53 protein-coding genes, 1 tRNA gene and 1 pseudogene (2 of these 55 cut by a window edge) are annotated in these 56,258 nt (G+C 70.3%); 28 read left to right on the top strand and 27 right to left on the bottom strand.

What is annotated here, in order from left to right; genetic code table 11:
* Positions 1-1,341: the 5' portion of a diaminopimelate decarboxylase gene (gene lysA, locus CQ044_RS02675; RefSeq protein WP_105686669.1), read on the bottom strand. The gene continues 138 nt to the left of window position 1, outside the view; only the first 1,341 of its 1,479 coding nucleotides appear in the window; its start codon is at positions 1,339-1,341; its stop codon lies off the left edge, out of view.
* 181 nt (positions 1,342-1,522) lie between these two features.
* Between lysA and CQ044_RS02670 the strand changes: the two genes are divergently transcribed.
* A complete protein-coding gene (locus CQ044_RS02670) occupies positions 1,523-1,909 on the top strand; it encodes a VOC family protein (protein ID WP_105686668.1) in 387 nt (128 codons plus the stop codon).
* Between the two features lie 340 nt (positions 1,910-2,249).
* Positions 2,250-3,290 carry a YhjD/YihY/BrkB family envelope integrity protein gene (locus CQ044_RS02665; RefSeq protein WP_105686667.1) on the top strand — a complete coding sequence of 347 codons (1,041 nt, stop codon included), beginning with the start codon at positions 2,250-2,252 and terminating at the stop codon, positions 3,288-3,290.
* Between the two features lie 5 nt (positions 3,291-3,295).
* On the opposite strand, the gene CQ044_RS02660 is transcribed toward CQ044_RS02665, so the two are convergent.
* The 3 genes from CQ044_RS02660 to CQ044_RS02650 are packed head-to-tail and all read right to left on the bottom strand — an operon-like array spanning position 3,296 to position 6,965.
* Entirely contained in the window at positions 3,296-4,228 is a 933-nt protein-coding gene (locus tag CQ044_RS02660; RefSeq protein WP_105686665.1) for a DUF2993 domain-containing protein, read from the bottom strand.
* Between the two features lies 1 nt (position 4,229).
* Complete coding sequence (argS, locus tag CQ044_RS02655) at positions 4,230-5,897, bottom strand: arginine--tRNA ligase (protein WP_105686663.1); 1,668 nt, start codon at positions 5,895-5,897, stop codon at positions 4,230-4,232.
* Positions 5,898-5,909: 12 nt separating this feature from the next.
* On the bottom strand, positions 5,910-6,965 hold the full coding sequence (locus CQ044_RS02650; RefSeq protein WP_146116722.1) for an N-acetylglucosamine kinase: 1,056 nt from the start codon (positions 6,963-6,965) through the stop codon (positions 5,910-5,912).
* Between the two features lie 120 nt (positions 6,966-7,085).
* Here CQ044_RS02650 and CQ044_RS02645 point away from each other — a divergent pair, with 120 nt between their 5' ends.
* From CQ044_RS02645 to CQ044_RS02625, 5 genes are read left to right on the top strand one after another with little or no spacing between them, the layout of a single operon-like run.
* Positions 7,086-8,018 carry a MurR/RpiR family transcriptional regulator gene (locus CQ044_RS02645; RefSeq protein WP_258133151.1) on the top strand — a complete coding sequence of 311 codons (933 nt, stop codon included), beginning with the start codon at positions 7,086-7,088 and terminating at the stop codon, positions 8,016-8,018.
* Positions 8,015-8,767: a sugar isomerase domain-containing protein gene (locus CQ044_RS02640; protein WP_045273885.1), complete on the top strand. Its 753-nt coding sequence runs from the start codon at positions 8,015-8,017 to the stop codon at positions 8,765-8,767. The genes CQ044_RS02645 and CQ044_RS02640 overlap by 4 nt, the downstream gene beginning before the upstream one ends.
* 55 nt (positions 8,768-8,822) lie before the next feature.
* Positions 8,823-10,241 carry an N-acetylglucosamine/diacetylchitobiose ABC transporter substrate-binding protein gene (gene ngcE / locus CQ044_RS02635; protein ID WP_105686660.1) on the top strand — a complete coding sequence of 473 codons (1,419 nt, stop codon included), beginning with the start codon at positions 8,823-8,825 and terminating at the stop codon, positions 10,239-10,241.
* Entirely contained in the window at positions 10,241-11,263 is a 1,023-nt protein-coding gene (locus tag CQ044_RS02630) for a carbohydrate ABC transporter permease (protein ID WP_105686658.1), read from the top strand. The genes ngcE and CQ044_RS02630 overlap by 1 nt, the downstream gene beginning before the upstream one ends.
* A 20-nt stretch (positions 11,264-11,283) precedes the next feature.
* Positions 11,284-12,168 (top strand): carbohydrate ABC transporter permease, encoded by an 885-nt coding sequence (locus tag CQ044_RS02625; protein WP_374954845.1) that lies wholly within the window; start codon positions 11,284-11,286, stop codon positions 12,166-12,168.
* A 71-nt stretch (positions 12,169-12,239) separates the two neighbouring features.
* Here the strand turns inward: CQ044_RS02625 and CQ044_RS02620 are convergent, their stop codons facing one another.
* The 7 genes from CQ044_RS02620 to CQ044_RS02590 form a co-directional block, all read right to left on the bottom strand.
* Positions 12,240-13,445 (bottom strand): Gfo/Idh/MocA family protein, encoded by a 1,206-nt coding sequence (locus CQ044_RS02620; protein ID WP_105686657.1) that lies wholly within the window; start codon positions 13,443-13,445, stop codon positions 12,240-12,242.
* 71 nt (positions 13,446-13,516) lie between these two features.
* Positions 13,517-15,682, bottom strand: a complete 2,166-nt coding sequence (locus CQ044_RS02615) for an RICIN domain-containing protein (protein ID WP_105686656.1) — start codon at positions 15,680-15,682, stop codon at positions 13,517-13,519.
* Positions 15,683-15,784: 102 nt separating this feature from the next.
* Positions 15,785-17,176 (bottom strand): alpha-L-fucosidase, encoded by a 1,392-nt coding sequence (locus CQ044_RS02610; RefSeq protein WP_258133135.1) that lies wholly within the window; start codon positions 17,174-17,176, stop codon positions 15,785-15,787.
* Positions 17,173-19,194, bottom strand: coding sequence for a DUF2264 domain-containing protein (locus tag CQ044_RS02605; RefSeq protein WP_258133134.1), 2,022 nt, complete (start codon positions 19,192-19,194; stop codon positions 17,173-17,175). The genes CQ044_RS02610 and CQ044_RS02605 overlap by 4 nt, the downstream gene beginning before the upstream one ends.
* Before the next feature lie 50 nt (positions 19,195-19,244).
* Positions 19,245-20,906 (bottom strand): extracellular solute-binding protein, encoded by a 1,662-nt coding sequence (locus tag CQ044_RS02600; RefSeq protein ID WP_181158156.1) that lies wholly within the window; start codon positions 20,904-20,906, stop codon positions 19,245-19,247.
* A gap of 50 nt (positions 20,907-20,956) precedes the next feature.
* Entirely contained in the window at positions 20,957-21,907 is a 951-nt protein-coding gene (locus tag CQ044_RS02595; RefSeq protein ID WP_258133133.1) for a carbohydrate ABC transporter permease, read from the bottom strand.
* On the bottom strand, positions 21,897-22,946 hold the full coding sequence (locus tag CQ044_RS02590; protein ID WP_219844904.1) for a sugar ABC transporter permease: 1,050 nt from the start codon (positions 22,944-22,946) through the stop codon (positions 21,897-21,899). The genes CQ044_RS02595 and CQ044_RS02590 overlap by 11 nt, the downstream gene beginning before the upstream one ends.
* A gap of 226 nt (positions 22,947-23,172) precedes the next feature.
* On the opposite strand from CQ044_RS02590, the gene CQ044_RS02585 reads away from it, so the two are divergent.
* Together CQ044_RS02585 and CQ044_RS02580 are read left to right on the top strand one after the other, a co-directional pair.
* On the top strand, positions 23,173-24,195 hold the full coding sequence (locus CQ044_RS02585; protein WP_258133132.1) for a hydroxyacid dehydrogenase: 1,023 nt from the start codon (positions 23,173-23,175) through the stop codon (positions 24,193-24,195).
* A gap of 56 nt (positions 24,196-24,251) precedes the next feature.
* Complete coding sequence (locus CQ044_RS02580; protein WP_219844902.1) at positions 24,252-25,355, top strand: LacI family DNA-binding transcriptional regulator; 1,104 nt, start codon at positions 24,252-24,254, stop codon at positions 25,353-25,355.
* A gap of 61 nt (positions 25,356-25,416) precedes the next feature.
* Here CQ044_RS02580 and CQ044_RS02575 read toward each other — a convergent pair.
* Positions 25,417-25,489: transfer RNA gene (locus tag CQ044_RS02575), tRNA-Arg, on the bottom strand.
* A gap of 94 nt (positions 25,490-25,583) precedes the next feature.
* Between CQ044_RS02575 and CQ044_RS02570 the strand changes: the two genes are divergently transcribed.
* Complete coding sequence (locus CQ044_RS02570) at positions 25,584-26,177, top strand: hypothetical protein (RefSeq protein ID WP_105686652.1); 594 nt, start codon at positions 25,584-25,586, stop codon at positions 26,175-26,177.
* 15 nt (positions 26,178-26,192) lie between these two features.
* Here the strand turns inward: CQ044_RS02570 and CQ044_RS02565 are convergent, their stop codons facing one another.
* Positions 26,193-26,582 carry a DUF1304 domain-containing protein gene (locus CQ044_RS02565; RefSeq protein ID WP_105686650.1) on the bottom strand — a complete coding sequence of 130 codons (390 nt, stop codon included), beginning with the start codon at positions 26,580-26,582 and terminating at the stop codon, positions 26,193-26,195.
* A gap of 45 nt (positions 26,583-26,627) precedes the next feature.
* Positions 26,628-27,326, bottom strand: a complete 699-nt coding sequence (locus CQ044_RS02560; RefSeq protein ID WP_105686649.1) for a YafY family protein — start codon at positions 27,324-27,326, stop codon at positions 26,628-26,630.
* Between the two features lie 73 nt (positions 27,327-27,399).
* Here CQ044_RS02560 and CQ044_RS02555 point away from each other — a divergent pair, with 73 nt between their 5' ends.
* Positions 27,400-28,143 carry an alpha/beta fold hydrolase gene (locus CQ044_RS02555; RefSeq protein ID WP_105686647.1) on the top strand — a complete coding sequence of 248 codons (744 nt, stop codon included), beginning with the start codon at positions 27,400-27,402 and terminating at the stop codon, positions 28,141-28,143.
* Here CQ044_RS02555 and CQ044_RS02550 read toward each other — a convergent pair.
* The 3 genes from CQ044_RS02550 to CQ044_RS02540 all read right to left on the bottom strand — a co-directional run bounded on the left by CQ044_RS02550 (position 28,109) and on the right by CQ044_RS02540 (position 30,689).
* Complete coding sequence (locus CQ044_RS02550) at positions 28,109-29,038, bottom strand: DUF4436 family protein (RefSeq protein ID WP_105686646.1); 930 nt, start codon at positions 29,036-29,038, stop codon at positions 28,109-28,111. The genes CQ044_RS02555 and CQ044_RS02550 overlap by 35 nt on opposite strands.
* Before the next feature lie 2 nt (positions 29,039-29,040).
* Complete coding sequence (gene trmB, locus CQ044_RS02545) at positions 29,041-29,766, bottom strand: tRNA (guanosine(46)-N7)-methyltransferase TrmB (protein WP_105686644.1); 726 nt, start codon at positions 29,764-29,766, stop codon at positions 29,041-29,043.
* 65 nt (positions 29,767-29,831) lie between these two features.
* Positions 29,832-30,689, bottom strand: coding sequence for a DUF3097 domain-containing protein (locus CQ044_RS02540; RefSeq protein WP_045273895.1), 858 nt, complete (start codon positions 30,687-30,689; stop codon positions 29,832-29,834).
* Positions 30,690-30,813: 124 nt separating this feature from the next.
* On the opposite strand from CQ044_RS02540, the gene CQ044_RS02535 reads away from it, so the two are divergent.
* From CQ044_RS02535 to CQ044_RS02520, 4 genes are all read left to right on the top strand, one after another.
* On the top strand, positions 30,814-32,862 hold the full coding sequence (locus tag CQ044_RS02535) for a TPM domain-containing protein (RefSeq protein WP_105686642.1): 2,049 nt from the start codon (positions 30,814-30,816) through the stop codon (positions 32,860-32,862).
* A 67-nt stretch (positions 32,863-32,929) separates the two neighbouring features.
* Positions 32,930-33,670, top strand: coding sequence for a PspA/IM30 family protein (locus CQ044_RS02530; RefSeq protein ID WP_045273897.1), 741 nt, complete (start codon positions 32,930-32,932; stop codon positions 33,668-33,670).
* Position 33,671: 1 nt separating this feature from the next.
* Positions 33,672-34,484, top strand: coding sequence for an arginase family protein (locus tag CQ044_RS02525; RefSeq protein ID WP_105686640.1), 813 nt, complete (start codon positions 33,672-33,674; stop codon positions 34,482-34,484).
* On the top strand, positions 34,481-34,936 hold the full coding sequence (locus tag CQ044_RS02520; RefSeq protein ID WP_258133131.1) for a Fe-S oxidoreductase: 456 nt from the start codon (positions 34,481-34,483) through the stop codon (positions 34,934-34,936). Before CQ044_RS02525 ends, CQ044_RS02520 begins: the two co-directional genes overlap by 4 nt.
* Before the next feature lie 63 nt (positions 34,937-34,999).
* On the opposite strand, the gene CQ044_RS02515 is transcribed toward CQ044_RS02520, so the two are convergent.
* Complete coding sequence (locus tag CQ044_RS02515; protein ID WP_105686639.1) at positions 35,000-35,464, bottom strand: SIP domain-containing protein; 465 nt, start codon at positions 35,462-35,464, stop codon at positions 35,000-35,002.
* 86 nt (positions 35,465-35,550) lie between these two features.
* Entirely contained in the window at positions 35,551-36,255 is a 705-nt protein-coding gene (locus tag CQ044_RS02510; protein WP_105686637.1) for a tyrosine-protein phosphatase, read from the bottom strand.
* Between the two features lie 253 nt (positions 36,256-36,508).
* On the opposite strand from CQ044_RS02510, the gene CQ044_RS02505 reads away from it, so the two are divergent.
* The 8 genes from CQ044_RS02505 (at position 36,509) to CQ044_RS02470 (ending at position 45,134) form a co-directional block, all read left to right on the top strand.
* Complete coding sequence (locus tag CQ044_RS02505; protein WP_105686636.1) at positions 36,509-37,654, top strand: CaiB/BaiF CoA-transferase family protein; 1,146 nt, start codon at positions 36,509-36,511, stop codon at positions 37,652-37,654.
* 1 nt (position 37,655) lies between these two features.
* Positions 37,656-38,846: an acyl-CoA dehydrogenase family protein gene (locus CQ044_RS02500; RefSeq protein ID WP_105686635.1), complete on the top strand. Its 1,191-nt coding sequence runs from the start codon at positions 37,656-37,658 to the stop codon at positions 38,844-38,846.
* 161 nt (positions 38,847-39,007) lie between these two features.
* Entirely contained in the window at positions 39,008-39,970 is a 963-nt protein-coding gene (locus CQ044_RS02495) for an alpha/beta fold hydrolase (RefSeq protein ID WP_258133129.1), read from the top strand.
* A 153-nt stretch (positions 39,971-40,123) separates the two neighbouring features.
* On the top strand, positions 40,124-41,671 hold the full coding sequence (locus CQ044_RS02490; RefSeq protein ID WP_105686632.1) for an ABC transporter substrate-binding protein: 1,548 nt from the start codon (positions 40,124-40,126) through the stop codon (positions 41,669-41,671).
* A gap of 10 nt (positions 41,672-41,681) precedes the next feature.
* The gene (locus CQ044_RS02485) at positions 41,682-42,635 is read left to right on the top strand and encodes an ABC transporter permease (protein WP_105686630.1); all 954 of its coding nucleotides are present in this window, start codon (positions 41,682-41,684) and stop codon (positions 42,633-42,635) included.
* Positions 42,632-43,558 carry an ABC transporter permease gene (locus CQ044_RS02480; protein ID WP_105686629.1) on the top strand — a complete coding sequence of 309 codons (927 nt, stop codon included), beginning with the start codon at positions 42,632-42,634 and terminating at the stop codon, positions 43,556-43,558. Before CQ044_RS02485 ends, CQ044_RS02480 begins: the two co-directional genes overlap by 4 nt.
* On the top strand, positions 43,555-44,343 hold the full coding sequence (locus tag CQ044_RS02475) for an ABC transporter ATP-binding protein (RefSeq protein WP_105686627.1): 789 nt from the start codon (positions 43,555-43,557) through the stop codon (positions 44,341-44,343). The genes CQ044_RS02480 and CQ044_RS02475 overlap by 4 nt, the downstream gene beginning before the upstream one ends.
* Positions 44,340-45,134 carry an ABC transporter ATP-binding protein gene (locus CQ044_RS02470; RefSeq protein ID WP_105686626.1) on the top strand — a complete coding sequence of 265 codons (795 nt, stop codon included), beginning with the start codon at positions 44,340-44,342 and terminating at the stop codon, positions 45,132-45,134. The genes CQ044_RS02475 and CQ044_RS02470 overlap by 4 nt, the downstream gene beginning before the upstream one ends.
* A 3-nt stretch (positions 45,135-45,137) precedes the next feature.
* On the opposite strand, the gene CQ044_RS02465 is transcribed toward CQ044_RS02470, so the two are convergent.
* From CQ044_RS02465 to CQ044_RS02450, 4 genes are read right to left on the bottom strand one after another with little or no spacing between them, the layout of a single operon-like run.
* Positions 45,138-45,698, bottom strand: coding sequence for a GNAT family N-acetyltransferase (locus CQ044_RS02465; protein ID WP_105686624.1), 561 nt, complete (start codon positions 45,696-45,698; stop codon positions 45,138-45,140).
* Complete coding sequence (locus tag CQ044_RS02460; protein ID WP_105686623.1) at positions 45,695-46,384, bottom strand: uracil-DNA glycosylase; 690 nt, start codon at positions 46,382-46,384, stop codon at positions 45,695-45,697. The genes CQ044_RS02465 and CQ044_RS02460 overlap by 4 nt, the downstream gene beginning before the upstream one ends.
* On the bottom strand, positions 46,384-47,103 hold the full coding sequence (locus CQ044_RS02455; RefSeq protein ID WP_105686621.1) for a Type 1 glutamine amidotransferase-like domain-containing protein: 720 nt from the start codon (positions 47,101-47,103) through the stop codon (positions 46,384-46,386). Before CQ044_RS02455 ends, CQ044_RS02460 begins: the two co-directional genes overlap by 1 nt.
* Positions 47,104-47,105: 2 nt before the next feature.
* On the bottom strand, positions 47,106-47,918 hold the full coding sequence (locus CQ044_RS02450) for an SDR family oxidoreductase (protein WP_105686619.1): 813 nt from the start codon (positions 47,916-47,918) through the stop codon (positions 47,106-47,108).
* Between the two features lie 239 nt (positions 47,919-48,157).
* On the opposite strand from CQ044_RS02450, the gene CQ044_RS02445 reads away from it, so the two are divergent.
* The 3 genes from CQ044_RS02445 (at position 48,158) to CQ044_RS02435 (ending at position 52,155) form a co-directional block, all read left to right on the top strand.
* Complete coding sequence (locus CQ044_RS02445) at positions 48,158-49,480, top strand: bifunctional o-acetylhomoserine/o-acetylserine sulfhydrylase (RefSeq protein WP_105686618.1); 1,323 nt, start codon at positions 48,158-48,160, stop codon at positions 49,478-49,480.
* Between the two features lie 314 nt (positions 49,481-49,794).
* A complete protein-coding gene (locus CQ044_RS02440) occupies positions 49,795-50,775 on the top strand; it encodes a hypothetical protein (RefSeq protein ID WP_105686617.1) in 981 nt (326 codons plus the stop codon).
* 171 nt (positions 50,776-50,946) lie between these two features.
* Complete coding sequence (locus CQ044_RS02435; protein ID WP_105686615.1) at positions 50,947-52,155, top strand: homoserine O-acetyltransferase; 1,209 nt, start codon at positions 50,947-50,949, stop codon at positions 52,153-52,155.
* A gap of 27 nt (positions 52,156-52,182) precedes the next feature.
* Here the strand turns inward: CQ044_RS02435 and CQ044_RS02430 are convergent, their stop codons facing one another.
* From CQ044_RS02430 to CQ044_RS02415, 4 genes and pseudogenes are all read right to left on the bottom strand, one after another.
* The gene (locus CQ044_RS02430) at positions 52,183-52,836 is read right to left on the bottom strand and encodes an NUDIX hydrolase (protein WP_105686614.1); all 654 of its coding nucleotides are present in this window, start codon (positions 52,834-52,836) and stop codon (positions 52,183-52,185) included.
* A gap of 60 nt (positions 52,837-52,896) precedes the next feature.
* Positions 52,897-54,138 carry an MFS transporter gene (locus tag CQ044_RS02425; RefSeq protein WP_105686612.1) on the bottom strand — a complete coding sequence of 414 codons (1,242 nt, stop codon included), beginning with the start codon at positions 54,136-54,138 and terminating at the stop codon, positions 52,897-52,899.
* A 9-nt stretch (positions 54,139-54,147) separates the two neighbouring features.
* Positions 54,148-54,351, bottom strand: a pseudogene (locus CQ044_RS02420) (MTH1187 family thiamine-binding protein); the annotation flags it as partial.
* A 244-nt stretch (positions 54,352-54,595) separates the two neighbouring features.
* Positions 54,596-54,823 carry a helix-turn-helix domain-containing protein gene (locus CQ044_RS02415; RefSeq protein ID WP_105686611.1) on the bottom strand — a complete coding sequence of 76 codons (228 nt, stop codon included), beginning with the start codon at positions 54,821-54,823 and terminating at the stop codon, positions 54,596-54,598.
* A 166-nt stretch (positions 54,824-54,989) separates the two neighbouring features.
* Between CQ044_RS02415 and CQ044_RS02410 the strand changes: the two genes are divergently transcribed.
* Complete coding sequence (locus tag CQ044_RS02410; protein WP_105686610.1) at positions 54,990-55,310, top strand: hypothetical protein; 321 nt, start codon at positions 54,990-54,992, stop codon at positions 55,308-55,310.
* A gap of 882 nt (positions 55,311-56,192) precedes the next feature.
* Positions 56,193-56,258, top strand: partial view of a hypothetical protein gene (locus CQ044_RS02405; RefSeq protein WP_105686609.1) — the 5' portion only. 1,107 nt of this gene lie beyond the right edge of the window; only the first 66 of its 1,173 coding nucleotides appear in the window; its start codon is at positions 56,193-56,195; the stop codon falls past the right edge of the window.

The raw sequence follows: 56,258 nt of genomic DNA, 5'->3' as shown, positions 1-56,258 counted from the left end.
GACCGCGGGGCGCGGGGTGTGGTTGTAGTTGCTGGACAGCGCGTGACAGTACGCGCCGGTCGCCGGCACCGCGAGCAGGTCGCCCGGGGTGACGTCGGAGGGGAGGTACTCGTGATCGACGACGATGTCCCCCGATTCGCAGTGCGAGCCCACGACGCGCGCGAGCACCGGTGCGCCCGTGCCCTCGCGCGAGGCGATGCGCGCGGAGTACTGGGCACCGTACAGGGCGGGCCGTGCGTTGTCGCTCATGCCCCCGTCGACGCTCACGTAGAGGCGCTCTCCGCGCTCGCCGAGCGACACCTCCTTGGTGGTGCCGACCTCGTACAGGGTGACGCCGGCCTGCCCGACGACCGCGCGGCCGGGCTCGAACGCCAGCGTGGGGATCGGGATCCCGCGCACCTCGCACTCGCGCGCGACGGCCTCGACGATCGCCGTGGCGAGCTCCTCGATCGGGGTCGGATCGTCGGCCGCGGTGTACGCGATGCCGAAGCCGCCGCCGAGGTTGAGCAGGGGCAGCTCCCCGCCCTCGCGCAGCTCCGCGTGCAGATCGACGACACGCGAGGCGGACTCGGCGAAGCCGGCGGATCCGAAGATCTGGGATCCGATGTGGCAGTGCAGGCCGCGCAGCTTCAGGCTCGGGATCTCGCGGATCCGCTCGACGAGCGCGGGCGCCGCCTCGAGCGAGGTGCCGAACTTCTGGTCCTCGTGCGCGGTGGCGAGGAAGTCGTGGGTCTCCGCGTGCACGCCGCTGTTCACCCGGAGCAGCACGCGCTGGACGTATCCGTCGGACCCCGTGCCGTTGCTCGCGGCGCTGCGGCGCTCGGCGATCGCGCCGAGGCGCTCGATCTCGATCGCCGAGTCGAGGATGATCGTGCCGACGCCGGCCTCGACGGCTCGCTCCAGCTCGGAGACGCTCTTGTTGTTGCCGTGGAAGCCGATCCGGGACGGCTTGACGCCGGCGGCGAGGGCGATCTCGAGCTCCCCGCGGCTGCAGACGTCGACGCGCAGGCCCTCCTGGGTCACCCAGCGTGCGACCTCGGTGCTGAGGAACGCCTTGCCCGCGTAGTAGACGCGTGCCTTGACGCCGTGCGCGGCCGCCGCGGTGTCGAAAGCGCCCTTGATCCGCGCCGCGTGGGCGCGCACCTCGGCCTCATCGAGCACGTAGAGGGGGGTGCCGAAACGGGCCCGCAGCTCGGCGACGCCCACGCCACCGAGCTCGAGCTCTCCGTCGGCGTCGCGCCGCGCAGACGCGGGCCACACCCCCGGGGCGAGATCGTTCGGATCGGCCGGTTCCTTCAGCCATTCCGGGGCGAGCGCGTCGTCGGGCGATGCGGGAAGCACAGGGCACCAATCGTCGTGGGTGTCTCGGGTGTTCGAGCCCGGCCCAGAGCGTGCCGAGTTCTGAGAATTCTAAGGCACGGCACCGGTCCGCCCCGACGGGTGTGACGCCGCGGGACGACGGCGGCCCGGGCGGCAGAAGGCGTAGCAGGGGGGCGGCGGGCGCGTCTGATTGGATGGCGGGATGCGCGGATTCCATCACGTCGAACTCTGGGTCGCCGACGTGGGGCTGGCCGCCCCCGCGTGGGGCTGGCTTCTCGAGCGACTCGGCTTCGAGCCGGCCGATGCGTGGGCCGAGGGGCGGTCCTGGCGGGTCGGGGACGCTTACCTCACGATCTGCTCGGCCCCGGCGCTGCACGGAGAGGATCACGACCGGCGCCTGCCAGGGCTGAACCACCTGGCGTTCCACGGCGGATCCCGCGTCGAGGTCGACGCGCTCATGACCGCCGCAGCCGCGCACGGCTGGCAGCCGCTGTACGCCGACCGCTATCCGCACGCCGGCGGCCCGGATCACTACGCAGGGTGGCTGGAGAACGACGAAGGGTTCAAGGCCGAGATCGTCGCAGGCTGACGGCGCCTCTCGCCGACGACGCCGACGCTCGCCGACGACGCCGACGCTCGCCGAGGGCACGGAATCCTGCCGAAAGCACCGGATCCTCGCGCCATCAAGCCGTGCGCTCGGCAATAAGCCGTGCGCTCGGCAACAGGCCGTGCGCTCGCCATCAAGCCGTGCGCTCGGCAGCAGACGGTCCGCCCGGCGACAAGCCGTGCCCTCGGCCACGCCCCGCACAAGGCCCCTGGATCCGGCTCCCCCACTTCCGGGTCGTCCCCGTCAGCGCACCCTATGGGCTCCGCTCATGGGGACGACCCGGAAGTGGGGGGGCGGAATCGGGGCTCGGTACGCTCGGAGCATGGGCACCCGCACCGCATCCGAGGGCGCACGCGCGCAGAAGCCGTGGCTGCCGCGCACGATCGACGCCGTGCTGGCGCGCGTGCTGCGGTGGCGTCTCGCGCGCGCCTGGCTGCTGTACTCCGAGAAGCACGGCCCCGCCCTGGCCGACGGGATCACCTACCGCGCGCTGTTCAGCCTGTTCGCCGCCGTGCTGCTGGGCTTCTCCGCGGCGGGGCTGTGGCTGGCCGGCAACCCCGCCGCGCTCACCGCGCTCGTCAGGGCGGTCGACGCCGCCGTGCCGGGGCTCGTCGGATCCGGCGGCCTCATCGACCCCGAGAAGATCACCGCCCCGACCGGGCTGTCGATCGCGGGGATCGTCTCGCTCGCCGGGCTCGTGGGCGCCGCGCTCGGCGCGATCGGATCCCTGCGCATCGCCCTGCGCACCCTCGCCGGCGCCCTCGCCGACGACGTGCAGTGGTACTGGGTGATCGGCCGCAACCTCGCTCTGGCCGCCGGGATCGGGATCGGCTTCGCGCTCAGCGCGGCCGCCACGGTGGTCGGCTCCGTGGGGCTCGACCAGATCGCCGATCTGCTGGGCCTCCGCCACTCCCCTGCGACCGCGTGGACCGAGCGGATCCTGTCGCTCCTGATCGTGTTCGCGCTCGACACCGCCCTCATCGCGGGGCTGTTCTCGGTGCTCTCGGGTGTGCGCGCCGGCGCGCGCACCCTCTGGGCGGGATCCGCGCTCGGCGGCCTCGGCCTGCTGGTGCTGCAGCAGCTGTCCACCCTGTTCGTCGGCGGCGCCTCGTCGAACCCGCTGCTCGCCTCCTTCGCGGCGCTCATCGCGCTGCTGCTCTGGCTCAACCTGTCCGCGCAGGTCGTTCTGCTCACGAGCGCCTGGATCATCACCGGGGTCGAGGACGGCGAGGATCGCGACACCGGCAGACCGCGCACGTTCGCCGAACGGCGCCTCCAGCGCGCCGAACGGCTGCTCGTCGCGACCACGGCCGAGCGCGACGCGGCGCGGGACCAGGTCGCGACGGAGCGCCACGGCTCCTGACGGGCCTACTGCCCCTGGCAGGTCCCGTTCTCGAGGAGATTCGGATCCGTGGTGATCGCGCTGTCCGCGGAGAACGTCGCCACGAGGGCCTCGCCGTCCACGCGCAGCCCGCTCAGGTGCACCCCCGCCGGAAGCCGGTCGGCGATGCAGAGCTTCTGCGTGGCGAACAGCGGCTTGAGCGCGCTCGCGAACGGCGATGATGTGTCGGAGGCGTCCAGCGTCATGGCGCCGATGGTCGCCGAGGTGGGCGTGAAGGTGAGCTCGCCGCCCTCCGCACCAGGGGTGAGCGCGAGGGCGAGCGGCACGGTCGCGCCGAACAGCTTCACGGATCCGGTCGCCTTGACGTCCTTGCCGTCCAGCGTCACCGAGTCGATCGGGGTGGATCCGGCGGCCGCTGTGATGGCCTTCTCGAGCTGATCGGCCGTGATCCGGAACGTGCCCCTGGCGCTTCCCAGCTCACCGCCGCGGATCGGCACGCCCTTCGCATCGACGGCCACCGCGCTCGTGATCGGGCCGATCGCGACGCTCTTCGAGGAGAGGCGCACATCGTCCAGCCGGCCGGCCACGAGCTGCGGCAGCACGATCCCGCCGACGTTCACGTCCATCTGCTGATCCGCGGGGAGCTTCAGCGCGGTGATCACCTGCGAGCGGATCTGCTGCGCGACGACGGCCCTCGCCACGAACTCGCCGCCCACGACGAGCGCCGCGAGGACCACGACCACGATTCCGAGCACCCAGGGCCAGCGGGCACGCCGGCGCGGAGGCGGCACGGCGACGGGCGCGGACGGCAGCGGAGGCCGAGGCGGAAGCCCCGCACCGGGCGCGGCGCCTGGCGCCGGCGCCCCCGCAGCCGGAGGCAGCGGCACCGTCGGATGCTCGGGACCGAGGTCCCGCGGATACGGCTCGGTCGGGTGCGTGCCCTCTTCCGCGCCGCTCACGTCACATCCGCTCCGGCGCGGACACCCCGAGCAGGTCGAGCCCGTTGCGCAGCACCTGACCGGTGGCGTCGTTCAGCCACAGGCGCGTGCGGTGCACGTCCTCGATGGGGTCGTCCCCCTGCGGGATCACGCGGCAGTTGTCGTACCAGCGGTGGTACAGGCCCGCGAGCTCCTCCAGGTAGCGCGCGACGCGGTGCGGCTCGCGCACCTCGGCGGCGAAGGCCACGATGCGCGGGAACTCCTGGAGAGCCCCCAGAAGCGCGGACTCGGTCTCGTGCGTGAGCAGCTCGGGCGCGAACGCCGAGCGGTCCACACCGGAGTCCGCCGCGTTGCGCGCGACGTTGTGCGTGCGCGCGTGCGCGTACTGCACGTAGAACACCGGGTTGTCGTTCGTGCGCTTCTGCAGCAGCTCGGGATCCAGCGACAGCGGGGAATCGGCCGGCGAGCGCTCGAGCGAGTACCGCAGCGCGTCGGTGCCGAGCCATTCGCGCAGGTCGTCCATCTCGATGATGTTGCCGGCGCGCTTGCTGAGCCGGGCGCCGCCCACCGAGACGAGCTGCCCGATGAGCACCTCGACGTCCTTCTCCGGGTCGTCGCCGGCGGCGCCCGCGAGCGCCTTCAGCCGGTGCACGTAGCCGTGGTGGTCCGCGCCGAGCAGGTAGATCTTGTGCTCGAAGCCGCGGTCGCCCTTGTTCAGGTAGTAAGCGGCGTCGGCGGCGAAGTACGTGTACTCGCCGTTGGAGCGGCGGATCACGCGGTCCTTGTCGTCGCCGAAGTCGGTCGTGCGCACCCACACGGCGTCGTCCTGATCGAACACGTGCCCCTGGACGCGCAGCCGGTCCACGGCCTGGTCGACGAGGCTCGGCGCGCCGTCCTCGCCCTTGGCGTGCAGAACCCGCTCCGAGAACCAGACGTCGAACACCACGTTGAACTTCGCCAGCGAATCCTTCTGCTCGGCCAGCTGGTACTGGTAGCCGAGCTCACGCGCGACGAGGAGCTGCTCGCTCTGCTCCAGCGACAGGAAGTCGGGGCGATCGGCGAGCACGCGCTGCGCGATGTCCGCGATGTAGCTGCCCGCGTATCCGCCCTCGGGGGTCGGCTCGCCCTGGGCGGCGGCGACGATGGATCCGGCGAACCGCTCCATCTGCGCGCCCGCGTCGTTGATGTAGAACTCGCGCGCCACGGTCGCACCGCTCGCGTCGAGCAGGCGCGCGATCGCGTCGCCGAGCGCGGCCCAGCGGGTGTGCCCGATGTGCAGCGGCCCGGTCGGGTTCGCCGAGACGAACTCGATGTTGATCGAGCGGCCGGTCTGCGAGTCGTTGCGTCCGTACGCCTCGGCAGCGTCGACGATCACCTTCGCGAGGGCGCCGGCAGCGCCCGCCTCGAGGCGCACGTTGAGGAAGCCCGGCCCCGCGACCGAGGCCTCGGCGATGCCGTCCACGGCGCCGAGCCCGTCGGCGATCTGCTGTGCGAGCTCGCGCGGGTTCGCCCCGAACTGCTTCGCCAGGCGCATCGCGACGTTGGTCGCCCAGTCGCCGTGCTCGCGGTTGCGCGGGCGCTCCAGCACGATGTCGCCCGCGGTGAGCGCAAGGGGCTCGCCGGGTCGTCGCTCGTCCGCGATCGGGGCGAGGACGGTCAGGATCGCAGTGGCGAGGGCTTCGGGGTTCATAGGCTATCGATTCTAGGCCGTGTCGCCCTTCGGAACCGTCGTGAGAGGGCCGGGGATCCCCGCCGTCGCCCCGGCGCGCATCGCCTCGCCGATGCCCGCGCGCACCCGCGCGAGCGTGCCCTCGTCGACGTCGACACCCGCGTGCCGCAGCGCGAGCATCGTCGCGCCGGCCGCGCCGCTGTCCACGAGCACGAACGGCACGTCGCCGAAGGCCTCGGCGACGTGCGCGCGCAGCATCTGCTGCGGCGCGCCGGCTCGCAGCACGATGCTCCCGCCGATCACCACGGGCCCAGGCCCGGCCTGGACCAGTCCGAGCGTGCGTACCAGCTGCCCGCCCGCCTCGTGCAGGATTCCCTCCGCGACCGGATCATGCTCCTCCGCGGCGTCGAACACGAGGGGCGCGAACCCGGACAGCTGCACCGGCCGCTGCGCGTACAGCACGCGGATCAGGTGCTCCAGCGCGGCAGGGCGCCCGTCGTTCCCCGAGGCGTGGGCGCCCTCGCCGGCGATGCCGGCGGCCTGCAGCACGCGCGCGGTGAGCATGCTCTCCGGGCCGAGGCCGTCCAGCTCCGCGATGGCGGCCGCCGCCGCGCCGCGGCCGATCCAGAATCCGCTCCCCCGGTCGCCGAGCAGCCAGCCCAGCCCGTCCGCCGTGGCGACGATGCGACCGCCCTCCACGCGCACGGCGCTCGCGCCTGTTCCGCACACCACGCCGTAGCCGACGGGGGCCACGGCGCCGCTCGCGTACATGGCCAGCAGATCCGATTCGAAGGTCAGCGCGCCGGCGAACCCGTTTTCCTTCAGCGGATCGAGGATCCACTCCGACGCGCCGCCGCGCGAATCGTGACCCGCCATCGCCACGACCATCCCGGACACGTCCGAGAGGCTCGCTCCTCCTGCGTCGAGTGCAGAGGCGATCGCGCCGCGCACCTCGGCGAGTGCCGCGGGAATCCCCGATGAAGTCGGGTTTCCACTACCACCTCGACCGAAGCCGATCACGTGCCCCTCGCCCGTCGCGAGCACCGCCCTGGTGGAGGTCCCGCCGGCGTCCACACCGATCACGAGCATGTTGAACCCCAATTTGTTATCTGTCCTACTTGATTTTTCATCCTGGACCAGATGAGAATGTTTTTCACCCGAACCACGTCGATCCACGACGCATTTTCACCGGAGGCAATGGTGCCACTCATGCAGGACGTCGGCAACGAGTTGTCGATCACGCAGCGGATCTCGCTGCGGCGTCCGGCGATGCCGAAGGCCATGGCGAAGATCGCCGCGGTGATCACGGCGCACCCCACGGCCCCCGTCGAGCTGACCATCACCGAGCTCGCCGACCAGGCCGGCACCTCCGCCGCCACCGTCACCCGCTTCTGCCGCGCGATCGGCTTCGACGGCTACACGCAGTTCCGTGTCGGCGTCGCGGCCGAGTCCGGGCGAGGCGACGCCGGCACCACGTGGCGCACCGACATCGCCGACGACATCGGGCAGGACGACCCCGCCGACCGGGTGCTGCTCACCCTGCTCGGCCTGCACACCCGGAGCATGGAGATCACGACGCGCCTGCTGGACCTCGACGACGTCCAGCTCGTGGCGCGCGCGATCTCCGAGGCCAGGCACGTCGACATCTACGGCGTGGGCGGCAGCGGCGTCATCGCCGACGAGTTCCGCGGTCGCCTCTACCGGATCGGCGTGAACGCGCACTCCTGGTCCGACGTGCACGACGGCCTGACCAGCGCGGTGCTGCAGGACGGCTCGTCGGTCGCCGTGGGCATCTCGAACACGGGCCGCACCGAGGAGACCATCGAGATGCTCTCGCACGCCCGCGCGGCGGGGGCGCTGACCGTCGCGATCACGACCGACGCCGATTCCTGGCTGGCCTCGAGCGCCGACGTCGCGCTGATCACCGCCTCCGGCAACCCCGCGCAGCGCCCCGACGACCTCTCCATCAAGCACGCGCAGCTGCTCGTCATCGACCTGCTCTACGTCCTCGTGGCGCAGCGCACGCTCGGCCAGGCGGCGACCCGCCTCGCCGCGAGCGCGATGGCCGTCTCGGCGCACCGCCGCTCCTCGTCCCCCGTCGAAGCACCCCGCCCCCAACGAACGAAGGAGTCCACCCGATGAGCGCCTCCCCCCAGGATCTGCTCCGCGAAGCCGAGACGCGCCTCGAGCGTCTCACCGCCGACGCGCAGAACGGCGCGCTGGACGCCGCGATCGACCTGCTCGTCACCGCGCTGCGCGACGGCGGAGTCATCCAGGCGTTCGGCACGGGGCACTCCGAAGCGTTCGCGATGGAGATCGCAGGACGCGCCGGCGGGCTCATCCCGACCAACCGCATCGCGCTGCGCGACATCGTGCTGCACGGCGAGCGCCCGGCCGACGTGCTGACCGGATCCCTGGAGCGCGAGCCCTGGGTGGTCGACGAGCTCATGGCCGTCTCCCCCGTGACCGAGAACGACGTCTTCGTGATCGCCTCGAACTCCGGCGTGAACGGATCCATCGTCGGCGTGGCCCTGTGGGCGAAGGAGCACGGCCACAAGGTCATCGCGGTGACCAGCCTCGAGCACACCGCCCGCGTCGAGCCCAAGCACCCGAGCGGCAAGCGTCTCAGCGAGATCGCCGACGTCGTGATCGACAACCTCGCCCCCTACGGCGACTCCACCCTGCAGGTCACAGAGACCATCTCCGCGGGTGCGATCTCCTCGATCACCGCCGCGTTCATCGCCCAGCTCCTCACGCTCGGCGTGGCCCGCACTCTCGCCGAGGCCGGCGAGGTGCCGCCGATGTACATCTCCGCGAACATCCCCGGCGGCGACGAGCACAACGCGGCTCTCGAAGCCCGCTATCTCGATCGGCTCCGCCGCGGCGCCTGAGCGCCCCACAGACTCATCCTCTCCCTCACCCCTCACTAAGGAAGGCAACAATCACATGGAAACCAAAGACGCTTCCATCAGCCGCCGCTCGCTGCTGCGCGGTGCGGCGCTCGCGGCGGTCATGGTGCCCCTCGGCGTCAGCCTGGCGTCCTGCGCTGCCCCGGGCGGCGGCTCGGGCGGCGGTACCGGCGGCGGCACGAAGTCGGCCGACAACCCGTTCGGCGTGGCTGCGAACTCCAAGGTCGACGCCGTGATCTTCGACGGCGGCTACGGCGTGGACTACGTCGAGAACTCCGGCAAGATCATGTCGGCGAACAAGAAGCTGGACGGCGTGTCCGTCAAGGTCTCGTCCTCCACCAAGATCGCGCAGGAGCTGCAGCCGCGGTTCGTGGGCGGCAACCCGCCGGACCTGATCGACAACTCGGGCGCGAACTCGATCGGCTGGAACACGATCCTCGACCAGCTCGAGACGCTCGACGAGGTCCTGGACTCGAACAACCTCGAGGGCACCAAGATCAGCGACACGCTCTACGGCGGCGTCAAGGATCCGGGTACCTTCGACGGCAAGTTCAAGGCCCTGAACTACGTCATGACGGTGTACGGCCTGTGGTACTCCTCGTCGCTCTTCGAGGCGAACGGTTTCACCGTCCCGAAGAGCTGGGAGGACCTGCCCGCCCTCGGCGAGGCGGCCAAGGCGAAGGGCAAGTTCCTGTTCCTCTGGGGCAAGGAGGCGGCGACGTACTACCAGACGCTCGTCATCGACTCCGCGGTCATCCAGTCGGGCGACGACGTCCGCCTCCCGCTGGAGAACCTCGACCCGAAGGCGTGGTCGCACCCGACGCTGCAGAGCATCCTGAAGATCCTGTACGACCTGATCCAGGCCGGCTACATGAAGCCGGGCGGCGCAGGAACGCAGTTCACTCAGGCGCAGTCGCAGTGGAGCCTCGACCAGGCCGCTCTGCTCTACCCCTCGGGCTCGTGGATCGAGAACGAGATGAAGAAGCAGACGGCGCCCGACTTCAAGATGATGGGCATCCCGGAGCTCCCCCTGGACGGCAAGCAGACCACCCCGGCGGGCTTCATGCGCGCCGAGGCCGGCGAGCCGTTCATCGTCCCGACCAAGGCCAAGAACCCGGCCGGCGGCAAGGAGCTCCTGCGCACCATGCTGTCGAAGGAGTCGGCGACCTGGTTCGCGAAGAACAAGCTGGCTCCGACGATCGTCAAGGGCACCGTTCCTGCTGACGGCTTCGGCTCGACCGCTCTGCAGTCGCAGTCGAAGATGCTGGATGCGGCGGGCGACAACGTCTTCACGATCAAGTCGACCAACCTGTACGGCATGAACTCCGACCAGCTGCCCATCTGGAACACCTTCCTCGCGGGTGGCATGACGGTCGACGAGATCACCAAGCAGCTGCAGGCGCTGGTCGACAAGGTGAAGAACGACTCCTCTGTCACGAAGATCGAGATCAAGTAATGTCACTCAGCAGTCCGGGTCTCGACAGTGCGCTGGACACTGCCGCCGTGACTGCTGCTCGTGCGGGGCGCCGCAAGGCGCCCCGCCTCGGGCAGCGTCGCCTGACCTTCGATTACGTGTCCTTCCTGCTGGTCTTCCTCGGGCTGCCGCTGGTGATCTTCCTGGTCTTCGTGATCTCGCCGTTCATCCAGGCGGTGTACTACTCGATGACGAACTGGACGGGCTTCTCCCCGAACATGCAGTTCGTCGGCGTGCAGAACTTCGTCAAGCTCTTCCAGGATTCGACGTTCCTGCAGGCGATGGGGAACAACATCCTGCTCGCCATCGTGGTCCCGCTCATCACGATCGTGATCGCCCTGATCTTCGCGAGCATGATCACGGTCGGCGGCCCGAGCCACGGCAACGTCCGCGGGCTGAAGGGATCCAGCTTCTACCGCGTCGTGTCGTTCTTCCCCTATGTCATCCCCGCGATCGTCATCGCGATCCTGTGGTCGATGATCTACTCGCCCACGGGTCTGCTGAACGGCGCCCTCGGCGTGCTCGGCATCGACAACAAGCAATGGGCCTGGCTCGGGGAGCAGAGCACGGCCATGGGCGCCACCATCTTCGTGATCGTCTGGAGCATGGTCGGCTTCTACATGATCCTCTTCATCGCGGCGATCAAGGGCATCCCGGGCGAGACCCTCGAGGCCGCCCGCATCGATGGCGCAGGTCGCTTCCGCACCGTCACCTCGATCGTGCTGCCCCAGATCCGCGACAACGTGCAGACCGCCTACGTCTACCTGGGGATCATGGCGCTGGACGCCTTCGTGTACATGGCCGGCCTGAACTCGACGGGCGGCCCCTCGAACAGCACGCTGGTCATGAGCCAGTACCTGTTCCGCACGGCATTCGAGAAGGGCCAGTTCGGCCTGGCGACCGCGATGGGAGTCGTGCTCGCGGTCATCACACTGCTGTTCGCCGCGCTCGTGATCGGCGTGTTCCGCCTGATCGGCGGCAAGGATGAAGGAGGTCGCTCGTGAGTACCGACACGCGCGCCGCGATCACGATCGACCGGCGCAAGGGCTCCGGTCCCGCAACCCGCACCACGAAGTCGACCGGCAGCGACAAGGTGGTCGGCGGGATCTCCCACGTGGTCCTCGCCCTCTGGGCGATCGTCGTCATCCTGCCGATGCTGTGGACCCTGCTCGGCTCGTTCAAGACGACCACGGAGATCTTCAAGTCGCCGTTCGGCCTGCCCGCTGATTGGAACTTCAACAACTACGTCAGCGCCTGGGTCGACAACAACTTCGGCGGAATGTTCGTGAACACGATCATCGTCGTCGGCTGCGCGCTGATCCTGGTGATGGTGCTCGGGGCCATGTGCGCCTACGTGCTGGCACGGTTCCAGATCCCCGGCGGCAGGGTCGTCTACTACCTGATGCTCGCGGGTCTGACGTTCCCGCCGTTCCTCGCGATCGTCCCGCTGTTCTTCATCCTTCAGAGCATGCAGCTGCTGAACACGCTGCCGGGTCTGATCATCACGTACGTCGCGTTCGCGCTGCCGTTCACGGTGTTCTTCCTGTTCTCGTTCTTCAAGTCGCTGCCCTATGAGATCCAGGAGGCCGCCTACGTCGACGGCGCCAGCGAATGGCGCACGTTCTTCCAGGTGATGCTCCCGATGGCCAGGCCCGGCATGGCGGCCGTCGCGATCATGAACTTCCTCGGCCTCTGGAACCAGTTCATCCTCCCGATCTCGCTCAACACGAACAAGGACAACTACGTGCTCTCGCAGGGCATGGCGTCCTACGCGTCGTCGGCAGGCTACGCGCTCGACTTCGGCCAGATGTTCGCCGCCGTGATGATCACGATCATCCCGGTGCTGATCGTCTACGTCCTCTTCCAGCGCCAGCTGCAGGGATCCGTCTCCCAGGGCACCTCGAAGTAGTAGGTACCCCGCAACGCCCGAAGGGGCCGTCCTGTAGATCTACAGGACGGCCCCTTCTCACGTCTCCGAGGTCAGCGCCTCGTCGGCTGATGCGCCACGAAGTACTGCCGGATCTCCTCCGGTACGACCGGGATCTGCTGCGGGCGGGAGCCGGAGCAGATCGAGAGGGCGCCGGCCACTCCGGCCGCGACCGCGTCGCGAGCTGCGAGCGGGTTCGTGTCGGTCGGCCTGCCGGACCGGACGAACTCGACGAACTCGACGACGGTGAGCGGGTCGGCTCCCCCGTGCCCGCCGTCCCCTCCGTCCTCGATCGGGTAGCGGACATGCCCCTTCTCGAGGTAGTCGCTGCGCGCGTTCCAGAGGCGGATCTCTCCGCCCGTGCCGTCGTCGAAGTTCTCGATCCGCCCCTCTGTGCCGATGATCGTGTAGTTGCGCCAGTAGTCCGGCGTGAAGTGGCACTGCTGATAGCTCATCAGCACGCCGGAGTCCGTGCGCATCATGATCATCGAGATGTCCTCGACGTCGATCACAGGATTCAGGTCCTGCTGCGCGAGAGGCGGCCAGTTGTCCATCGAGAACCAGTCGCCCATGCGCCGGTCCGAGTTGTCGCGGCGGGATCCCACCTGCCCGTAGACGGCGAGGTCGCCGACGCCGACCACGGTCCGCGAGGAGGTGCCGGCGAGCCAGTGCATCACGTCGATGTCGTGCGCGCCCTTCTGCAGCAGCAGGCTCATCGACTTGTCCCGCTCGGCGTGCCAGTCCTTGAAGTAGTAGTCGCCGCCGTGGCCGACGAAGTGACGGCACCAGATCGCCTTGACCTCGCCGATCTCGCCGCGGTCGATGACGTCCTTCATCATCCGCACCACCTGCATGTGCCGCATGTTGTGCCCGACGTAGAGCTTCGAGCCGGTGCGGTAGGCGGTCTCGAGGATGCGGTCCGCGTCCTCGATCGAGATCGCGAGCGGCTTCTCCAGGTAGACGGGAACGCCTCCTTCGAGGAGCTCGACCGCAATGTCGGCATGGGTGAAGTCCGGCGTCGTGACGAAGGCTCCGTCGAACACCACGTCCGAGGCGAGCAGTTCGGAGACGGAGGCGAACACCGGGATGTCCCCGAACAGGCGCGCGGCCCGCTCGTGCGTCTGCGGCGCGGGATCCACCGCCGCGACGACCCTGCCGCCGGCGGCCGCGACGTGCAGCGCCACGCCCGCACGGGCGCCGACGCCGATCACCGCGGCACGGAACTCCTCGCTCTGCGGGGTCTGGTCGTGTTCTCTCATGTCGTTCCTTTCTGGTCGGTCGTGGCGAGGCCGGACCGGGGATATCCCGGTCCGGCCTGTTGCGACGGGCGCTAGCGCACGGTCAGCGTCACGTACTGCGAGGCGACTCCCGGCGTCTGCTGCTCGAGCCGCATGCGCTCGTTCACGTACTGCAGGGCGAGGCCGCTGTTGCGGTTGACCAGGCGGTATGTGGTGGAGCCGTCGAGCGAGGTGCCGTCGGTCGCGACGCGCTGGAGGTACCACTGGTCGCTGCCGCCCGGCGTGCCGAGGCCCGCCGAGGTCAGCGGCTGGGCGTCGGCCTGCGGAGTCCCGACGGCCACGACGGCGTCGACCGCGCGCTGCGCGGCGGGCGCGGAGCCCGTCACCTGCAGGTCCTTGCCGGTCGCGGCGTCGACGAGACGGTAGAAGCCGCTGTTCTCGCCGCTGCTCCCGCGGGCGTCCTTCACGGGCGCGAGCTTCCAGGTCGAGACCCCGGTCGCCGCCCCGTTGCCGCCGTCCAGCCCAGGACCGCGGTTCGCCGTCACGGCCTTGCCGCCGACCCGCAGCACGTAGGCCGCGTCGGCGCTCACCGCATCCCCCGCCGTGTCGCGCGGCGCGTACTCGGTGCTCGCCGCCGCCGATCCGTCTCCGGCGGTCTGCGCGATGTCGACGACCTTCCCGTTCAGATCCGAGATCGTCAGGAACGAACGGCCCGTCACGTTCTGGTTCGTCAGGCTGCCGTTGTCGAGCGAGGTGAGATAGCCGCCGTTGGATCCGGCGGGCATGAGCCCCACGACCTTCCACGAGTTCGGATCTCCGAGGTCGGCGGTCTCGTAGACGTTGCCGTCGTAGCCGACGATGCGGTAGAGCCCCGAGAACGCGTTGTACGAGATGGCCGACTCGTTGTTCGCCGACGGCAGGTACAGGTGGTTCGAGACCGGGTCCTTGTAGTAGGCGCTGTTGGTGATGAGGTCGACCGTCTGCGCGGCCCCGGTGCCGGGGTCCGTCTGGGTGACGTAGATGCCGCCCGTGACGACCTTGACGCCGTTCTCGTACTTGTCATCGACCGCCTTGAGCGTCATGTCCTGCCCGGTCACCGGGTCGCGGTACGACACGGTGCGATCGGGCGCCGACTGACCCGTGGCGTTGTCGACGATCGTGTGCGCCAGGGTGTTCGCGGTGTAGGTGCTGCCGGATGCGTCGGCGAAGACGATCAGATGGTCTGCGCCCACCTTGGCCGCCTGATACGACGCCGAAGCGGTGTCGCCGGAGCCCTTCCAGGCGATGAGATCGGTCGCCGGGTCGTAGGAGACGTTCAGTCCGCCGATGGAGTTGACGTTGCCGTCGATGCCGCCGATGCCGGGCTGCGACCACGCACCGTCGTACCACTTCTGCCAGGTGCCGCTGGCCATGCCGCCGCTGATCGGCGCGCGCGCCATCTCGGTCCAGCTGGCCAGGGTCGAGGACGCCGGCTTCTTGTAGATCTTCACGTTGTACGTGATGTAGAAGTAGCCGGTCGAGTAGTCGATGAACAGCCGGCAGCCGGAGTTCCCGAAGGGATACGACTGGCCCGGTGACGCGGTGTCGTCGATGACCTGGTCGTCGTCCCACGCCGAGGTGAGCGCGGGCCCCGCGTACTGCCAGGTGCCGCCCTCATCCTTGGACGTCGCAAGCAGGATCCGGTTGTTGTGATGCCCCGTCGAGACCTTGTCGGCGATCGTGGCGTTCGCCCCCTTGGTCTGCCACGGGTCGAACTGGAACTCATCGTTGAGCAGGGCGTGCCAGGTGCCCTGCGGATCCACCCACACGCCGATCACGTCGCAGTGATCGTCCTGCTGCGGCGACGGGATCGGGAAGGCGGGGTCCTTGTCCAGCTGATAGCAGATCGTGCCGGCGTCCGCGTAGTACGCCGGCGCCTGCGCTTTCTGCGTGGTCGTGCCCATGCCCGCGGACACGGCGCCCATGTCGGTGTTGGTGAAGGTGCGCGCCCATGCGCTCCCCGGGCTCGTGCTGTATGCCGTGAGGGCGTTGGTCCAGTGGAATTGCCCGTCCCTGCCGAGGTAGGCGGATCCGGCGATGTCGCTGGTCAGGCCGCCCTTGAGCGTCGTGCTGCCGGCCGCGGTGTACTGCGGTGGCGTCGGAGCGGTGTCCGCCTGCGCGGCGGCGGGCAGCGCGAGGGCGAGGACGGCGCCTGCGGCGAGCGCCGGGGTCAGTCGTCTCCAGCGGGCTTTGCGATCTGCGGTGCGGTGCGGTTTCATGGTGATGCCCTTTCCTATTCCTCTTCGAAGCGGAGGGTTTGGGTGTGTCCTTCCCGTTCCCCACGTCGCAAGCGCGGAACGGGAAGGCGCCCGCTCATGCGATCACACGAGCGCGACGTCCGGGTTGGGCTCGCGCGGGCCGCTCTCCTGCTCTGCGGGCACGGTCTCGAGGGCGAGCACGGTCGGCATCCCCGCGAAAGCGGGAGCCCGGAGATGGACGGTATGCGCGTCCAGCACGGTGAAGGGCGTCTCGGCGCCGTCGACGAGCGCGCGCACGGCGCGCAGCGCGAGCCCAGGAGGCAGCGCGATCGTGAGGATCCCGGAGACCGGGATCCGGGTGACGATCGCGTGCACGACGCCGGCGGATCCCTCGGCCGGCGCATCCGTCTCCAGCGGCGCCGTATAGAAGCCCCAGCCCGGGTAGTCCCACCCCGTCGCCGGACCGCTGTCGTGCACCGCCGCCCCGTTCACCGCCATCCAGGCGCCGACGGCATCGGCCAGAGCCGTCTCGACCGGCGCCAGCGAGCCGTCGCCGCGCGGCCCGAAGTTCAGCAGGAGGTTGCCGCCGAGGCTCACGGTGTGCGCGAGCTGCTCGACGATCTGCGCCGGGGTCTTCCGTCCCCGTTCGGCCCAGGCGGAGTCGTGGAATCCCCAGCTCGCCTGGGTGAGGGTGGCGCAGGCCTCCCAGTCGTGCACGGAGACCGAGCGGTCCCATGGTGCAGGGAGGCGGCGCTCGTAGCCGCTCTCGTAGTCGCCCATGAGCGCCCCGTTGGAGTCGAAGTGCCGCGCTCCCCTGTCGTCGGCACGGAGGCGGCTGTTCACGATCGCGCCGGGGATCCGCTCCTTGAGGAGCTGCTCGATCTCGTGCGTCCAGCGGCCGTTCGCCTTGACCGATTCGTCCCAGGTGCCGTCGAACCAGAAGCCGCGCGTCTGCGGATACCGCGCGGCCAGTTCGAGCAGCTGGTTCGTCGCGAAGTCGAGGTAGCGGTCGAACGCGATGCGATCGTCGTCGGAGTCGATCGCGTACCGCCAGTCGGGGTGATGCCAGTCGAGCACCGAGTAGTACAGGTGCGTGGCGAGGCCCTCTGCCCGGTACGCGTCGAGGATCTCGCCGAGCACGTCGCGCCCAGAGGGCGTGGCGGCGACGGTGAAGTCCGAGTACGCGCTCGGCCACAGGCAGAACCCGTCGTGGTGCTTGGTGGTGACCGTGACGTAGCGCGCCCCCATGCGCCTGGCCGTGCGGGCCCATTCGGCCGGATCGAACCCGTCGAGCGTGAAGTCCGCGGCGAGCGCGGCCCAGTCCTCCCGGCTCACGTGCGCCGACTGCATGAGGAACTCGGCGGCGAACTCGATGGTGCGGCCCCGCCAGGTGCCCGCCGGGATCGCATACAGCCCCCAGTGCACGAACTGGCCGAACCGATCGGCGCGGAACGCCTGCATCGTCGAATCCTGTCGGCGCTCGGCAGAGGTCGCGCCGTAGCTCAGCGGGATCATCGTGCCTCCCCGCGCGGACCGGTGAGCCCGGGATGCCCGTCCCAGGGGACGAAGGTCTCGAGGTCGAACTCCGCTGTCGCGCCGGAGGCCCAGTCAAGGCGCACGCGTGTGCCGTCGACGTCCACCCGCACCCGGTCGCGCCAGCCCTGCGGATCCACGGCACCGCCGCGTTCGAGCACGTGCAGTGTGATCACGACGGTGCGATCCGTACCGGTGCGGCCTCCGATCGCGGGGGTCGCGGAGTGGGGCCCCATCGCGTTCGCCTCGCGGTAGGCGAACACTCGAGCACGGTCTGGAGAGACGCCGGCCCCGGAAGCTTCGGCGGGCACAGGGGCATCCCAGCCGTGCAGACCGACGATCGCCGCGAGCAGGCCGTCGCGGCCTCGCGCCCACGCGCCGCCCTCGAAGACCCCGGTCGCGAGCTCGACGTCGTCGGCGACGGCCCAGCCGCCCTCGCGCATCGCCCAGGGCTGGTCCGTCTGCACGAGGTGCGCACGCACCTCGGCCGTGCCGTCCCCGGCCGTGACGGTGGTCACGGCGGTGCCCGGCAGGGCGCGGCGATGCCGCTGCGGCACGTGCACGGATCCGGAGAGCCCGCCCTCGACGCGGGTGGCCCGCAGGGCGCTGCGCCTGCTGCCGGCGCCGTCGTCGTCGAGGAGCGCGAAGTGCGAGTCGATGGCCTCGGCCCAGGCCGGCCCGGTCCCCGGCGCGGTGTGCGTCGAGTACGCGAACTTCGCGTAGTGCGGGTCGTCCCGGTCCTCATCCTCGCCGACGGGCAGCGTCGCGTGGTCCGAGCCGTGGTTCGCCATCCGCACGATCCCGTCCGAGGCTCCGCGGAGCACCCAGCCCACGGGTTCGATCGGGGCGGTGAACGCTCCGCGGTCGGAGGGCTGCGCCTCCTCGACGGCGGTCCAGACCGGCGCGGTCGCGGGCTGCGCGAGCCCGAGGAAGCCGATGCCGGCCAGGTACGGGGAGCCGAAGCCGCTGTAGTCCTGGCACATCGGCTCGAACTCGCCGTACCAGCCCAGGGTGAGCGGGCCGTCGGCGCCGACCCCCTGCGCGGTGAAGCGCGCGAGCACGCCCGAGGCGATGCGGCGGGTCTGGCCGGGGGTGAGCGCGCTCGCCCCCGACGCGTCCGCGCACCAGAGCGCCGCGAGCGCAGCCGTGCGGTAGGTCAGCGAGCGGCCCTGATGCAGGAGAGCGCCGTCGGAGGCGACCATGTGCGCCTGCGACGCGGTGAAGTCATGGAGGCGCTCGAGATATCGCTGCCCCTCCGGCGTATGCACGGTGTCCGTCATGCGGTACCAGGCCCAGAGGTAGGGGTGGATCGCCCACGCGTTGTAGTAGTCGACCGCGTGCTCCGGGCCGTCGGTGTACCAGCCGTCGCCGAGGTACCAGCTCTCCACACGCGCCACGTTGCGGATCGCGTGCAGTCCTCGTACGTCCTCGTCGACCGAGCGCAGGAACCCCTCCGCCATGGCCGGGAACAGCTGCCAGTTGTTCTGCCACACCTCGCAGCGGGCGTGATGACGCAGCCAGTCGGCGATCTGGAGCTGCTCTGGCCGGGTCAGGCCCGACCACAGCCGGTCGCGGCTGACGTGAAGGGAGAACGCGACGTTCGCGGCCTCGACGATCGAGTTCGTGATCCCGGTCAGTGGCAGGCGGCAGCTGACTCCGCGAGGCCACTCCTCCTCACCTCCGGGCCTGGTTCCGGCCAGCAGCGCGCGGGAGTAGTACTCCAGGTGCTCCTGGACGACCGGCTCCCCCGGATCCGCGGCGCCCGCGATGCGCGGCGCGGCGAGCAGGAACGACCGGCCGACGGCCTCCATCCCCTCGCGCCGCGGCCCGTCGCCGGTGATGCGTCCTGGCAGGCGCGGCAGGGCGCCCTCCGGGCTGGCGTAGCGGCGCACCTGGCTCAGCCAGTCGTCCGCCACCGCCTCCCACTGCGCCCTGCCCCAGCCCGTGAACGGGGAGAGGACCGGATCCATCGCGATCGTCGTCGAGATGTCTTCCCTCACGGTTCCCTCTCCCCCGCTGCCCTCTCCCGCGTTCACGGATCCGCTGCGTCTCAGGCGCTCGGGGACGGGCTGGCCGTCGCGCCGCTCAGCGCCTTCTGGAACTCGGAGCGGATGGCGTCGCCGCCCGCGCTCTTCCACGTCGAGATCGCGCTCTTCACGTCGTTCAGCGAACCACGTCCGGCGATGAAGTTGGTCACCGCGTCGGAGACGGGCTTCGCGATCGTGAGGCCCTGCTTCGCATTGGTCGGGCTGAACAGACCAAGAGTCGGATCCGCGACGCCGATCGGGACGAGCTTCGTGTACGCGTCGTGCAGCACCTTGATGGCGTCGGTGAACTGCGGCGAGTACAGCGTATTGGGGCCGGCCGCCAGGTACTTCCACGGCACCGCCGTGTTCAGAGCCGCCGCGGGCGTCGGGATCGGGTTGCCCTTGGCATCGCGGGCGTAGTCCGTGCCCTCGGCGCCGTAGTTCATCAGGAGGTACTCCTCGCTGCCGAACGGCGCCGCCAGGAAGTTCGCCACCTGCAGGACCTGTTTGATGTGGTCCGTGCTGCCCTTCTTCACCATGGTCCAGGCGAAGTCGATGTTGTCCAGCCACACGGTGGCCTTGCCGCCCGTGGCGCTGAACGGAATGAACGGGGCGACCTTGTTCGCGGGGTTCGCGGCCGGAACGGTCTGCTGGTATCCGCCCGGCTTGCCGAACGCCGGCAGCCCGTCGTAGATCTGCGCGACCTGGCCGGAGATGAACGCGTTCGACATCTGCGACTTGGTCCAGCCCTCGCTGCCCGGGGCATAGCATCCTGCGGCGTAGAGCTTCTGAACGAAGGAGACCATCTCCAGGTACTCCGGCGTCTCGATGTCCTTCACGAGCTTGCCGCTCTTCATCGTCCAGTTGAACGGGACGTGGAAGATGTGCTCGAACGGGATCAGACCGAACTTGGTGCTGCCGAGGGCCCAGCGGTTGGCCCCGGTGAGCTGCTTGGCGAGGGAGAGGTAGTCGTCCGCGTTCTTGATGGCCGAGGTGTCTGTGACACCGGCGGCCTCGAAGAACGTCTGGTTGATGAAACCGGATCCGCCGGTCATCCCGCGAGGGATCGGGATGCCGTAGAGCTTGCCGTTCTGCACGGCCGGCTTCCAGAACGCCTGTGGGATGTTGGCGAGGTTCGGGTAGTCCTTGGACTTGTCGCCCGCGAGGAACGGGGTGAGGTCCTGACAGGCCGACTCGAGGAAGCCGATGATGTCGGCGATCGCGGCGCCGTCGTTGAGCATGAGGTCTGGCATGTCACCGCCGGCGATCACGGTGTTGAGCTTGGTGTCGTAGTCGTCGCTCGAGACCGCGGTGATGTCCACCGTGCCGCCGAGGCGCTTGTTGATCTCCTGCCAGGCCGGGTTGGAGGCCGCCGGCGTGGGCGGCGGGCCGAAGATGTTCGTGATCGCGGTGACCTTCTGACCCTTCAGGAACGGCGCCGGCACCGAGCGGAACGGCTTGGCCGGGTAGTTGAAGAAAGCCGCGGGGACGCCCTCGGCGGTGCCCGCGAGATCGGGGGTGGCGCCGTTGAGCGGGATGTACTTCGGCAGCACCGAGGCTGAGGCGGCGGAGGCGTTGAGCGCGCCCTTCGTGCCGCACCCCGCGAGGGAGCCCGCGGCGACGATGCCGAGGACGCTGAGGGCGGCGAAGGACAGGAAGGTCCGCCGGTTCGTTTCGAGAGCCACGATGGGCTCCTTTCTGTACAGAGAGGTGGATCGATCGGGTGGAGCGGGCCTCAGCCCTTGACGGCGCCGGTGAGGACGCCCTTGGTGAAGTACTTCTGCAGGAACGGGTAGACGAGCAGGATCGGGATGACGCTGATCACGACGACGGCCATCTGGATCGCCTGGGACGGCGCGGAGATCTCGCCGACCGAAGCGGTGTCGAGCGGGGACCCCAGCAGCACGTACTGGCGCAGGATCATCGACAGCGGCCACATGTCGCTGTTCAGGTAGAGCATCGCGTTGAAGAACGCGTTCCAGTAGGCGACCGCGTAGAACAGGCCGACCACGGCCAGCACGCCCTTGGAGAGCGGCAGCACGATCTTGACGAGGATGCGGAAGTCGCCGGCGCCGTCGATCCTGGCCGCTTCGAAGAGCTCCTGCGGCAGACCCATGAAGAACGAGCGGACGACCACGAGGTTGAACGCCGAGATCAGGGTGGGCAGCACCAGCGCCGCGTAGCTGCCGAGCAGTCCGAGCTGCTTGACCATGAGGAAGCTCGGGATGATGCCCGGGGTGAACAGCATCGTGAACAGCGCCGTCAGCAGGATGAACTTCCCGAACGCGAGATCGCGACGCGAGAGCCCGTAGGCCATGCCGACGGTCGCGGCGAGCGAGCACAGCGTGCCGATCACGGTGATGAGCATGCTGCGGATGAGGGCGCCGGTGACGATGCCGCCGGAGAAGATCGTCTCGTAGGCGGCGAACGTCGGATGCAGCGGGAAGAGCACCAGGCCGTTGGCGTTCGCGATGTCGGTGCTGTCCGAGAGGCTGGTCGAGATCACCGTGAGGAACGGGTAGAGCGTCGCGATGCAGATCAGCGTGACCACGACGGCCTTGCCCGTGATCCCGATCCTGCTGGGCTTCTCCATCCACGCCGGCCGCGCCGACTCCGCCTGACGGTTCCTGCGTCGAGTACGGGGCATGACGACCGCCCTGGTCGTCAGCTGCACGTCACTTGCCACTGGAGTACACCCCTTCCTGGCCGAACAGATGAGCGACCTTGTTGGCGCCGAGCACGAGCGCGAGGCCCACGATGCCCTTCACGAGACCGACGGCGGCAGCCGGGCCCCATTGCCCGTTCTGGATGCCGTGGTAGTAGACCCAGGTGTCGAGCACCTCGCCGGCGCCGACGCCGACGTTGTCGCGCTGCAGGACGATCTGCTCGAAGCCGACCGAGAGGATGCTCCCCAGGTTCAGGATGAGCAGCAGGATGATGACCGGCATGATCCCGGGGATCGTGATCGTCTTCATGCGCTGCCAGGGACCAGCGCCGTCCACGGCCGCGGCCTCGTACAGCTCCTGGTCGATGTTCATGAGGGCCGCGAGGAAGATGATCGTGCCCCAGCCCGCGTCCTTCCAGGCGGACTGGATCGACACCAGGAACGGGAAGAACCAGGGCGTGGTCATGGCCTCGAACGGCTGCATCCCCAGCGCCTGCATGAGGTGCGGCACCACGCCGGTCGCTCCGAGCACCTGCCCGAAGATCGACACGATGATCACCCAGCCGAGGAAGTGCGGCAGATAGACGACGCTCTGCACGAACTTGCGGATCCGGTTCGACATGATGCTGTTCAGCAGCAGCGCCAGCACGATCGGGATCGGGAAGAACAGCACGAGCTGGAGGCCGGTGATCACCAGGGTGTTGCGCAGCGCCTGCCAGAACGTGGGATCCCCGAAGATCTTCACGAAGTTGTCGAATCCGACCCACGCGCTGTCGATGAAGCCGAGGTAGGGCTGGTAGTCCTCGAACGCGACGATGTTGCCGGGAAGCGGCAGCCAGTGGAACACCACGAAGTACAGGAAGCCCGGCGCGATCAGCAGGAGCATGACCCTGTCGCGCTTGATGCGCTCCCAGAGGCTGCGCTTGCGGTGCGCGGGCACGCCGTCCGCCGATGCGGCCCGGCGGCGGGCCTTCGATGCGGAACGCGCGGGTTGCGCGCCTGCAGCGCCATCGCCCTGAGTCGTCGTGCCCTGCACGAACGGCTCGCTGTAACTGCTCATCTTCGACCTCGACCTGAGACGGGGAAACTTCATCGGTTCTCCGCAAGTGCTAGAAAGCGCTTGCTGTGCTGTGAACGTACCCGACGGATCTGCGAGTGTCAACGCCGAGGGAGGATTTCAGCGAAACATTGATTTTGAGAGGATCCACGCCCCTTGATCTCACCGCGACGCTGGACGGAATGCATAGTATGCGCTTACTATCTGGATGCAGAACGAAAGGATCGTCGTGGATCACAACCCCCAGACCGCCCGCCCCGCCGCCGTGGTCGTCATGACGGAGGGCTCCTTCCTCGAGGTGTTCTCCGAAGACGCGCTCGCACGGCTGCGGAACACGGTGGAGATCGTGGGGCCGCTTCCGATCACGGACTTCTCCGTGCCCGAAGCCCGGGCGGCGCTGCGGGAGGCGCGCGTCATGCTGACGGGCTGGGGGGCGCCGCGCATCGACGCGCGCGTGCTCGACCTCTCCCCCCAGCTCGAGGCCGTGGTGCACACCGCCGGCACCGTGAAGACCTTCCTCGACGCCGAGGCGTTCGGCAGGGGCATCAGGGTGAGCACGGCGGCGGCGGCGAACGCCACGCCCGTGGCCGAGTTCACGTTCGCCGCGATCGTGTTCGGACTCAAGCGCGCGAGCCGCTTCGCGCATCAGCTGCACACCACCCGGCGGCACCGGACCGTCGAAGGCATCCCGCCGATCGGCACGAACGGCGTCACGATCGGAATCCTCGGCGCCTCCAGGGTCGGGCGCGAGGTCATCGCCCTGGTGTCCCGGCTGGACGCGCGGATCCTCGTCTGCGATCCCTACCTGACCGCCGCGGAGGCCGCGCGGCTCGGCGTCGAGGCGGTCTCGCTCTCCGAGATGTGCCGCCGCAGCGACGTGCTCACCCTGCACGCCCCGAGCACGCCGGACACCCGCCGCATCATCGGCGCTCGCGAGCTCGCGCTGCTGCACGACGGCGCGCTCATCGTGAACACCGCCCGCGGCGCCCTCATCGACACGGAGGCCCTTTCCGCGGAGCTCGTGAGCGGGCGGCTCGACGCATATCTGGATGTCACGGATCCGGAGCCGCTGCGGGCGGACTCGCCGCTGTACTCCCTGCCGAACGTGGTGATCACCCCGCACATCGCGGGCGCCCTGGGCAATGAGATCCACCGGCTGGGCGACTCGGCCGTGCGCGAGGTCGAGCAGTACGTTGGTCGAGGGATCCTCGCGCATGAGCTCCGTGCCGACGAGCTGGCGTACACCGCCTGACCGATGCAGAGCACCACGCGAGGGATCGGGCCGACGGCCCACGAACGGAGGATGGGATGACGACGCAGGACGATCGCGCCACGGTGGGCGCCATGCACACCGTGACCATGTCCGATGTCGCCGAGCGGGCCGGCGTCTCGTCTGCCACGGTCTCCCGTGTGCTCAACGGCAACTATCCGGTGGCGCAGGCCACGCGCGATGTCGTGAACCGGGCCATCGAAGACCTCGGCTACACCGCGAACGCGCACGCCAGAGCGCTCGCGAGCTCGGCGACGCACAGCGTCGGGATCATCGTGAACGACCTCGTGGATCCGTTCTTCTCCTACATCGTGCGCGGCGTCGAGCAGGAGGCCTCCGCCACGGGCAGGCTCTGCATCGTGGCCGCATCGCAGGGCGACGTCGACCGTGAGATCGACCTGATCGACCGCATGATCAGCCAGCGCACCGACGCCGTGATCGTCGTCGGAGGAGGCTATGAAGACCCGCGCGCCCGCCGCCGGATGGCCGAGCGCGCGCGGACGCTGGCCGGCATCGGGTCGACGCTCGTGCTGTGCGGCCGTCCCTCGGTGGGTGAGCAGGCGCCGACCAAGATCGTCGGTTACGACAACGAGGGCGGGGCCTTCGCCGTCACCCAGCACCTCATCGCCCAGGGCCATCGCCGGATCCTCTACCTCGGCGGTCCGATCGGGCTCTCCACGAGCGTCGCCCGCCTCGCGGGCTTCCGCCGCGCGATGCAGTCGCACGGCTTCGACGTCCCCCCGGAACTCGTGTACCAGGGCGCGTTCGGGCGCCGTTTCGGCCACGCCACGATGGGCGAGATCCTGGACGGGAATCCGGAGATCACTGCGGTCTTCGCGGCGAACGACCTGGTCGCGGCCGGCGCGCTGGACGCGATGACCGCGCGCGGCGTGCGCGTGCCGGAGGACATCTCCCTCGTGGGCTACGACGACATCCCGCAGTCCAGCGAGCTCACCCCCAAGCTCACCACCGTGCACGTGCCGCTCGAGGACATGGGGCGCGAGAGCGTGCGGCTCGCGCTGAGCCGCACCGACGACGCCTTCGGCCGTCACGCGGACGGCGAGATCATCGTGGGGACCCGCCTCGTCGAGCGCGAATCCGTCGCCCCGCCGCGGGCGACGCCGTGGGCGCCGGGCCGCTGACCGCGGCGCGTGAGGGGACGACGAAGGGCCGCCCTGAATGGGCGGCCCTTCGTCATGTTCGTGCCCCCGACAGGAATCGAACCTGCGACCTACGGTACCGGAAACCGGCGCTCTATCCGCTGAGCTACGGAGGCGTACCGAACGAGCCTAGCATCGGATCGGCGTTCCCTCCGACTGTGCCGGATCCCGGTAGTGTCGCGAGAAACCGACCGATCGATGAGGATGCAGATGAGCGCTTCCGTTCCCCCGTCACCCTGGACGAACGCGGCTGCGGAAGAGCCCCGCGTCCCGCGCGGAACGCCGGTCTACACCGCCTGGGCATGGGTGACCGCCTGGACGACGGTTGCTGCGGTCGCCGCCTCAGCCGTCATGATGTGGCTGCTGACCGGGCCGATACTCACCTACGCGCGACACGTCGCCGAGCTGAGCGGTATGGCCGCGACGGGAGCGAGAGTGCAGCCCAGCGCGGTGTTCGCGATCATGTTCGACCTGATGCCGGGGATCATGACGGCGTCGCTGGTCGGCACGCTCCTGAGCTGGGCGCTCTATGCGCTCGCCATCGTCGCCGGGTACCGCGATTACGTGCAGCTCGGCCGTCTCGGCTACCCGAAGCGCTTCCACTGGGCATGGAGCTTCCTCTCGCCGGTGTATCCGATCGGCCGTGCCGTCGTCGTGCGCAGGCAGGCGGGGGCGGGGTCGGCCACGATGTGGATCGCCCTCGCCGCGACCGCCGCGAGCCTCCTGCTCAGCCTCGGCTGGTCGTTCTGGCTGATGACGGCGATGTTCGACGCCATGCGCGCTGGGCTCGGCACGTTCGCCTGACGCCGGCGGCAGCCCTCAGATCAGCACTCCCGCGATCAGCGCCAGCACGGCGAGCAGCGGGAACAGCCCCTGAACGGTCGCCGCGCGAGCCTTGCTGCGGTCGGAGAGGATCAGCACGAGCGCGGCCGCCAGCATCGATGCGACGCCCGCCATCATCAGGGTCCAGCCGATCGAGAACGACGCGGCGGGGGCGACGATCAGGCCGATGATCACGAGGATCGCGAGGAACAGGTTGTAGAAGCCCTGGTTGAACGCGAGCGGCTTGGTGACCTCCGCGGCCTCGGCGGTCGTGCCGAAGATGCGACGGGTGGAGGGATGCGTCCAGCGCACCGACTCCAGCACGAAGATGTAGACGTGGATCAGGGCGGCGACCCCGGCGAACACGGATCCCAGGATGAAGAGCATGCGCCGATTCTGCCGCGCTCCGCGTACCGGCGCGAGAGGCGCGCGCTAGCCGCGATGGCCATGCACCGGTGCGGCGTTCGCGGGAGGCTCTCCGACTTCGTCGACGGCATGCCCGGCGCACGGCGTCCTGGTCACGCTCGCCCGTTCGATGCGCGACACGGTGAACCATCGCATCGCGTCGCGCAGGCGGCACCACCCGACGAGGTACCACCGGCCGTTCGTGGAGGCGAACAGGACCGGTTCGACGTCGCGATTGGTCGTGGTCCCGTCACCGGCCGTGTAGCGGATGCGGACGACGCGCTGATCGGCCATCGCCTCCTCGAGTGCGGATCTGATCGCGCGCGAGGGGACGGGAAGCGCGTCGACCCAGACGCGATCGGCCAGCGCATCCGCCCTCGCCCTGGTCCGGGGGTCCAGGACGTCCATGATCTTCCGGACCCCGGCTGCCGCCAGATCCGCGTAGGGGGCATCGGATGCCGCCGATACGGCCGCCATGAGCGCCACCGCCTGCGCAGGAGACAGGCTGACCGGCGGCAGGGACGAGCCCATCGCCATTCCGTAGCCGCCCCCGGGCCCGGGACGGGACCAGATGGGCGCGCCGCTGCTCTCGAGCGCTGCGAGATCTCGCTTGACGGTGCGCACGGATACGCCGAACTCTCGTGCCAGCCGCTCGGCGGAGCAGCCGCGGGATCCGCTGCGGCGCAGCATCTCGGACAGGGCGTGGAGCCGCTCTGCGCGCTTCACCGTGCCGCTTCCGAGAATTTCATGACATAAATAGTGACATACACCTGCCCGCAGCGTCGTCGAAGCTGGTGACATGACACAGACGACGGGCAATCCCACCATCCTTCTCATCGCCGGCCACTGGCTGGGCGCATGGGCCTGGGACGACGTGCTCGAGCACCTGCAATCCACCGGCTCTCCCGCCGTCGCGATGACGCTGCCCGGCCTCGACCCCGACGATCCGGAGCGCGCCGCGAGGACTCTCGACGACCAGGTCGCGGCGATCCTCGACGCCCTCGCCCGAAACGGCGTCTCGGCGAGCGAACCCGCGATCGTCGTCGCGCACAGCGGGGCGAATTTCCCCGTCACCCTCCTCCTCGACCGGCATCCCGAGCTCGTGCGCCGCGTGGTGTGGGTCGATTCCGGGCCCGTGGGCGGGGAGAGCGCCTTCGCCGCCGACCTCCCGGACGACGTGGAGGATCTGCCGCTTCCCTCCTTCGACGTGCTCGCCCAGCAGGCGAGCCTCGAGGGACTGAGCGCAGAGGTCCTCGCACGGTTCCGCGCACGGGCCGTCCCCGAGCCCGCCCCCGTGCTCCGCCAGCGCGTCGAACTCGTGAACGATGCGCGCCGCAGGATTCCGACCACCCTGGTGTGCTGCTCGATCCCGAGCGCGCAGCTGCTGGACCTGGCACGAGGCGGCCACCCCATGTTCGCCGAGGTCGCGGGCCTCGAGCACCTCGACGTCGTCGACCTCCCGACCGGCCACTGGCCCATGTGGAGCCGTCCTCGCGACCTCGCCGAGGTCATTCGCTCAGCGGATCGTCCTGCCCAGCGATGACGGGCTGCGGTTCGCCCCAGCGATACCAGGCGACCACACTGATGAGCAGCGCGAGGATGAGCCCGGCGATCACCCAGAGCACCACCAGGTAGTCCACCCAGGATCCGATCGGCGGCTGACCCGGCAGGAAGTTGCGCAGCATCGGCGTCGCGAACAGCATGCCGGCGTTCCACGTGAAGAAGCCGACCTCCACGCGACGGCGTCCGCGCAGCGCCATGATCGCCACGATCAGCCCGAGCACCGGCATGATCACCATGAGAGCGAGGAGGACCACCGCGAACGCGATCGTCGCAGAGGCGCGATGCGCCTCGATCGAGTACTGGTGGAACTCCACGCCGTCCGCGACCGACAGTCCCCGCACGCCGTCGTCGGCGAGCGTGATCGCCCACCCGGGGATGTGGTGCTCGGCGAACCCGAGGTCGACGGCGACCGGCGACGGCTCCGCGCCCGAGGGATCCGCAACCGCCACGAGCAGGCTGCGGGCGGCATGCCGATCGAACGGCCAGGACTCGATCGCGCCCGACGTGCGCATCCACACGGTGACGGGCGCGAGGGCCTGTCCCTTGTCGAACACCAGGGACCGGGTCTCCGCGCCGGAGAGTTCGAGCCGGAACGGCGTGACGACGGTGGCGCCGTCGCTGCTGATCAGCGCGGTGTCCCCCGCGTCGATCGTCAGATCGAGGCGGATCCTGCCTCCGGCTGCGTCGATCTCGCGTGGCGTCAGCATGACGTGAAGCCCGGGCTTCCGGTTGTCTATGCCGGTTCCGGCATCGGACTTCCCGCCCTGCGCGTACAGCAGCACGACCGCGGCGTACAGGGCGACGAAGACGACCGCGCACACCACCACGAACACGGGCACGCGCCCGGCGTGCCGCGGCAGGGGCAGACGGCGCACGGTCAGATCCGCGGCACCCGGCGATAGGTGAGGTCGCGGATGTCGCGGCCCTTCGCGATGCCCTTGCGCTCGAACGCCGTCATCACGCGACCGTCGAAGCGCTCCGCCCACTCCCCCTCGAACGCGCGCTCGAACTCCGGCGTCTCGTCGAGCACCTCGCGCATCTGCAGGGCGTAGTCCTCCCAGTCCGTGGCGAGGCGCAGAAGACCCCCGTCGCGCAGGGCGGCGCCGGCCGTGGCGCCGAAACCGGGACGGACGAGGCGGCGCTTGGTGTGACGCTTCTTGTGCCAGGGATCGGGGAAGAAGATCCACGTCTCGTCGGCAGAGCCGGCGGGAAGGTAGGTGGCGAGCACCTCCGGGGCATTCGCCTCGATGAGCCGCAGGTTGCGCACGCCATCCCGCTCGGCGTCGAGCATCGTGCGGGCAAGGCCCGCCCGGAAGACCTCGACGGCGAGGAAATCCCGCTCGGGGTGCGTCCCGGCGGCGGACACGATCGCGTGTCCCTGGCCCGATCCGATCTCCACGGTCAGCGGCGCCTCGCGCCCATAGGCCGCGGCCGCCTCGAGCCGCGCCTCGGGGTGCACCGAGGTCCAGGCGACATCGCGCGGGACGTCGAGCACGTAGAACGCGGCCAGCTCGGCGAACGCCCTCTCCTGCGCCTCGGACATGCGGCCGCTGCGGCGGACGAACGAGACCGGTTCGTCACGGAAGGTGCGGGGTTCGGGCATCCCTCCAGGGTATCCGCCGTCCGGCGTCCCGCCGGCCCGTCCCGCCCCGCGGGCCGAGCGCCCGCTCATCGCCCGCCCCCGGCGATCGGCTCGGTCACGAAGTCGATGAGCTCCTCGACCCGGCCGAGCAGCGTCGGCTCCAGATCCCGGTAGCTCTTCACCCGCGAGAGGATGCGCTTCCACGCATGAGCGATGTCCGTCTGGGATTCCGCGGGCCACCCGAAGGCCCGGCAGATCCCGGTCTTCCAGTCCGTCCCGCGCGGGATCTGCGGCCAGGCGCGGATGCCGAGCGCCGCCGGCGTCACGCACTGCCACACGTCGATGTAGGGGTGCCCCACGATGCGCAGGTGCGCCCCGTGCGGACCCCGCATGATCTGCTCCACGATGCGGGTCTCCTTGGAGCCAGGCACGAGGTGGTCGACGAGCACGCCGTAGCGGCGGTCGCGCCGCGGCGGGGCCTCGGCGAGCAGCTCCTCCAGCAGGTCGACGCCCTGCAGGTACTCGACCACCACGCCCTCCACGCGCAGATCGTCGCCCCAGACCTTCTCCACGAGCTCTGCATCGTGGCGGCCTTCGACGAGGATCCGGCTCGGCAGCGCGGTGCGCGCGCGGGAGTCGCCGACGGCGAAGGATCCGGACGCGGTGCGCTTCGTCGCGCCCTCCGCCGCCGAACGCGCGGGGTGCACAAGGCGCACCGGCTCGCCGTCGATCATGAAGCCGGCGCCCATCGGGAACAGCCGGCGGCGGCCGCGGTAGTCCTCCAGTTCGACCTGTCCGCCCTCGATCCGGGTCACCGCCCCGCAGAAGCCGTCCACGGCGACCTCGACCACGAGGTCCTTCTCGGCCGCGACGTCCGCGGCGACCTTCGCGCCGCGCTCGCGCCAGCCCTTGGCGAGCACATCGGATCCGTACCTGTCGTCCATCCCGACCAGCCTACCGAGGGTGCATCCGCACTCCGCAGCCGAAGCCTCGGCAGGACAGGAGAAACACAAGGACGCACGCCCTAGACTCGCTCCAGGGGCCTTCCGGGTCCCGGGAGGAGCGAAGATGCGCGCGCGCTGGGCTGTCGTCGTCGGTGTGGTCCTGGGCGTGCTCGGCATGTCCCTCTCCTCCGCTCCGGCGCTCGCCGATGCGGGCCCCTCTTCCACGGAGCCCCGCACCGCTTCCACGGCGCCGTACCCCGCCACGGCCCCGGTGACCCTCGGATCCGACTTCGTCACCGACGAGGCGGGCGCGCTGAGCACCTCCGAGAAGAAGGAGCTCGACGACCGGCTCCAAACGCTCAGCCGCTCGCAGAACCTGCAACTGTTCGTGGTCTTCGTCGACCGGTTCTCGAACCCGGACAACAGTCAGGAGTGGACGAACCAGGTCGCGGTGGACAACGGACTCGGCCAGCAGCAGTACCTCCTCGCGATCGCCACCGAGACGCGGCAGTACTACCTGTCTGCAGACAAGGCGGGCCCGATCCCCCTGACCCGTGTCGACCAGATCTCCCGGTCGCTCGTGAACGACCTCAGCGACAAGCACTGGGCCGCCGCCGTGAACACCGCGGCGGACGGCTTCGGCGGATCCGGATCCTCGGGAGCCGATCTCGGCGGAATACTGCTGGTCGTCCTCTGCGTCCTCGCGATCGTCGCCGCGATCATCGTGCTCGTGGTGATGCGCCGCCGCGCCGCCGCACGGGTGAAGCCGGCCGCGACCCAGCCGGTCGGCGATCCCCTCGACGCCATCAGCGACGAGGAGCTGGCGAAGCGCGCCGGTCTCGCCCTCGTGCACACCGACGATGCGATCACGTCCTCGACCGAAGACCTCGGGTTCGCCACCGCGCAGTTCGGCGACGCCGCGACGAGCACCTTCACCGAGGTGGTCGCCAAGGCCAAGGGCAAGCTCGACGAGGCGTTCTCGCTCAAGCAGCAGCTCGACGACGAGATTCCCGACACCGACCAGCAGCGCCGGGACTGGCATCTGCAGATCATCCGGCTGTGCGAGTCGGCCGACAACGCGCTGGACGCGAACGTCGCCGCGTTCGACGAGCTGCGCAAGCTCGAGCAGAACGCGGAGCAGGCGCTCGCCCAGCTGAAGGCCCATCGCGAAGTCGCGGCCTCCGCCGTGGCCGCCGCCCCTGCCGCGCTGCAGGCGCTGTCCGCCGAGTACGACGCCTCCGCCCTGCAGACCGTCACGGGCAACCCGGCGGAGGCCGCGAGCCGGCTGGACCTCGCGGATACCCACATCGCGCAGGCCGGCGAGCTCGTCGCACAGGGAAAGCGCGGCGAGGCCGCCTTCGCGATCCGCACCGGAGAAGAAGGCGTGCTGCAGGCGACGCAGCTCGCCGCCGCGATCACGACGTTGCAGGCCGACCTCGCCTCGACGGAGACGCAGTCGCAGGCGCTCATCGCGAATCTCGAACAGGATCTCGCGGGCGCCGCGGCCCTTCCCGTGTCTCCCGAGCTGAACGCCGCGGTCGCGGCGACCCGCACCGCCCTGGACCAGGCCCGGACCGACGCCACCGGCACCGGACGCCGCCCGCAGGCCGTGCTGGAGTCGCTGACGGCTGCCAACACGCGCATCGACAGCACGGTGGACGCGATCCGCAACGCGCAGCAGCAGGCCGAGCGCGCCCAGCAGGTGCTGGAGCAGACGCTCACGCAGGCACGCGCGGAGATCTCCACGGCCAACAGCTACATCACCACGCACCGCGGGGCGATCGGACCCGACGCGCGCACCAGGGCGGCGCAGGCGTCGGCGGAGTACGACCAGGCCGAGGCCGCTCGCGTCGCGGATCCGAACACGGCGCTGCAGCACGCGCAGCGGGCGATCGCCCTCGCCCGCGAGGCCACCCAGCTCGCCGCGGGCTCGATCGACTCCTGGGGCAATGGCGGCGGCTGGGGCGGCGGAGGCGGCGGAAACCGCAGCGGTATGGGCGACGCGATCCTCGGCGGCATCATCGGCGGCATCCTGTCCGGCGGCGGCGGTCGCTCCAGCGGAGGCTGGGGCGGCGGAGGCGGCGGCGGATGGCGCTCCAGCGGCGGAGGCGGCGGATTCAGCCCCTCGAGCTTCGGCGGCGGCGGCCGCGGCGGATCGGGTGGTCGCTTCTGACACCCGGACTCTCAGCCTCTCTTGACGTGCACGACCCCATCGACCGGAAATCTGGAAAGGACATCCCATGACCAAGCAGTCCATCTTCGGCCGCATCTCCACCCTGGTGAAGGCCAACATCAACTCGCTCATCGATTCCGCGGAGGACCCGCAGAAGATGATCGATCAGCTGGTCCGCGACTACACCAACAACGTCGCGGACGCCGAGTCGGCCATCGCTGAGACGATCGGCAACCTGCGCCTTCTCGAGCGCGATCACCAGGAGGACGTGCAGTCCGCCGCGGAGTGGGGCAACAAGGCCCTCGCCGCCAGCCGCAAGGCCGACGACCTGCGCGGTGCGGGCAACACCCCCGACGCCGACAAGTTCGACAACCTCGCGAAGGTCGCCCTGCAGCGCCAGATCAGCTCGGAGCAGGAGGCGCGGACGGCCGAACCGCAGATCGCGGCCCAGACCGAGATCGTCGACAAGCTCAAGACCGGCCTTAACGGCATGAAGGACAAGCTCGTCGAGCTGAAGAACAAGCGCAGCGAGCTGCTCGCCCGCGCCAAGGTCGCCGAGGCGCAGACCAAGGTGCAGGACGCGGTCTCGTCGATCAACGTCCTCGACCCGACCAGCGAGCTGGGCAGGTTCGAGGACAAGGTCCGCCGCCAGGAGGCGCTGGCCCAGGGCAAGGCGGAGCTCGCCGCGTCCAGCCTGGACGCGCAGTTCGAGAGCCTCGAGGACATCGGCCAGCTGACCGAGGTCGAAGCCCGTCTCGCGGAGCTCAAGGCCGGAGCGACCAAGCCGCAGGAAGCGCTCGAGGGCTGAGATGACCCGCTTCCTCGTCGTCCCGCAGTGGCAGGGCTCCCCTGCCCCGCGGGCGATGCTGCTCACCGAGGGGGCGTCGGCGATCGCCGGCGACCTCCCCAGCGCGCGCACGACGGTGCTGGAGGTGCCGCTCGAGGCCGGCGATGCCGAGGGCACGGGCGTGCACAGGCTCAGCAGCCTGCGCCGCACGAGGGAGCTCATCGAGGAAGCAATCACGGCGCATGCCGAGCCCACGCTCGTGGTGGGCGGTGACTGCGGCGTCAGCGTCGCCGCGGTCGCCGCCCTCCCCGGCGCACTGCACGACGTCGCGATCGTCTGGTTCGACGCGCACCCCGACCTGCACACCCCGGAGTCCTCGGCCTCGGGCGCCTACGCGGGCATGGCCCTGCGCGCAGTGCTCGGCCACGACTCGTTCCCGATCGACGGTCCCTCGGGGATCACTCCTGAGCGCACGGTGCTCGTGGGCGCGCGGTCCGAGGACGACGCCGAGAGCGCCTACCTCGCGACGTCGGGGATCGTCCGGCTCGAGAACGTCGACGACGCGCAGGCTCTCGCGGCGGCGGTCGCCGCCACCGGGGCGTCTCGCGTGTACGTGCACATCGACGTCGACGTGCTGGACCCTTCGGAGCTGGCCGGCGTCTCCTCCGCGGTGCCGTTCGGCCTGCGCACGGCCGACGTCGTCGGCGCCGTGCGGGCGCTGCGCGACCAGCTGCCGCTCGCGGGTGCGACGATCGCGGGTTTCGCCCCTCGTTCCCCCGGAGATGCGGTGCAGGACCTCGGCGCGATCCTGCGTCTGATCGGCGCCCTCGCGTGACGGCGGGCGACACCGCCCGCATCGCCGCGATCAAGGCAGAGGCCGCCGAGATCCTGGCACAAGGGCGACGGCGCGACCTGCGTCTGCCGTCGGTGCTGCTGCGCTCCCCGATCAGTCGCCTCGGCTACGCCTGGGGCATGGCCGTGGGCTGGATCTGGGGCGGGCTGTGGAGCACCGGCGAAGTGGAGCACCGCGAGGGACTGTGGATCTTCCGCGGCATGCCGGAGTGGACCTTCGCGCGGGGCGGCGTCTGCGTCGCGGGCTGCTACCTCACCGGCGACACGGTGCCCGACGACCGCGTCCTGCGGCACGAGGCCGTGCACAAGGAGCAGTGGCTGCGCTACGGCCTGCTGATGCCGTTCCTGTACCTGCTCGCCGGACGAGATCCGCTGCGCAATCGCTTCGAGATCGAGGCCGGCCTCGAAGACGGGCACTACCTGCCGCGCCACTGATCCGAGCGCGGTGGCCGAGCCTGTGGCGGGTCTCTGCGCCTGTCGAAGGGCCTGGAGCGGGATTCAGAGCAGCCGGAAGCGCTCCGGCGCGGTGATCCGCGCCGGATCCATGCCGAGCCGTTCCGTGAGGTGCTCCGCGATGTCCGCCGTGCCCAGGAAGCTCCCGAGCAGCGTCACCGTGGTGTGCTCCTCCGCGCCGTCGCACAGCATCTCGTCGGCCCAGGCGATCGCCGCGCGCGCGGCAGCCGTGCCCTGGGCGCACCGGCGGGCGGTGCCTGGCGCGCCGGAGCGGCTGGCGCGCGGCAGCCACGTGACGGTCATCCGCGGCGGGACCGTGACCGCGGAGATCGACTCCGCGTCGGGGACCTCGATGAACACGCGACCCGTCGCGCACAGCGGCAGCGTCGAGAGCTCCGCCTCCAGCTCGGCCAGGGATCGCTCGTCGGCGACGATGAGATGCTGAGCCTTCGTGGAGCGACGCAGGGCACGGCGCTCGGCGCGTGCGGTGGTGCGGATCGCAGTGGTCATGATGCCTCTACGATATCACCGAATGAAGGGTTGCCTAACCTACCTCGACCTCCGCGCAGGCGGGCATCCCACGACTCGCCGTCCGGCTAGCCGACCAAGGACGCGCCCAGCGCCTCCAGCTCGGCGCGGGTCAGCCCGGACGCGAGCAGATAGTCCGCCGCCGATCCGTGCTGCTCGTCGATGCCCTTCAGCAGGTCGCGCATGACCGGCGCCGGCGACTGGGTGGCGACCGCGATCGCGTCGTGCGCGATCGGCAGGCGCTCCTCGAGCCACTTCGCGATCGCCCTGTTGCGGGATTCCGGAAGCTGCGAGGCGGTCAGCGCGTAGTCCTCCACGATCGCTTCGCGATCGGCGCCCACGGCGGCGAGCGCGAGCGCGACGCTCACGCCCGTGCGGTCCTTGCCGAGCGTGCAGTGCACGAGGGTGGGCTCCCCCGCCGACAGGATCCGGACGACCCGCACGATGCGGTCCGCGCCGTCCTCGACGATGTGCCGGTACAGGCCTGCGAGGCTGACGTCGCCCATCAGGAAGGAGGCGACGGATCCGGCGAAGAGCGGGATGCGGTCGATGCGCAGCCCTGGCAGCGCGCAGGGCTCGGCGCTCGCCTCGGTGTCGTCGCGGAGATCGACCACGCGCGCGACCCGCTCGGTCAGGAACGAGTGCGCGTCGGGGCCGACGTGCGCGAGGTTGCCGGAGCGGAACAGCACGCCCTCGCGGATCCGGGAGGCGCCGGCGGGGATGCCGCCGACATCGCGCAGGTTCGTGATGCCAGGCACGTCGAGCAGGATCATGCGCGCCTCCTCACCCGTGGCCACTGCCGTCTGCCTCCAGCCTAGGGCGTGTCCGGGGTGTGCAGCCGCGCGGCGGCGGAGCCCGGGGGCGTGGGGCGGACCGGCGGAGGCGGCGCCGTCCGTAGGATGGGCCGGACGGCGAAACCTTGTCCCGGTTCTGGCTGCTCCGGCACCGGTTTCTGAGCCGGATCTGGGACACGGTGGGGCCAGAAGCGGGACACGGTTCGGGACGGACGGCGAAGGGGCTGACGGGATGAGCGGGGAGACCGAGCGGCGCGGCGTCCTCGACGGCGTGCGCGTGGCGGACTTCTCCCGGGTGCTCGCCGGCCCGTACGCGACCATGACGCTCGCCGATTTCGGCGCCGACGTCCTGAAGATCGAGCCGCCGGACGGCGACGACACCCGCCACTGGCATCCGCCCGTCGACGCGGAAGGCACCGCGACCTACTTCGGCAGCGTCAACCGCAACAAGCGCTCCGTCGCGCTCGATCTGACCGTCGAGGCCGACCGCGCGGAGGCGCTGCGCCTCGCCGGCACTGCGGACGTCGTGGTCGAGAACTTCCGCCCCGGCGTCATGGAGCGCTTCGGACTGGACTTCGCCGCCGTCCACGCCGTCAACCCCGCCGTCGTCTACTGCTCCATCACGGGTTTCGGCGACGGTCCAGGCGCCTCGCTCGCCGGCTACGACCTCCTCGTGCAGGCCGTCGGCGGCCTGATGTCCATCACGGGCGATCCGGAGGGCAGCGCTGCGAAGGCCGGCGTCGCCCTGGTCGACGTGCTGTGCGGGCAGAACGCCATCGCCGGGATCCTTCTCGCCCTGCGCGAGCGCGACCGCACCGGCCTCGGCCAGCGGGTCGAGGTGTCCCTGCTGCAGAGCCTCCTGTCCGCCCTGACGAACCAGGCCGCGTCGACACTCGCCACCGGGGTCCCGCCCCGCCGTCTGGGCAACGAGCATCCCTCGATCGCGCCCTACGCCCTGTTCCGCGCGGCCGACCGGGACCTCGTCATCGCCGTCGGCAACGACAAGCAGTTCCGCGCTCTGGCCGAGGCGCTGGGACGTCCGTCGCTCGCCGCGGACCCTCGCTTCCTCCGCAACGCCGACCGCGTCGCGCACCGCGACGCTCTCACGACGCTGATCGAGAGCGGGCTCGCGGGCGCAGAGGCCGCGCACTGGGTCGACCTGTTCCGCGCGGCGGGGATCCCCGCCGGCCTCGTGCACGACGTCGCCGAGGCGATCTCCTTCGCCGAGGGGCTGGACCTCGATCCCGTGGTCGCGCTCGGCCCCTCCCGCACGATCGCGAACCCCATCCGGCTCGGCGACGCCCCCGCGACCTACCGCACGCCGCCGCCCGCCCTGAACGACTCCGCGCCCGCCGCCTGGCGCACCGAAAGGACCTGAGATGACGACTGCTCCCCGCATCGACGCCGTGTTCGACCTCGACGCCCTGCTCACGCCCGAGGAGCGCGACTGGCAACAGCGCGCACGGGCCTTCGCGCAGGAGCGGATCCTGCCGGTCATCGAGGAGGACTTCGAGAACGCGCACTTCCGCCGCGAACTCATCGCAGAGCTCGGCGCCGCGGGCTTCCTCGGCATGCATCTGACCGGCTACGGCTGCGCGGGCGCCGGCGCCGTCTCGTACGGCCTCGCCTGCCTGGAGCTGGAGGCGGCGGACAGCGGCTGGCGCACCTTCGTCTCGGTGCAGGGGTCGCTCGCGATGAGCGCGATCGCCAAGTACGGCTCCGAGGAGCAGAAGCAGACGTGGCTGCCGCGCATGGCGACGGGGGACGCGGTCGGCTGCTTCGCGCTCACCGAGCCGCAGGGCGGCAGCGACCCTGCGGCCATGACGACCACCGCGCGGCGGGACGGCGATGGCTGGGTGATCGACGGCGCCAAGCGCTGGATCGGGCTCGCCTCGCTCGCCGATGTCGCCGTGGTCTGGGCACGCGTGGACGATCCCGCCCTCGGCGAGGGCGGACGGGCGGTGCGGGGCTTCCTCGTGCCGACCGCGACGCCCGGCTTCACGGCGACCCCGATCACCGGCAAGCTGTCGATGCGCGCGTCTGTGCAGTGCGATGTCGCGCTCGACGGCGTCCGGCTCTCCGCGGATGCGATCCTCCCCGGAGCCGAGGGCCTGTCCGGACCGTTCGGCTGCCTGAACGAGGCGCGGTACGGCATCATCTGGGGCGCGATGGGCGCGGCGCGCAGCTGCCTCGAAGCCGCTCTCGAGCGCGCCACCAGCCGCGAGGTCTTCGGCAAGCCGATCGGCGCCAACCAGCTCACGCAGGCGAAGCTCGCCGACATGCTCCTCGAGGTCGAGAAGGGGATCCTGCTCGCGCTGCATCTCGGACGGCTCAAGGAGCGCGGCGCGCTCACTCCTGCGCAGATCTCGGTCGGCAAGCTCAACAGCGTGCGCGAGGCCCTCGAGATCGCGCATCAGGCGCGCTCGATCCTGGCGGGCGACGGCATCACGAACGCCTACCCGGTGATGCGGCATGCGGCCAACCTGGAGTCCGTCCGCACCTATGAGGGCACCGACGAGATCCACCAGCTCGTGATCGGCCGGGCGCTCACGGGGCTGAGCGCCTTCTGATCCGGATCCGGACCTTCGCGCACGGTCACCGATCATGATGAGATCGATATGCTCAGTCGAGTGCCACTATCCAATACCTCTTCACTATTTGTGACGAGTGTTTGTTACGCAGAATGATCTCTCGTTTCGCACCGACGGCTGCGCAGGAGCACAATGAGGGCGTGTCCCACGTCGCACCAGAAGAGACCACAGAGTTCTCCTTCCTCGCCGGTCAGGCCCGCGTATTCGGAGCCGGGGTTCCGCCCGTCCGGCGTCTGAGTCTGCCCCTCCCCGACGGCCGCACGCTGAGCGCGCTGCGCTTCGGGGACGAGCCCGTCGAGGTCACCCTGCTGCACGGCGCGGGACTCAACGCGCACACGTGGGACACCACGGTGCTCGCCCTCGGCCGGCCCGTGCTCGCGATCGACCTCGCCGGCCACGGCGACTCCTCCTGGCGCGAGGACGCCGATTACACCGGCCGCACTCTCGCCGCCGACGTGATCGAAGCGCTGCGTGCCTGGACGGATCGCCTGCAGGTGCTGGTCGGGCAGTCGCTCGGCGGACTCACCGCTGCGGCTGTCGCTGCCCAGGCCCCCGAGCTCGTGCGCGAGCTCATCGTGGTCGACATCACCCCCGGCGTCGACCAGAGCGTCGGCCCCGCGGCCCTGCGCGAGTTCTACCGCGTGGTCGACGCCGCCAGCCGCGATGAGCTCGTCGACCGTGCGCAGCAGTTCGGCTTCGGCGGATCCCGCGAGGACACCGCCCGCGGCGTGTTCCTCAACACGCGCGTGCGGGCCGACGGCCGGGTGGAGTGGAAGCACCACTTCGCGCACATCGCCGCGCGGCTGCTGGACGCCCCGCACGCCGCGTCGGCCTCCTCCGCCTCCGCCGGGCCGGTTCCGACGATCCTCGGCGAGCACGGCTGGGCCGACCTCGGCGCCGTCGCTGCCCCGCTCACGCTGGTCCGCGCCGGACATGGATTCGTCTCGGACGGCGCGGAGCAGGAGTTCCGCACGCGTCTGCCCGGCGCACGCGTCCTGCAGCTCGACGGCAGCCACAACCTGCAGGAGACGGCGCCCGCCGCCCTCGCCGAGATCATCCGCACGGCGGCCGACAGCACCGCCGCGGACAGCACCGGCCCCTGAACCCGTCGAAGGACCCCGGAATGTGACGCCGCGTCTCACCACCCCCGCCTCGCGATGAGACGCCGTCCTAGGCTCGACCGCACAGCACGACCCGCAGCACAGCACCATTCGCACCGCACCGCACCCGCAGCACCTCCCGAGAGGATCCCCCGCATGCACCGCACCCGCGCCGCCCTCGCCTCGCGCCGGCCCCGCGCGCCGCGCCGCGCCGCCATCGCCCTGGTCACAGGACTGACGGCCGCCGCCCTGATGCTGTCCGCCTGCACCGGATCCCCCGCTCCGTCAGGAAGCGGCACCGCCGGCGCCGTCGACGCGAACGCCGCCCTCACCGTGGGGCTCGTGCTCGAGCCGTCGAGCCTCGACATCCGGCACACGAGTGGCGCCGCGCTCGAGCAGGTGCTCGTCGACAACATCTACGAGGGCCTGGTGAGCCGCACCCAGGACAACAAGATCATCGACCGGCTCGCGAAGAGCCACGAGATCTCGTCCGACGGGCTGACCTACACCTTCGTGCTCAACGACGGCATCACGTTCCACAGCGGCGCGAAGCTCACCTCCGCCGACGTCGTCGCCTCGCTGCAGACCGCCAAGGACGACAAGACCGTGCAGGGGCACGCCGATCTCGCCGGCGTCGCCTCGATCACGGCCAAGGACGACAAGACCGTCGTGATCACGCTGAGCCAGCCCAGCCAGAACTTCCTGTTCAGCCTCACCGGCACGGCGGGGCTCGTGTTCCAGAAGGGCGACACGACGGATCTGCAGGCCGCCGAGAACGGCACAGGCCCGTTCACCCTCACGCAGTGGAAGAAGGGCGACTCGCTCTCCTTCGCCCGCAACGACGAGTACTGGGGCACGAAGGCGGGTGTGAAGAGCATCGTGTTCGACTACATCCCCGACTTCACCGCCGGAGTGAACGCCGCCCAGAGCGGCACTCTCGATGTGCTCACCGCGGTCGACGCGAATCTCGCCCCGCAGCTCGATGGAAAGTTCGCCGTCACGAAGGGCAAGACCACCGACAAGGGCACTCTCGCGTTCAACAACGCCAAGGCACCCCTGAACGACCAGCGCGTCCGCGAGGCGCTGCGGCTGGCGATCGACCACAAGGCGATCATCGAGGCCCGGGGCGTCGGCACCACGCTGTACGGCCCGATCCCCCAGCTCGACCCCGGCTACAAGGACCTGTCGAGCACGGCGCCGTACGACCCGGAGAAGGCCAAGGCGCTGCTCAAGGAGGCCGGCCAGGAGAATCTCTCCCTCACGCTCACGATCCCCTCGTTCTACGGCACCACGGTGCCGCAGCTGCTCACGAGCGACTTCAAGAAGGTGGGCGTGACCCTCAAGGTGGACTCGGTCGAGTTCCCCGCCTGGTTGGACACCGTCTTCACCAAGCACGACTACGACCTCAGCTTCGTGCTGCACGTCGAGCCGCGCGACTTCGGCAACTTCGCCAACCCGGACTACTACTTCGGCTACAACAACCCCGAGGTGCAGAAGCTCTACGCCCAGTCGCAGACCGAGCTGGACGCGAAGAAGTCGGCCGATCTGCTCTCCCAGGCCGCCGAGATCGTCGCCAAGGACGCCGCCGCGGACTGGCTGTACGAGGATCAGACGCTGACCGCGGTGCGCCCCGGCGTGAACGGCTTCCCTAAGGACTCGATCAACTCGCGGCTCGACCTGCGCGGCGTGACCGTCTCGAAGTAGCCTCGGCTCTGTGCTCCGCTATGCGCTCACCCGAGGAGCCCTGCTCATCGCGGGGCTCCTCGTCGCGAGCGTCCTGATCTTTCTCGCCCTGCGGGTCTTCCCCGGAGACGTGGCGCAGCTGCTCGCGGGCGACAAGGCGACGCCGGCGCAGGTCGACGCGATCCGCAAGGCCCTGGGGCTGGATCAGCCGCTCGTCCTGCAGTACCTGGGCTGGATCGGCGGTGTGCTGCACGGGGACCTCGGCACGTCGCAGCTGAACGGCGCCTCGGTCGCCGCCGAGCTCGCGCAGAAGGCCCAGGTGACCGTGCCGCTCGCGACGCTGTCACTGCTCGTCGCCCTCGTGATCGCCGTGCCGCTCGGCATCGGATCCGCCATGCTGCGAGGGCGGGCCGCCGGCACGGCGCTGAACACCGCGGCGCAGGCGATCGCCGCCGTCCCCGTCGTGTGGGCGGGCATGATGCTCGTCGTCGTGTTCGCGGTGTGGCTGGGATGGCTGCCGGCGCAGGGCTTCCCCCGCGGAGGCTGGGCGGATCCGGGCGCCGCGCTGCAGTCGCTGATCCTCCCCGCGCTCACGATCGGCACGATCGAGGGGGCGCTGCTGCTGCGCTTCGTGCGCAGCGCGACCCTCCAGGCGGCGTCGCAGGACTTCGTGCGCACCGCTGCGGCGAAGGGCCTCACCCGCGACCGCGCCCTGATCCAGCACGGCCTCCCCGCCGTCGGCCTCTCGATCATCACGGTGCTCGGCATCCAGGTCGCCGGGATCATCGTCGGATCCGTGGTCGTCGAGCAGCTGTTCACGCTGCCAGGGATCGGGCGCATGCTCGTCGCCGACGTCGGCACGCGCGACCTCGTGAAGGTGCAGGGCGAGCTGCTCGTGCTCACGGGCATGGTGCTCATCATCGGCTTCGTCGTCGACCTCGTGCACCGCGCTCTCGACCCCCGGCAGCGGGAGGCCGACGAATGAGCCGGAATCAACTCTCCCTGAGCTCCCAGGGCCGATCGAGCGTGCTGCGACGCCTCCTCTCCTCCGCCCCCGGGGTGTTCGGGCTCGTCGTGGTGACCGCGATCCTCGCCACCGCCCTGGTGTCGCTGTTCTGGACGCCGTTCGACCCCCGCGCCACCGACGTGGCATCGCGCTGGCTGCCCCCGGGGTGGCCGCATCTGCTCGGCACCGACCTCACCGGCCGGGACATCCTGAGCCTGATCATGGCCGGATCCCGCACCACCGTGCTCGTGGCGGTCGGCGCGGGCGTGGTCGCCACGCTGATCGGGCTCGCGCTCGGCGCGCTCGGCGCCCTCACCGCACGCTGGGTGCGCGAGACCGTGGCGGTGCTCGTCGACGTCCTGATCGCCTTCCCCGTGCTCATCATCGCCATGCTGATCTCCACGGTGCAGGGCGGATCCCTCTGGGTCGTGGTGTGGGCGGTGGGCATCGGCTTCGGCGTGAACGTCGCCAGGGTCACCCGTCCCGAGCTGCGCCGCGTGCAGCACAGCGACTTCGTCATCGCGGGGAAGGCGTCCGGGCTCAGCCCCCTGCAGAACCTCGTGCAGCACCTGCTGCCCAACATCGCCCCGGTGTTCATCGTTCAGCTGAGCTGGGCCATGGCCACAGCCGTCCTGGCCGAGGCCGGCCTGTCGTACCTCGGCTTCGGCGCGTCCGTCGTCGATCCGTCCTGGGGCATCCTGCTGGCCGATCTGCAGCGCTACATCCAGATCCACCCGCTCACCGTGGTGTGGCCCGGGCTCGCGATCACGATCACGGTGCTCGCGTTCAACCTGCTCGGCGACGCGCTACGCGACGCGACGGATCCCACGCTGCGCACCGGCCGGCGTCCGGCCGGTCGGGCTCGCGCCGGCCAGCCGCGCCTTCCGGAGGTGACCGCATGACGCTCGAGGTGACCGACCTCGTCATCGAGATCGACGGCCGCAGGGTCGTCGACGGCGTCTCCTTCGCCGTGCCGGATGGCGCGCGCGTCGGCCTCATCGGCGAGTCCGGATCCGGCAAGTCGCTCACGGCGCTCGCACTCATGGGACTGCTGCCCGACGGCGCCTCCGCCTCGGGAAGCGTGCGCTGGAACGGCCGCGAGATCCTCGACCTGCCCGACCGCGAGCTCGCCGAGATCCGCGGCGACGAGATCGGCATGGTCTTCCAGGAGCCGCGGACGGCGCTCAACCCGATCCGCACGATCGGCCGCCAGATCGCGGAGACCATCCGGATCCACGAGCGCATCGATCGCCGTGCCGCCAGGGTCCGCGCCGTCGCCGAGGCGGCCCGCGTCGCGCTGCCGGACCCCGAGCGCATCGTGGACCGCTACCCGCATCAGCTCAGCGGCGGTCAGCGCCAGCGCGCCGCGATCGCGATCGCCCTCGCGGCGCGCCCCCGCCTGCTCATCGCGGACGAACCCACCACGGCCCTCGACGTCACGATCCAGGCGGGCGTGCTCTCGCTGCTGCTCTCGCTCGTGGAGTCGGACGGGATGTCGCTCGTGTTCATCACGCACGACCTCGCGGTGCTCGCGCAGGTCGCCACGCACGCCGTGGTGCTCGCGGACGGCCGCGTGGTCGAGTCGGGGCCGCTCGTGACGCTGCTGACCGCGCCGACGTCGCCGATCACGCAGGGCCTGCTGCGCGACGCGACCGCGACCCTGTGGCGCGGGGAGGACGAGGGATGACCGAGAACCCGCTGATCCGCGCCCGCGGGCTGCGCCGGGAGTACCTCGCGGCTCGGAAGGAGCCGTTCGCCCGGCGCGCCCGCACCGTCGCGCTCGACGATGCGGACCTCGACGTGACGGCCGGCCGCGCGCTCGGCATCATCGGCGAATCCGGATCCGGCAAGTCCACGCTGATCCGGCTCCTGTTGGGGCTCGACCGCCCGACCTCGGGGACCGTCCAGGTCGACGGACGCCCGGTGGACGCGACGGCCTCGGCCAGGGCGCTGCACTGGCTGCGCCGCGAGACGGGCCTCGTCTTCCAGGATCCGTACGCCTCGCTGGACCCGCGGCAGTCCGTCGGCCGGATCGTGTCGGAGCCGCTGCGCGCGCTGGACATCGACGGCGATCACCGCGCCAGGGTCGCCGAAGTGCTCGCCCAGGTCGGCCTCGACCCCGAGGCGGCGTCGCGCTACCCGCACGAGTTCTCCGGCGGCCAGCGCCAGCGGGTGGCTCTGGCCAGGGCGATCGCGCACCGTCCCAGGATCCTCATCGGCGACGAGCCGCTGTCGGCCCTGGACGTCACCGTGCGTGCGCAGATCCTCGACCTGCTGCGGGCGCTCAGCCGCGACGGCATGACCCTCGTGCTCGTCTCGCACGACATCGGCGTGGTGCAGAACCTCTGCGAGGACGTGGCCGTGATGAAGGACGGACGCATCGTCGAGCACGGTCCGACCGCGCGGGTGCTCCACCATCCGGAGCACGACTACACGAAGCGGTTGCTCGCGGCGATCCCGGTCATCCCGGGGCGCTGAGCCCTACAGCGACTTCTGCAGGAACAGCACATCCAGGGTGCGGCCGAACTTCACGCCGACGCCCTTCAGATGCCCGGCGTCCACGAAGCCGTACCGGTGGTGCAGCGCGATCGACGCCGCAGCCGCCGTCGGCTCGATGACCGCGATGAGCTCGTGCAGATCTGCCTTCGCCGACGCGTCCAGCAGCGCCTCCAGAAGGGCCTTCCCTAGTCCGCGCCCTGCGGCGTCGGGGCTCAGGTAGATCGTGTTCTCCGCACTGAACCGATAGGCCGACTTCGCACGCCAGTGCTGCGCATACGCGAAGCCGAGCACGACGCCGGCCGCGTCCTCCGCGACCAGGAAGGGCAGGCCGGTCGCTGCGAGCAGCTCGTGCTTGTGCTCCCAGACCGGGAGCTCCGTCTCCTCCTCGTCGAAGGTGACGGTGCTCGTGCGGACGTAGTGGTTGTAGATGTCGCGGACCGCGGCGAGGTCCTCCGTCCGCGCCGTGCGGATCCCCGCACCGGGCGCCCGCTGCGGCGCCTCCGCCGCGGCGGGCGTCTGCGGAACAGTCGGGGCGTCGCTCATGCGATCCTCCAGTCGACGGGGGCGGCGCCCTGCTCCTCGAGCAGCGCGTTGACGCGGGAGAACGGCCGGGATCCGAAGAATCCGCGGCTCGCCGAGAGCGGCGACGGATGCGCCGAGGCGACGATCGGGGTCTCGCCGAGCATGGGCCGAAGGCCTTCGGCGTCGCGGCCCCACAGAAGCGCGACGAGCGGGACGTCCCGCGCGACGAGAGCGCGGATCGCGAGCTCTGTGACCTTCTCCCAGCCCCACCCGCGATGCGAGGCGGGCGTGCCGGGTCGCACGGTGAGCACCCTGTTCAGCAGCATGACGCCCTGGTCGCTCCACGCCGAGAGGTCGCCGTGCGGCGCGGGCGCGATGCCGAGGTCCGTCTCGAGCTCCCGGTAGATGTTGCCGAGGCTGCGCGGCAGCGGGCGCACGGACCGGTCCACCGCGAAGGACAGCCCGATCGGATGCCCGGGGGTGGGATAGGGATCCTGCCCGACGATGAGCACCTTGACGTCTGCGAGCGGGCGGGAGAAGGCGCGCAGCACGTTCTCCCCGGCGGGCAGATAGCCCCGTCCTGCAGCCGTCTCGGCGCGGAGCCGGTCGCCGAGCTCCGCCACGAGCGGGGCGACGGGGGCGAGCGCCTCGGCCCAGCCCTCGTCGAGCCGGCCCTCCGCCGCGAGTTCGGCCAGCGACTTCGGCATCAGAGCGCCGCCCTGTCGCTCGAGACGGTCACGCCCTCGGATCCGGCGAACACGCGCCAGACGCTGCCTTCGCCGGCGATCCGCAGGCCCTCGGCGTCCGCGATGAGCACCGTGCTCTCGTCGATCCCGAGACCGCCGTCGATCGCGCCCGCCTCGGTCGCGGCGATCAGGCGGCTGAGCGTGCCCCACTGCGCGACGTGCACGTCGATCGCGACGTCGACCAGGCCGATCCCGGAGACGACCGTGATCTCGTCGAGATCCTCCGCGGTCTCCTCGGGGGCGATCGCGACCTCTCCGATCCGCCAGCCGCCGAGGATCGCACGCTCGGCGGCGATCATGGCGCCGGCCGAGAAGCCGAGGTACGGGGTCCCGCCCTGCACCGCGGTACGGATCACGTCGTATCCGGCCTCGAGCGCGGAGTGGTAGGCGGGGGTCAGGCCCCCGCCTATGACGATCGCGTCGACGCCGTCGAACACACCGGCATCCACGACGTCGCTCAGCCCCACGGTCACGAGCGTGGCGTCGATGGGCGTCGCCCCGTCGGCGGTGAGCGCGTCCAGGAGGTCGCCCGCATGCTTCGTCGATGCGTCCTCGCGCACGGTCACCACCACGACGGACGGCCGCTCGCGTCCCGCCGCCGCGGCGAGCGCCGTCGCCTCCGCCGTGAACGGCGCGTACGCGGCGCGGCCGAACCCGCCGCCGACCAGGTGCACTCCCACGGTCAGTCCTCTCCTCGCGGGCGCAGCGTCCCTCGTGCGAGCAGGTGCGCGGCGGCCTGCGCCACGGGGCGGATCACGACGAGGTCGAGGTTCACGTGCCCGGGCGCGTTGAGGGCGTAGGCGATCACGTCGGCGACGTCCTCCGCGACCAGCGGCGCCTCGACGCCCGCGTAGACCGCCTCGGCGGCGACCTCGTCCCCGCCGAGCCGGCGCAGCGTGAACTCCTCGGTGTGCACGAGGCCCGGCGCGATCTCGGTCACCCGGATCGGCTCCCCGTTGAGCTCCTGGCGCAGCACCTGCGGGATCATCGACTCCGCAGCCTTCGCCGCGTTGTAGCCGGATCCGCCGGGGTAGGCCTGACGTGCGGCGGTCGAGGTGAGGAACAGCAGGTCGGCGTGGCCCCCGTCCCCCGCCGCGGCGCGCAGCTGCGGCAGCAGCGCCGCCGTGAGCTGCTGCACGGCGAGCACGTTCGCCTCGAACATCCATCGCCACTTCTCCGCGGATCCGTCCTCGACCCGTTCCGTGCCGCGGGCTCCCCCGGCGACGTGGACGACCGCGTGCAGCGGACCGGTCTCTGCGAGGTGCTCCGCGAGACCAGCGATCTGCTCCGCATCCGTGAGGTCTGCCGCGTACGCGGTGGATCCGGTCTCCGCGGCGAGCGCCTGCAGACGGTCCTCGCGGCGCGCGACCCCCACGACGTCCCAGCCGCTCGCACGCAGCACTCGTACCGTCGCCTCGCCGATCCCGGTGCTCGCGCCGGTCACGACCGCGCGTCTGCTGTTGTGGGGACCGTCGTTCGTCACGCTGTTCGCCATGCGACCACGCTACGGGATCCGCGAGCGCCCTTCGACGACCGATCGCGCTGGATCGCCTCGCTCGATCCGCGGGATTCCGCGGCCGGCGCGTGTTACGTCACATTTCTCGCGCCTTGTTGACAGCGCCCGCCTGTTCGTACTCTCGATGCAACGCCACCGGTCCTCGCACCCGTCGAGGAACCACGGCGCACCTGCCCTGCGACGCGGTTCCGGTGTCGCGCATCCATGAAGGAGACATCATGACCGCTGCGGAGAACTGGCGCTTCGAGACCAAGCAGATCCACTCCGGCGCCGCGCCGGACCCCGTCACGAAGGCCCGCGCGACCCCGATCTACCAGACCACGTCGTACGTGTTCGACAACGCGGACCACGCGGCGAACCTGTTCGCCCTGGCCGAGTTCGGCAACATCTACACCCGGATCCAGAACCCGACGCAGGACGTGCTTGAGCAGCGCCTCGCCGCGCTCGAGGGCGGCACCGGCGCCCTCGTGCTCGCCTCCGGGCAGGCCGCGTCGACGTTCGCGATCCTCAACATCGCCCAGGCCGGGGACCACTTCGTCTCGAGCTCCTCGATCTACGGCGGCACCTACAACCTCTTCAAGTACACGCTCGCCAAGCTCGGCATCGACGTCACGTTCGTCGAGAACCAGGACGACATCGAGGAGTGGCGCCGCGCGGTCCGCCCGAACACGAAGCTGTTCTTCGCGGAGACCATCGGCAACCCGCAGATCAACGTCCTCGACATCAAGGGCGTCGCCGACGCCGCGCACGAGGCGGGCGTGCCGCTCATCGTGGACAACACGATCGCGACCCCGTACCTGATCCGTCCGTTCGAGCACGGCGCGGACATCGTCGTGCACTCCGTCACCAAGTTCCTCGGCGGCCACGGCACCACGATCGGCGGCGCGATCATCGACGGCGGATCCTTCGCCTGGTCGCAGAACGTGGAGAAGTTCCCCGGACTCACCGAGCCGGACCCCTCCTACCACGGCGCCAGCTACACCGCCGCGGTCGGCGATGGCCTCGCCTACATCATCAAGGCGCGCGTGCAGCTGCTGCGCGACCTCGGATCGGCGATCGCCCCGCAGAGTGCCTGGAACCTCATCCAGGGCATCGAGACGCTGTCGCTGCGCATCGAGCGCCACGTGCAGAACGCGCAGGAGATCGCCGAGTGGCTGGACGGCCGCGACGACGTCGCCAGCGTGAACTACTCCGGTCTGCCCACCTCGCCCTGGTACGCGGCCGCGAACACCTACGCCCCCAAGGGCGTCGGCGCGGTGCTGTCGTTCGAGCTGAAGGGCGGCGTGGACGCCGGCCGCGAGTTCGTGAACAGCCTTTCCCTGTTCAGCCACCTCGCCAACATCGGCGACGTGCGCTCGCTCGTCATCCACCCCGCCTCCACCACGCACGCCCAGCTCACCCCGGAGCAGCAGCTCACGGCGGGCGTCACCCCTGGACTCGTGCGCCTCTCGGTGGGCCTCGAGAACATCGAGGACCTGAAGGCCGACCTCGACCAGGCCCTCATCGCCGCGCGCAAGGTCTCCGAGGCCGCCCGCGCCTGACCACGTCCCTGAGCGGGGGTGTCCCGGGTCCTCGGATCCGGGACACCCCCGCTTTCGTGTGCGCACTGTGTGCTGCGTGCGCGCTTTCGTGTGCGCACACTGTGTGCTGCGCGCGCTTTCGCCGACGCCCCCTCTGAGCGTCCACGCCCCCTCTGAACTGCGAACAGGCGAGGGGGCGCGGACGCTGCGAGGGGGCGTCGGCGGCACTGGGTCGCACGGGGCGGTCGGTCCGCACAGGCCGGCGTCCGTGCGGACTTCGCACCGATCACGGGGGCAGCGCACCGCCGGCATGCGCGGGCCGTCAGGCTACGCGGATGAAGACGACCATCGGACTCGCACAGGCGCGCGATCTGCTGAAGACGCGCGAGGAGCTTCTCGACTCCGGATCCACCCCGCGGGAGATCCGGACTCTGGTCGCCGAACGTCGGCTGATCCGGGTCCGGCGCGACCGCTACGTGGAAGCCGACGCGCACGAGGGTCTCTGGGGCGAGGGGCGTCACCTCGTCGCCGTGGTCGCGGCCCATCTCAACGCGGATCCCCCGGGACCGGTCTTCTGGGGACCGTCCGCGGCCGTCCTCCTCGGCCTCCCGCTGTACCGTCTCTCGCCGAACACGGTGCACACCGTCATCCTCGGCGCGCGGCACGGGCGCACCCGCGCCGGCGTTCTGCAGCACGGCGTCGGGCTCGACGACGCGGACATCGTCGACATCGACGGAATCCGGTGCACCTCCCTCGAGCGCACCGTGCTCGACCTCGCCTGCACGACGTCGCCGGAAACGGCGCTGTCGGCCGCGGACGCCGCGCTCAGACGCGTCGCGGTCGAGCGGCATCGCCAGGATCCCGACCGTGCGACGGACTGGCATCGACGGATGTCCCTGCGCGCCGCCGTCCGCACCCGCGGGATCCGCCGGGCGCGCGAGATCATGGACTTCGCGGACGGCCGCGCTCAGCTGCCGGGAGAGAGCGTCAGCCGACTGCAGCTCCACCGCATCGGGTTCACCGGCGTCGAGCTTCAGCCCCACGTGGTCGGATCCGAGGGCGACGAGTACTGGATCGACTTCGGATTCCCGCGCAACCGGGTCTTCGGCGAGTTCGACGGCCGGGGCAAGTACGTGGATCCGGAGGTCCGCCGCACGCGCAGCACCGAGGATACGGTGCTCGCGGAGAAGCGTCGAGAAGACGACGTCCGGGGCGTCACAGGATGGCGCTTCGCCCGCTGGGAGGACCGCCACGTCCGCACTCCCGACGCGCTCGCGGCCCGTCTGCAGGCCTTCGGCGTCCGCCCGCCCGCCTGACGAGACGTCGGCGCCCCCTCTGAGCGTCCACGCCCCCGCGGCGGGACGTACCTGCGAGGGGGCGCGGATACTGCGAGGGGGCGCCAACGCAACAACCACCGCAACACGTCCCGACACCCGCGGGACCGTAACCTTCCGCGCACACCGCCCGGCACCCGGGAGAATGGATCCATGGACTGGCAGACGACCTCGGAGGACACGGTGCCCTCGGCACGCGTGTCGGAGGCGGACGCCCGCCTGCTGCGCGCCCGCCCGCCGTCCACCGGCGCCTGGCGCGACGGCGATCCCGCGGGCGACCGCCGGTTCGAGGCCTTCGGACCGTTCCGCACCGAGGGCGGGGCCGAGCTGCCGCTGATCCGGCTCGCGTACGAGTCCTGGGGCGAGCTGAACGAGGCGCGCGACAACGCGATCCTGATCCTGCACGCGCTCACCGGCGACAGCCACGTGATCGGCGAGGCCGGCCGCGGACACGCGACGAGCGGATGGTGGGGCGAGATCGTCGGCCCCGGCTGCGCGATCGACACCGACGAGTGGTTCGTGATCGCCCCGAACATGCTGGGCGGATGCCAGGGATCCACGGGACCCGCGAGCATCGCGCCGGACGGCTACGAGTGGGCCTCGCGCTTCCCCTACCTCACGATCCGCGACCAGGTCGCCGCGCAGGTGCTGCTGGCGGACGCCCTCGGCATCGCGCGCTGGTGCGCCGTGATCGGCGGATCCATGGGCGGCATGCACGCCCTGGAGTGGGCCGTGGGCCATCCTGAGCGCGTCGAGCGGCTGGCGATCCTGTCCTCTCCCCCGATCACGACCGCCGACCAGCTCGCCCTCAACTTCGTGCAGCTCGAGACGGTGCGGATGGATCCGCGCTTCGCGGGCGGCGAGTACTACGACGCGCCCGTTGGCGAGGGCCCGCACCGCGGCCTCGCCCTGGCCCGCCGCATGGCCCTGCTGAACTACCGCAGCCCGATCGAGCTGAACCAGCGATTCCAGCGCTCCTGGCAGTCCGATGTGTCGCCGCTGGGTCAGGGCGGACGCTACGCGGTCGAGAGCTACCTCGACTTCCACGGCAACAAGTTCACCCGGCGGTTCGACGCGAACAGCTACCTGACGCTCGTGGAGGCGATGAACTCGCACGACATCGGGCGGGACCGCGGCGGGGTCGAGGACGCGCTCAAGCGGGTGACGGCGACGACCCTCGTGCTCGGCATCGACACCGACCGGCTGTTCCCGGTCGACGGCCAGCACCGCATCGCCCGGGGCATCCCGCACACGCTGGACGGGAACGAGGCCGTCGTACTCGCGAGCGACTTCGGCCACGACGGCTTCCTCATCGAGACCGACGACGTCGGCACGCACCTGGGACGCCTACTCGCGTCCTGAGCGGGGACGCTGCCGCGCCTCCCGGGCTCAGACCCGCTCGTACCGCCACACCGGCTTCTCCGCGACGAGCCGATCGCGCGCGCCCGGTGCTCCCCCGGCGAGCTCATCGCCGTCCCAGTAGAAGATCCTGCCGTTCTCGGAGGGCTCCATCCGCGTCCGGAAGACGGCAGGATCCGGCTCGCGCGCGAGGGCGAACGCCTCCTGCACCGTGGCGGCGCCCCGCAGACCGTGCAGCGTCCGCCAGGTCGGCGGCATGAGCGAGATCTCGCCGGCGTCGTTCGCGGCCAGGGCCGCGTCCGGCGCGAACCAGCGCACGTCCACCGCCTCATCCTCTGCCGCGACCGCCCCTGTGGCGGGATCCTCCGCGAGGAAGAACCAGGTCCGCACGCGCTTCGGGATCCCGGCGGGCGGCACCCAGCACGAGAGCAGCACGAGCCTTTCCAGGGCGAGCCCCACCTCCTCGGCGGTCTCGCGCAACGCCGCCCGTCCGGCGTCCGCGCTCTCCTCCGCGCCCGCGACGCGGTCCCCTGGTTCGAGCATCCCCCCGGGGAACACCCAGGCGCCCGCGAACGAGCCGCGGTCCGGACGACGCATCAGCAGCGCCTCGACCCCGTGCGCCCCGTCGCGCAGGATCACCGCGGTGCCCGCGACGGGCAGGTCCTCGTCTTCGGCGGAGCTCATCCGCCCATGCTAGGTCGCACGGGGTGCGTGCGTCGCAGCCGCCCTGCGATCCGGATCGGCTCAGACCAGGTCGCGCACCCGCACGGATCCGGTCTCCGTGTGGAAGCGGCGCTGCACGGCGTAGGAGGTGATGGCGACACCGAGTCCGACGACGGCGAGCCCTGCCCCGACCCAGGACGGCGCGGCGAAGCCCCAGCCCCATGCGATCACGAGTCCGCCGAGGAAGGCGCCGAGACTGTTGCCGATGTTCAGCGCGGAGTGGTTCAGCGCCGCGGCGATCGACTGGTTGTCGCCTGCGACCTCCATGAGCCGGGTCTGGATCGCCGGGCTCAGGATCGAGGAGAGCAGCGCCATGACGAACGAGAGCGGTACGAGCAGCCAGATCGAGAACGACAGGATCGCGAGCAGCACGAGCACCACGGACATCGCGCCGAGCCCCACGAGCAGCGTGAGTCGGAGATTGCGGTCGCCGAAGTACCCGCCGAGCAGGTTGCCCACCGTCATGCCGACGCCGAACACGACGAGCGTGACCGGCACCATCCACTGCGGCGCTCCGGCCCGTTCCGTGACGACCGGCGCGATGTAGCTGTAGACGGCGAAGAATCCCCCGAAGCCGATGGCCCCGGTGCCGAGAGCGAACCACACCTGGGGGCGGCGGAACACGCGCAGTTCCGCGCGGAAGGTGCGGCCGGGATCCCCCTCGTGCTCGGGCACGAAGAACGCGATGCACACCGTGGCGATCGCGAACACGATCGTCACGACGAGGAAGGCGCTGCGCCAGCCGACGTGCTGCCCGAGATAGGTTCCCGCCGGCACGCCGACCACGTTCGCGATCGTGAGACCGGTCAGGATGAACGCCACGCCCTTGGCGCGCTTGCCGGGGCCGAGCACGTCGGAGGCGACGAGCGCACCGATCCCGAAGTAGGCGCCGTGCGGAAGCCCCGCGATGAAGCGCGCGAGCCCGACCGTCTCGAAGGTTGGCAGCACCACGGCGAGACCGTTGCCGAGGGTGAGCGCGATCGCGAGGCCGATCATCACCCTGTGGCGCGGGAAGCGAGCGACGAGGCCCGCGATGGTGGGTGCGCCGAGCACCACGCCCAGGGCGTAGAGCGACACCAGGATGCCGGCGCGGCCGATCGCCTCGTCGGGGTTCTGCGCCCAGAGCTCCGGCAGCAGGTCCTGCGCGATGTTCGGGAGCAGGCCCATGGCGACGAACTCGGTCATGCCGATGCCGAAGCTGCCGATGGCGAGGGAGAGGAGCGCCCGCTTCGCCGCACCCCTCGAGAGGCTCGAGGGTTTCATCCGTCCAGCTTAGAGGCTGCCGGAGTCCTCGATCGCGCGCTCGAGGCGCTCGATCTTGCCATCGATCTCGCCCGTGTAGCCGGGGCGGATGTCGGCCTTGAGAACGAGGGACACGCGGGATCCGAACGGCATGACCGCCTCGGTGGCGCGCTTGACGACGTCCATGACCGTGTCCCAGTCCGGGCCTTCGATCTCGGTCGACATAAAGGGGGTAGGGGAAATGGGTGCTTTTCGGCTCATTTTTTCATCCTCGATCCGCGGAATTCCGGGGTTTTTGGAGTGACCATATCTTAGGCGATCGATGTGAGATCACATCGAGGGGGGATGGTTAAGCCCGGATGAAAATGGCCTCGAGGGGAGCACTTTCGCGCCCGACCTCAAGCAACCAGCCACCTGCAAGGCCCTGTTTGACGCCGACGAGCTCGACCTCCGCCTGCACAAATTGGTTCGTGCCGATTCAGCGCTGTTCGGAGCGCACAGCAAAGAGACTCAAGGCGGAAACGCCGAGCTGGTGGGCCAGTGCATCAATGGAGTCGAGAGTGAGGTTCCGCTCTCCCCGCTCGATCCCGGCCAGGTACCGTGGAGTGACGCCGAGCTTCTCTGCCAGCCCCTCTTGCGTCAGCCCCTCCGCGAGCCGAAGTTCTCGCACGCGCGCGCCGAGAACAGACTTGAGGGGAAGTGCCACCTCTCAAGCGTGTTCACCGGGAGTCATCGCTTCCAGGTACTTATCGCTTCCATTGAACCTTGTATCGCGACTAAGATCGCTGTGACTCTCTTGAGAGAGCGAGGCGACAGTCATGGTCGATGGAGGCCCGAGGACGCAACGACGACGTGCAAGGAAGCAGGTCGTCGTGCTCCTAGACGACGAGTCGGAGGCGGCATTGGCTCTGCTGACTGCCGACACGACCTCAAAGTCCGCCGCCATCCGCACTGCGATCGTCGAAGCCGCCGTGCGCCTCCCTGAGCGTCCGCCTGTACCCGGGCACCTGAAGCATCTCCCCTATGCCCAGGCCATCGCGATTCACAATTCGGTCACGAAGACGATTGCCGACTTTCCTCCGCTTACCGCTGACCAGCGCGCGCTCATCTCTTCCCTGTTCCACGACTCACGAGTTTTCAGGAGAAGCTCTTCGGACACTTCGGCCGCTCCGCCCACCGGTGATCGCCCGTGACTACCGCGGACGATGAGATTCGGGCGCTGCTCAACGCGTATCGGCAGCTCAGCAGCAACGTCCCGTCAACCCTCCTTTCTCAAGGATGGACGTGTGTAAACCCCGACGCAGCCGACGACGATGCACTTGAGTGGGTCTGGCCGCCGACCGCGCCGATCGGATATCGAGGCCTGCGGGAGTGGATCACGCCGGGAGCCCGAGCAAGACCAGGAATGCATGCGCCGCGCCGCACGCCATGGACCGCGCCAACCCGAATCCTCCAGCATCCCGGCGCCGTGTGGGAACTCAGATACGGCGAAGCACTGGCGCAGCAGCCAGACACACCGACGCGTTTCGCCGCTGATGCGGAGCTACTCGATGACCTCGACCGAATCGAATCCTGGCCGATGAGCGTCGAGGAGCGTCGCAGGGAAGAGCGGAACCGGCTCTGGAACACCACGGTCGCCGACGCACACAATGATCACTACCTCGGGATGCCGATCACGGAACCCTACGGCAGCAGACTGGATGAGATTGACGCGCGCCGGGAAGCACGCGCCAGTATCCGAATCGACGACCCTCACTCATCCGAACTGGACGTCGGAGACCTTCACGCACAGCGGCGGCTCGTTGACGCCGCGGCGTGGGCGTCAGCCGTCCGTACTGCACGAGTTGGAGGGCCCGGGTGGAGCTCGGACGGACCAGATTAGCCGCCGCGCGCCACCACCGACAGGCGAGAAGAAGCCAATGCACGGCTCTGTGACGGATGGGGACGAGCGAGTTCCGGCGTGGATCGACCTCTCGTTCGACCGAACCATGTAGCGTCCGAGCCACAGGCTGCGAGGATGCGGTCGGTCGGAACGAATCGCCGGAGGGGCGAGCGGGGGCGAAAGCAGGGCGCTGGTGGACGTGCTGATCAACGGAGAACGTGCCCCGATCGATCGAGCCGTCTTCGAGGAGCTACTCGAA

Origin of the sequence: Microbacterium sp. MYb64 (assembly GCF_002979495.1) — a bacterium.
Classification (GTDB): domain Bacteria; phylum Actinomycetota; class Actinomycetes; order Actinomycetales; family Microbacteriaceae; genus Microbacterium; species Microbacterium azadirachtae_A.
Note: the sequence above shows the minus strand (reverse complement) of the source record. Positions and strands in the feature narration are given on the sequence as shown.

What these genes read in the sequence shown, in the direction of transcription:
- CQ044_RS02670 (WP_105686668.1), top strand. Translation starts at nt 1,523, where the DNA reads ATGCGCGGATTCCATCACGTCGAACTCTGGGTCGCCGACGTGGGGCTG.
- CQ044_RS02665 (WP_105686667.1), top strand. Translation starts at nt 2,250, where the DNA reads ATGGGCACCCGCACCGCATCCGAGGGCGCACGCGCGCAGAAGCCGTGG.
- argS (WP_105686663.1), bottom strand. Translation starts at nt 5,897, where the DNA reads ATGAACCCCGAAGCCCTCGCCACTGCGATCCTGACCGTCCTCGCCCCG.
- CQ044_RS02650 (WP_146116722.1), bottom strand. Translation starts at nt 6,965, where the DNA reads ATGCTCGTGATCGGTGTGGACGCCGGCGGGACCTCCACCAGGGCGGTG.
- CQ044_RS02645 (WP_258133151.1), top strand. Translation starts at nt 7,086, where the DNA reads ATGCAGGACGTCGGCAACGAGTTGTCGATCACGCAGCGGATCTCGCTG.
- CQ044_RS02640 (WP_045273885.1), top strand. Translation starts at nt 8,015, where the DNA reads ATGAGCGCCTCCCCCCAGGATCTGCTCCGCGAAGCCGAGACGCGCCTC.
- ngcE (WP_105686660.1), top strand. Translation starts at nt 8,823, where the DNA reads ATGGAAACCAAAGACGCTTCCATCAGCCGCCGCTCGCTGCTGCGCGGT.
- CQ044_RS02630 (WP_105686658.1), top strand. Translation starts at nt 10,241, where the DNA reads ATGTCACTCAGCAGTCCGGGTCTCGACAGTGCGCTGGACACTGCCGCC.
- CQ044_RS02620 (WP_105686657.1), bottom strand. Translation starts at nt 13,445, where the DNA reads ATGAGAGAACACGACCAGACCCCGCAGAGCGAGGAGTTCCGTGCCGCG.
- CQ044_RS02615 (WP_105686656.1), bottom strand. Translation starts at nt 15,682, where the DNA reads ATGAAACCGCACCGCACCGCAGATCGCAAAGCCCGCTGGAGACGACTG.
- CQ044_RS02610 (WP_258133135.1), bottom strand. Translation starts at nt 17,176, where the DNA reads ATGATCCCGCTGAGCTACGGCGCGACCTCTGCCGAGCGCCGACAGGAT.
- CQ044_RS02590 (WP_219844904.1), bottom strand. Translation starts at nt 22,946, where the DNA reads ATGAGCAGTTACAGCGAGCCGTTCGTGCAGGGCACGACGACTCAGGGC.
- CQ044_RS02580 (WP_219844902.1), top strand. Translation starts at nt 24,252, where the DNA reads ATGACGACGCAGGACGATCGCGCCACGGTGGGCGCCATGCACACCGTG.
- CQ044_RS02570 (WP_105686652.1), top strand. Translation starts at nt 25,584, where the DNA reads ATGAGCGCTTCCGTTCCCCCGTCACCCTGGACGAACGCGGCTGCGGAA.
- CQ044_RS02565 (WP_105686650.1), bottom strand. Translation starts at nt 26,582, where the DNA reads ATGCTCTTCATCCTGGGATCCGTGTTCGCCGGGGTCGCCGCCCTGATC.
- CQ044_RS02555 (WP_105686647.1), top strand. Translation starts at nt 27,400, where the DNA reads ATGACACAGACGACGGGCAATCCCACCATCCTTCTCATCGCCGGCCAC.
- trmB (WP_105686644.1), bottom strand. Translation starts at nt 29,766, where the DNA reads ATGCCCGAACCCCGCACCTTCCGTGACGAACCGGTCTCGTTCGTCCGC.
- CQ044_RS02540 (WP_045273895.1), bottom strand. Translation starts at nt 30,689, where the DNA reads ATGGACGACAGGTACGGATCCGATGTGCTCGCCAAGGGCTGGCGCGAG.
- CQ044_RS02535 (WP_105686642.1), top strand. Translation starts at nt 30,814, where the DNA reads ATGCGCGCGCGCTGGGCTGTCGTCGTCGGTGTGGTCCTGGGCGTGCTC.
- CQ044_RS02530 (WP_045273897.1), top strand. Translation starts at nt 32,930, where the DNA reads ATGACCAAGCAGTCCATCTTCGGCCGCATCTCCACCCTGGTGAAGGCC.
- CQ044_RS02525 (WP_105686640.1), top strand. Translation starts at nt 33,672, where the DNA reads ATGACCCGCTTCCTCGTCGTCCCGCAGTGGCAGGGCTCCCCTGCCCCG.
- CQ044_RS02515 (WP_105686639.1), bottom strand. Translation starts at nt 35,464, where the DNA reads ATGACCACTGCGATCCGCACCACCGCACGCGCCGAGCGCCGTGCCCTG.
- CQ044_RS02510 (WP_105686637.1), bottom strand. Translation starts at nt 36,255, where the DNA reads ATGATCCTGCTCGACGTGCCTGGCATCACGAACCTGCGCGATGTCGGC.
- CQ044_RS02505 (WP_105686636.1), top strand. Translation starts at nt 36,509, where the DNA reads ATGAGCGGGGAGACCGAGCGGCGCGGCGTCCTCGACGGCGTGCGCGTG.
- CQ044_RS02500 (WP_105686635.1), top strand. Translation starts at nt 37,656, where the DNA reads ATGACGACTGCTCCCCGCATCGACGCCGTGTTCGACCTCGACGCCCTG.
- CQ044_RS02490 (WP_105686632.1), top strand. Translation starts at nt 40,124, where the DNA reads ATGCACCGCACCCGCGCCGCCCTCGCCTCGCGCCGGCCCCGCGCGCCG.
- CQ044_RS02480 (WP_105686629.1), top strand. Translation starts at nt 42,632, where the DNA reads ATGAGCCGGAATCAACTCTCCCTGAGCTCCCAGGGCCGATCGAGCGTG.
- CQ044_RS02475 (WP_105686627.1), top strand. Translation starts at nt 43,555, where the DNA reads ATGACGCTCGAGGTGACCGACCTCGTCATCGAGATCGACGGCCGCAGG.
- CQ044_RS02470 (WP_105686626.1), top strand. Translation starts at nt 44,340, where the DNA reads ATGACCGAGAACCCGCTGATCCGCGCCCGCGGGCTGCGCCGGGAGTAC.
- CQ044_RS02465 (WP_105686624.1), bottom strand. Translation starts at nt 45,698, where the DNA reads ATGAGCGACGCCCCGACTGTTCCGCAGACGCCCGCCGCGGCGGAGGCG.
- CQ044_RS02460 (WP_105686623.1), bottom strand. Translation starts at nt 46,384, where the DNA reads ATGCCGAAGTCGCTGGCCGAACTCGCGGCGGAGGGCCGGCTCGACGAG.
- CQ044_RS02450 (WP_105686619.1), bottom strand. Translation starts at nt 47,918, where the DNA reads ATGGCGAACAGCGTGACGAACGACGGTCCCCACAACAGCAGACGCGCG.
- CQ044_RS02445 (WP_105686618.1), top strand. Translation starts at nt 48,158, where the DNA reads ATGACCGCTGCGGAGAACTGGCGCTTCGAGACCAAGCAGATCCACTCC.
- CQ044_RS02440 (WP_105686617.1), top strand. Translation starts at nt 49,795, where the DNA reads ATGAAGACGACCATCGGACTCGCACAGGCGCGCGATCTGCTGAAGACG.
- CQ044_RS02435 (WP_105686615.1), top strand. Translation starts at nt 50,947, where the DNA reads ATGGACTGGCAGACGACCTCGGAGGACACGGTGCCCTCGGCACGCGTG.
- CQ044_RS02430 (WP_105686614.1), bottom strand. Translation starts at nt 52,836, where the DNA reads ATGAGCTCCGCCGAAGACGAGGACCTGCCCGTCGCGGGCACCGCGGTG.
- CQ044_RS02425 (WP_105686612.1), bottom strand. Translation starts at nt 54,138, where the DNA reads ATGAAACCCTCGAGCCTCTCGAGGGGTGCGGCGAAGCGGGCGCTCCTC.